General features: G+C 45.7%; 49 protein-coding genes and 1 pseudogene (1 of these 50 running past the window's edge). 22 read left to right on the top strand and 28 right to left on the bottom strand.

From position 1 onward, the window contains the following. From HMPREF3027_RS05870 to gmd, 22 genes are all read right to left on the bottom strand, one after another. On the bottom strand, positions 1-297 hold the start of the coding sequence (locus tag HMPREF3027_RS05870; RefSeq protein WP_070707617.1) for a Rossmann-like and DUF2520 domain-containing protein. It extends 477 nt beyond the left edge of the window; the window shows 297 of its 774 coding nt (coding positions 1-297); it begins with the start codon at positions 295-297; the stop codon falls past the left edge of the window. Beyond that, positions 278-826, bottom strand: a complete 549-nt coding sequence (locus HMPREF3027_RS05865; protein ID WP_070707616.1) for a nitroreductase family protein — start codon at positions 824-826, stop codon at positions 278-280. Before HMPREF3027_RS05865 ends, HMPREF3027_RS05870 begins: the two co-directional genes overlap by 20 nt. A gap of 45 nt (positions 827-871) precedes the next feature. Beyond that, positions 872-1,996 carry a radical SAM family heme chaperone HemW gene (gene hemW, locus HMPREF3027_RS05860; protein ID WP_070707615.1) on the bottom strand — a complete coding sequence of 375 codons (1,125 nt, stop codon included), beginning with the start codon at positions 1,994-1,996 and terminating at the stop codon, positions 872-874. A gap of 7 nt (positions 1,997-2,003) precedes the next feature. Then, the gene (locus HMPREF3027_RS05855; protein ID WP_018028123.1) at positions 2,004-2,597 is read right to left on the bottom strand and encodes a response regulator transcription factor; all 594 of its coding nucleotides are present in this window, start codon (positions 2,595-2,597) and stop codon (positions 2,004-2,006) included. A gap of 12 nt (positions 2,598-2,609) precedes the next feature. Beyond that, positions 2,610-3,302: a hemerythrin domain-containing protein gene (locus HMPREF3027_RS05850; RefSeq protein WP_070707614.1), complete on the bottom strand. Its 693-nt coding sequence runs from the start codon at positions 3,300-3,302 to the stop codon at positions 2,610-2,612. A gap of 24 nt (positions 3,303-3,326) precedes the next feature. Continuing rightward, a complete protein-coding gene (locus HMPREF3027_RS05845) occupies positions 3,327-4,448 on the bottom strand; it encodes an N-acetylmuramoyl-L-alanine amidase family protein (protein ID WP_070707682.1) in 1,122 nt (373 codons plus the stop codon). Positions 4,449-5,002: 554 nt separating this feature from the next. Continuing rightward, positions 5,003-5,398, bottom strand: a complete 396-nt coding sequence (locus tag HMPREF3027_RS05840; RefSeq protein WP_070707613.1) for a hypothetical protein — start codon at positions 5,396-5,398, stop codon at positions 5,003-5,005. A 155-nt stretch (positions 5,399-5,553) separates the two neighbouring features. Further along, positions 5,554-6,051, bottom strand: a complete 498-nt coding sequence (locus HMPREF3027_RS05835; protein WP_070707612.1) for a hypothetical protein — start codon at positions 6,049-6,051, stop codon at positions 5,554-5,556. Positions 6,052-6,062: 11 nt separating this feature from the next. Beyond that, positions 6,063-6,455 (bottom strand): hypothetical protein, encoded by a 393-nt coding sequence (locus HMPREF3027_RS05830; RefSeq protein ID WP_070707611.1) that lies wholly within the window; start codon positions 6,453-6,455, stop codon positions 6,063-6,065. A 116-nt stretch (positions 6,456-6,571) separates the two neighbouring features. Further along, on the bottom strand, positions 6,572-7,135 hold the full coding sequence (locus HMPREF3027_RS05825) for an RNA polymerase sigma factor (protein ID WP_070707610.1): 564 nt from the start codon (positions 7,133-7,135) through the stop codon (positions 6,572-6,574). Continuing rightward, the gene (locus tag HMPREF3027_RS05820) at positions 7,132-9,222 is read right to left on the bottom strand and encodes an HD family phosphohydrolase (RefSeq protein WP_070707609.1); all 2,091 of its coding nucleotides are present in this window, start codon (positions 9,220-9,222) and stop codon (positions 7,132-7,134) included. The genes HMPREF3027_RS05825 and HMPREF3027_RS05820 overlap by 4 nt, the downstream gene beginning before the upstream one ends. A 147-nt stretch (positions 9,223-9,369) precedes the next feature. Further along, positions 9,370-10,266, bottom strand: a complete 897-nt coding sequence (gene folD / locus HMPREF3027_RS05815; RefSeq protein ID WP_070707608.1) for a bifunctional methylenetetrahydrofolate dehydrogenase/methenyltetrahydrofolate cyclohydrolase FolD — start codon at positions 10,264-10,266, stop codon at positions 9,370-9,372. A gap of 68 nt (positions 10,267-10,334) precedes the next feature. Next, the gene (gene ffh / locus HMPREF3027_RS05810; protein ID WP_070707607.1) at positions 10,335-11,681 is read right to left on the bottom strand and encodes a signal recognition particle protein; all 1,347 of its coding nucleotides are present in this window, start codon (positions 11,679-11,681) and stop codon (positions 10,335-10,337) included. Positions 11,682-11,778: 97 nt separating this feature from the next. Then, on the bottom strand, positions 11,779-13,275 hold the full coding sequence (locus tag HMPREF3027_RS05805; RefSeq protein WP_070707606.1) for an MBOAT family O-acyltransferase: 1,497 nt from the start codon (positions 13,273-13,275) through the stop codon (positions 11,779-11,781). 50 nt (positions 13,276-13,325) lie between these two features. Further along, on the bottom strand, positions 13,326-14,561 hold the full coding sequence (locus HMPREF3027_RS05800) for a GDSL-type esterase/lipase family protein (RefSeq protein WP_083317530.1): 1,236 nt from the start codon (positions 14,559-14,561) through the stop codon (positions 13,326-13,328). Positions 14,562-14,567: 6 nt separating this feature from the next. After that, positions 14,568-15,953: an SGNH/GDSL hydrolase family protein gene (locus HMPREF3027_RS05795; protein ID WP_070707605.1), complete on the bottom strand. Its 1,386-nt coding sequence runs from the start codon at positions 15,951-15,953 to the stop codon at positions 14,568-14,570. Between the two features lie 70 nt (positions 15,954-16,023). Next, positions 16,024-16,692, bottom strand: coding sequence for a DNA alkylation repair protein (locus HMPREF3027_RS05790; protein ID WP_246830542.1), 669 nt, complete (start codon positions 16,690-16,692; stop codon positions 16,024-16,026). A 20-nt stretch (positions 16,693-16,712) separates the two neighbouring features. Then, positions 16,713-18,377, bottom strand: a complete 1,665-nt coding sequence (locus tag HMPREF3027_RS05785; RefSeq protein ID WP_070707603.1) for a formate--tetrahydrofolate ligase — start codon at positions 18,375-18,377, stop codon at positions 16,713-16,715. 85 nt (positions 18,378-18,462) lie between these two features. Continuing rightward, positions 18,463-19,080 (bottom strand): IMPACT family protein, encoded by a 618-nt coding sequence (locus HMPREF3027_RS05780; RefSeq protein ID WP_070707602.1) that lies wholly within the window; start codon positions 19,078-19,080, stop codon positions 18,463-18,465. Continuing rightward, complete coding sequence (locus tag HMPREF3027_RS05775; protein ID WP_070707601.1) at positions 19,080-19,700, bottom strand: HAD family hydrolase; 621 nt, start codon at positions 19,698-19,700, stop codon at positions 19,080-19,082. The genes HMPREF3027_RS05780 and HMPREF3027_RS05775 overlap by 1 nt, the downstream gene beginning before the upstream one ends. A gap of 3 nt (positions 19,701-19,703) precedes the next feature. Beyond that, on the bottom strand, positions 19,704-20,756 hold the full coding sequence (locus HMPREF3027_RS05770; RefSeq protein WP_070707600.1) for a GDP-L-fucose synthase family protein: 1,053 nt from the start codon (positions 20,754-20,756) through the stop codon (positions 19,704-19,706). An 18-nt stretch (positions 20,757-20,774) separates the two neighbouring features. Continuing rightward, positions 20,775-21,845: a GDP-mannose 4,6-dehydratase gene (gmd, locus tag HMPREF3027_RS05765; protein ID WP_070707599.1), complete on the bottom strand. Its 1,071-nt coding sequence runs from the start codon at positions 21,843-21,845 to the stop codon at positions 20,775-20,777. A 560-nt stretch (positions 21,846-22,405) separates the two neighbouring features. Between gmd and tyrS the strand changes: the two genes are divergently transcribed. The 3 genes from tyrS to aroC are packed head-to-tail and all read left to right on the top strand — an operon-like array spanning position 22,406 to position 25,989. Beyond that, positions 22,406-23,698 carry a tyrosine--tRNA ligase gene (tyrS, locus tag HMPREF3027_RS05760; RefSeq protein ID WP_070707598.1) on the top strand — a complete coding sequence of 431 codons (1,293 nt, stop codon included), beginning with the start codon at positions 22,406-22,408 and terminating at the stop codon, positions 23,696-23,698. A 6-nt stretch (positions 23,699-23,704) separates the two neighbouring features. Further along, positions 23,705-24,937, top strand: a complete 1,233-nt coding sequence (locus tag HMPREF3027_RS05755; RefSeq protein WP_070707597.1) for a nucleoside recognition domain-containing protein — start codon at positions 23,705-23,707, stop codon at positions 24,935-24,937. Further along, complete coding sequence (gene aroC / locus HMPREF3027_RS05750; RefSeq protein ID WP_070707596.1) at positions 24,937-25,989, top strand: chorismate synthase; 1,053 nt, start codon at positions 24,937-24,939, stop codon at positions 25,987-25,989. The genes HMPREF3027_RS05755 and aroC overlap by 1 nt, the downstream gene beginning before the upstream one ends. On the opposite strand, the gene HMPREF3027_RS05745 is transcribed toward aroC, so the two are convergent. The 4 genes from HMPREF3027_RS05745 to HMPREF3027_RS05730 all read right to left on the bottom strand — a co-directional run bounded on the left by HMPREF3027_RS05745 (position 25,986) and on the right by HMPREF3027_RS05730 (position 29,405). Next, positions 25,986-26,909, bottom strand: coding sequence for a tRNA modification radical SAM protein MnmL/YtqA (locus tag HMPREF3027_RS05745; RefSeq protein ID WP_070707595.1), 924 nt, complete (start codon positions 26,907-26,909; stop codon positions 25,986-25,988). The two genes, aroC and HMPREF3027_RS05745, sit on opposite strands and share 4 nt — an antisense overlap. 193 nt (positions 26,910-27,102) lie before the next feature. Beyond that, positions 27,103-27,720 carry an L-threonylcarbamoyladenylate synthase gene (locus HMPREF3027_RS05740; protein WP_070707594.1) on the bottom strand — a complete coding sequence of 206 codons (618 nt, stop codon included), beginning with the start codon at positions 27,718-27,720 and terminating at the stop codon, positions 27,103-27,105. Between the two features lie 52 nt (positions 27,721-27,772). Continuing rightward, on the bottom strand, positions 27,773-28,513 hold the full coding sequence (locus HMPREF3027_RS05735; RefSeq protein ID WP_070707593.1) for an SAM-dependent methyltransferase: 741 nt from the start codon (positions 28,511-28,513) through the stop codon (positions 27,773-27,775). After that, a complete protein-coding gene (locus HMPREF3027_RS05730; protein WP_070707592.1) occupies positions 28,503-29,405 on the bottom strand; it encodes a DUF1731 domain-containing protein in 903 nt (300 codons plus the stop codon). The genes HMPREF3027_RS05735 and HMPREF3027_RS05730 overlap by 11 nt, the downstream gene beginning before the upstream one ends. A 199-nt stretch (positions 29,406-29,604) precedes the next feature. On the opposite strand from HMPREF3027_RS05730, the gene HMPREF3027_RS05725 reads away from it, so the two are divergent. The 5 genes from HMPREF3027_RS05725 to HMPREF3027_RS05705 all read left to right on the top strand — a co-directional run bounded on the left by HMPREF3027_RS05725 (position 29,605) and on the right by HMPREF3027_RS05705 (position 37,977). Further along, entirely contained in the window at positions 29,605-29,862 is a 258-nt protein-coding gene (locus HMPREF3027_RS05725; protein ID WP_070707591.1) for a hypothetical protein, read from the top strand. Between the two features lie 31 nt (positions 29,863-29,893). After that, positions 29,894-31,540 (top strand): diphosphate--fructose-6-phosphate 1-phosphotransferase, encoded by a 1,647-nt coding sequence (locus HMPREF3027_RS05720; RefSeq protein WP_070707590.1) that lies wholly within the window; start codon positions 29,894-29,896, stop codon positions 31,538-31,540. Between the two features lie 662 nt (positions 31,541-32,202). Further along, entirely contained in the window at positions 32,203-35,064 is a 2,862-nt protein-coding gene (uvrA, locus tag HMPREF3027_RS05715; protein WP_070707589.1) for an excinuclease ABC subunit UvrA, read from the top strand. Further along, on the top strand, positions 35,057-37,363 hold the full coding sequence (locus HMPREF3027_RS05710; RefSeq protein ID WP_070707588.1) for an ATP-dependent helicase: 2,307 nt from the start codon (positions 35,057-35,059) through the stop codon (positions 37,361-37,363). The genes uvrA and HMPREF3027_RS05710 overlap by 8 nt, the downstream gene beginning before the upstream one ends. An 11-nt stretch (positions 37,364-37,374) precedes the next feature. Beyond that, the gene (locus HMPREF3027_RS05705; protein WP_070707587.1) at positions 37,375-37,977 is read left to right on the top strand and encodes a thymidine kinase; all 603 of its coding nucleotides are present in this window, start codon (positions 37,375-37,377) and stop codon (positions 37,975-37,977) included. Positions 37,978-38,052: 75 nt separating this feature from the next. Here the strand turns inward: HMPREF3027_RS05705 and HMPREF3027_RS05700 are convergent, their stop codons facing one another. Further along, a complete protein-coding gene (locus HMPREF3027_RS05700; RefSeq protein ID WP_070707680.1) occupies positions 38,053-39,273 on the bottom strand; it encodes an ROK family transcriptional regulator in 1,221 nt (406 codons plus the stop codon). Between the two features lie 728 nt (positions 39,274-40,001). Here HMPREF3027_RS05700 and HMPREF3027_RS05695 point away from each other — a divergent pair. The 11 genes from HMPREF3027_RS05695 to HMPREF3027_RS05640 all read left to right on the top strand — a co-directional run bounded on the left by HMPREF3027_RS05695 (position 40,002) and on the right by HMPREF3027_RS05640 (position 53,210). Next, the gene (locus HMPREF3027_RS05695; RefSeq protein ID WP_070707586.1) at positions 40,002-40,571 is read left to right on the top strand and encodes a TetR/AcrR family transcriptional regulator; all 570 of its coding nucleotides are present in this window, start codon (positions 40,002-40,004) and stop codon (positions 40,569-40,571) included. Between the two features lie 103 nt (positions 40,572-40,674). Next, a complete protein-coding gene (locus HMPREF3027_RS05690) occupies positions 40,675-42,045 on the top strand; it encodes a TolC family protein (RefSeq protein ID WP_070707679.1) in 1,371 nt (456 codons plus the stop codon). Positions 42,046-42,060: 15 nt separating this feature from the next. Then, positions 42,061-43,122, top strand: coding sequence for an efflux RND transporter periplasmic adaptor subunit (locus tag HMPREF3027_RS05685; RefSeq protein WP_070707585.1), 1,062 nt, complete (start codon positions 42,061-42,063; stop codon positions 43,120-43,122). A 16-nt stretch (positions 43,123-43,138) separates the two neighbouring features. Then, the gene (locus HMPREF3027_RS05680) at positions 43,139-46,243 is read left to right on the top strand and encodes an efflux RND transporter permease subunit (RefSeq protein ID WP_070707584.1); all 3,105 of its coding nucleotides are present in this window, start codon (positions 43,139-43,141) and stop codon (positions 46,241-46,243) included. 149 nt (positions 46,244-46,392) lie between these two features. Next, entirely contained in the window at positions 46,393-47,433 is a 1,041-nt protein-coding gene (locus tag HMPREF3027_RS09875) for a YqiA/YcfP family alpha/beta fold hydrolase (protein ID WP_070707583.1), read from the top strand. 107 nt (positions 47,434-47,540) lie between these two features. After that, positions 47,541-47,795, top strand: a complete 255-nt coding sequence (locus HMPREF3027_RS05670; protein WP_018028372.1) for a type B 50S ribosomal protein L31 — start codon at positions 47,541-47,543, stop codon at positions 47,793-47,795. 147 nt (positions 47,796-47,942) lie between these two features. Continuing rightward, positions 47,943-49,355, top strand: a complete 1,413-nt coding sequence (gene mnmE, locus HMPREF3027_RS05665; RefSeq protein WP_070707582.1) for a tRNA uridine-5-carboxymethylaminomethyl(34) synthesis GTPase MnmE — start codon at positions 47,943-47,945, stop codon at positions 49,353-49,355. 536 nt (positions 49,356-49,891) lie between these two features. Then, a complete protein-coding gene (locus tag HMPREF3027_RS05655; protein WP_070707580.1) occupies positions 49,892-50,743 on the top strand; it encodes an ATPase domain-containing protein in 852 nt (283 codons plus the stop codon). Between the two features lie 2 nt (positions 50,744-50,745). Then, positions 50,746-51,765, top strand: a complete 1,020-nt coding sequence (locus HMPREF3027_RS05650; RefSeq protein WP_070707579.1) for a hypothetical protein — start codon at positions 50,746-50,748, stop codon at positions 51,763-51,765. A gap of 16 nt (positions 51,766-51,781) precedes the next feature. Further along, complete coding sequence (locus HMPREF3027_RS05645) at positions 51,782-52,300, top strand: phospholipase D family protein (RefSeq protein WP_070707578.1); 519 nt, start codon at positions 51,782-51,784, stop codon at positions 52,298-52,300. Between the two features lie 100 nt (positions 52,301-52,400). Next, positions 52,401-53,210, top strand: a complete 810-nt coding sequence (locus HMPREF3027_RS05640; RefSeq protein WP_070707577.1) for a hypothetical protein — start codon at positions 52,401-52,403, stop codon at positions 53,208-53,210. 708 nt (positions 53,211-53,918) lie between these two features. Here the strand turns inward: HMPREF3027_RS05640 and HMPREF3027_RS05635 are convergent. Further along, positions 53,919-54,275: pseudogene (locus HMPREF3027_RS05635) on the bottom strand (hypothetical protein); the annotation flags it as partial. A gap of 483 nt (positions 54,276-54,758) precedes the next feature. On the opposite strand from HMPREF3027_RS05635, the gene serS reads away from it, so the two are divergent. The 3 genes from serS (at position 54,759) to HMPREF3027_RS05620 (ending at position 57,520) form a co-directional block, all read left to right on the top strand. Then, a complete protein-coding gene (gene serS, locus HMPREF3027_RS05630; protein WP_070707575.1) occupies positions 54,759-56,051 on the top strand; it encodes a serine--tRNA ligase in 1,293 nt (430 codons plus the stop codon). A 67-nt stretch (positions 56,052-56,118) separates the two neighbouring features. Then, positions 56,119-56,922, top strand: a complete 804-nt coding sequence (locus HMPREF3027_RS05625; RefSeq protein WP_070707678.1) for a DUF3108 domain-containing protein — start codon at positions 56,119-56,121, stop codon at positions 56,920-56,922. 13 nt (positions 56,923-56,935) lie between these two features. Beyond that, the gene (locus tag HMPREF3027_RS05620) at positions 56,936-57,520 is read left to right on the top strand and encodes an HD domain-containing protein (protein WP_070707574.1); all 585 of its coding nucleotides are present in this window, start codon (positions 56,936-56,938) and stop codon (positions 57,518-57,520) included. Positions 57,521-57,671 lie beyond the last annotated feature (151 nt).

The following is a 57,671-nucleotide window of genomic DNA, read 5'->3' as shown; positions in this document are numbered from 1 at the left end:
AGTTCCGCCTGAGGTATGCAGCACTACACCGCTATAACCACTAGGAAAATGACTTGCTACTTCACCAATCGCATCATCTTTGACTGCAATCAAGACAAAATCAACTGGCAAGTCAGCTAGCTGATCAATGGAGTCAACAGTTTCGGCACCTATCTTCTGTGCCAATGCGGTCGCGTGTGACTTGGTAGGGCTGTATAGTGCCGAGCAAGTTACCCCACCCTTCACTAACGCTTCCGCCAAGTGAGTAGCCACTCTGCCGCTACCCACTAAGGCGAAATTAAAGCTCTCTTTCCTCATACCTTCCTACGAAAAGACGCTCCCACTCCACCTCTCGTTCACGTGGCTTAAGCATATCGGCTTTTTCCACCTCCCCTATGCCTATAATGCAGAGTACTTTATAGCTATCGGGCAAATCTAGCTTGTACTTGATATACTCCTCGGCAGTAGCTCCTTTGGGCGAAGGGCTGTCCTCTATATGGCACCAGCAAGAGCCAAGGTCGTGATCAGTCACTGCTAGCTGAATAAAGGAGGCAGCTATAGCACAATCCGAATAAGGGCGCTTGCTCTTATTGCTATCGCTACACACCACAATGGCAACTGGAGCACCAGCCAAAAACTGGCTCCCGCGCTCACGGCATTCACTAAAGTCTTTGAGCAGCTGCTTATCCTCAACCACAAAGAATCGAGTGCTTCTGCTATTCTTAGATGTAGGTGCCCTTAGCCCCGCCTCCAATATATCCTTTAGCACTTCCGAATCAATAGGTTGGTTGGCATACTCGCGCACGCTCCTTCTCTTTCGAGATAAAAAAGTCAAATGTGAAAACATATTCCTTATATCATTAATGATTAACGTTCATAAAAAAGCAATTGTCTAGTCATTCATCGCCAACTCCAATAGTACTCTATCGGCGAAGTCCCAGCCCCTATCAGTAAGGGCAAAGCGATCGCCCCATTGCTTTAGGAGTTCTTCATCCACTAGCCTGAAAAGTGACTTTTCTGGAATAGCAAAGTTTTTTTTCTCCATCTCTGCAATAGATATTCCCTCAGCAGTTCGTAAGCGTGTTAGGAGATACTCTTCATACTCCATCTCTGGGGTAATATACTCAATCTCACGGGATAAAAAACCTGCACCTGTAAGCAATTGATCGGTATATAGTGGCAAGGAACTAGCATTCCATGAGCGCCAAGGAGCTACATAACTATGAGCGGAAGGACCTAATCCGATATAGGGCACCCCACTCCAATAGTTGCTATTGTGCCTAGAACGAAAAGAGGGTTTTGCGAAGTTGGATATCTCGTAGTGCTGATAGCCCGCCTCGGTTAGCACCTGCCTCACAGTATGTGCCATCTCTATAGAAACATCCTCACTCAGCTCGTTGATTTCTCCCTTACTACGCATCTCATAAAGTGGAGTTCCCTCCTCATAGATAAGATCATAAGTAGAAATATGCTCTGGAGAAAGTGAGACCAATTGGTCTAAATCCTCCCCTAGCTCTTTGAGCTCCTCTGTAGGAATGCTGTATATTAAGTCAAGAGAGATATTATTTACTCCTTCTTGGCGTAGACTCTCAAAGAGAGCAATGATCTCCTGATGGCTATGACGGCGACCTAGCTTTTGAAGCAACCGATCGTGGAAAGACTGAGCCCCGATACTAAAACGATTGACACCATAGGAGAGCAGATGCTCAATATCTACCTTTCCAACGTCACCAGGGTTACACTCAAATGATATCTCAGCCGATGGTGAAACGTTGTAATGGCTTCGCAATACTCCTACTATCTCTCCGATATAATGGTGTGGCAATAAAGAAGGGGTTCCACCGCCAAAGTAGATGGTCTCAATGTCCATTCCTCCGAGCTCATAAGCTCGCTTTTGTGCCTCAATCTTTAACGCCTTTACATAGCGAACGACCTCACGGTTGTTGGCCACAGAGTAAAAATCACAGTACAGGCACTTTTTCTGACAAAAAGGGACGTGAACATAAATACCAGCCATAGTCGCACTATATGTGATCCTTCACATCGTCAAGCGTTACCAATTTATTCATTATGGCATAAATTGTGAGACCAGAAGGGCTATGAATATTGAGTTTGCGTGCTATATTGCGCCGGTGGGTAATGATCGTATGGGTAGAGAGGAAAAACTTCTCGGCTATCTCCTTATTAGTAAGCCCCTTCACCACTGCTACCACTACCTCTTGCTCCCTAGGTGTCAGCACCATCTCCTCTGCATTGCTTCCATCCACCTCTAGTACACTCTCAAGCATATTAGAGACTTCATTCCCCCCATCTGTTGAGAGGATTTTTCCATCAAAATTCTTTGAGAGCTCTGCTTCAGCCAATGTGGTACAATAAGATACGATCCTCAACTCATCATTTCCAAGTGCTTCCTTCAAGATAGGCACCATTGGATCAGAAACCACGTCGGGAGATACAATCAGCAAGTCAGGCAACACCTCCTTATAACTCTCTAGTAGCCTATAGGGATCTGCTAGCATATTTAACCCCAAATGGAAGGTCGTCTGTCTTTGGAGCAAATGCTCAATATAATGCGCACGCCCAGCATCCCCCACAGCCACCAATACCGAATATCTCATATACAGAATGCTCTAATTTAGCTTGTCTTCCTCCATTTCTCTTACACAAGGAATGAGGATATGATCTTCCACATCATTATGAATGTGAAGCTCCTCACTACAGGTAAAGAGATCATGAAGCACATTATTTACCTTGAAGTCCATCTCCATCGGATAGTACTTAATAAATATATTCTTAAGCTCCAGCATTTTTAGCTCCACTTGGTCGTGACGCTTCTCAAAAGTTCGGATAGAATACTCTAGGTCATTAGCTCCCTCCAGAAGTGACTCAATGTATGGGAAAACCACCTCATCCTCATACTTCATATGCTGAAACACTTCCTTTTCATAATTATCAAAGTACTTCTGAATCACAAACCTTATATCCTCAGGGGCCTGCTCAATAGCTTCCAACATATTTCTTCGGATCTCAGGAAGCCTGAAATCAAGGAAGTAGCTGTGGCTATTTCTAAGGAAACGAATTAGTAGAGGTATTGATAGTTTTTTGTACAACCCTTTCTGCCCTACCCCCTCATCAAAGAGAATAAAATGGACCACAAAAAGGAAAGTATCCACATCAACACCATGCTCATCACAGATCTCCTTGATCGTCCGCTCACCGACTCCCAATGGGATATCAAATCTATAGATAAGTAGCAGGATATTATAGTGTTCACTCACCAAATCCGCCATCTTACTGTGCGGGGAATAATGTCTATTCTTCATATGTTATTCTTATCTCCCTTGTCATTAATAATAACTACCTACCTTGTTACCCTCTCCATCAAAGCCTACAATAAAGCAATCTTTATACTTCCGTCTCAAATCACGCTGGTAGCCTTTTGCCTCATCTAGGCTAGTGGTATCATAAAAGGTGTACTTATAGTACTTACCCTCCTTAGTTACTTTTACTACATCCCTATATGAGCCGAAGTAACCTGGTTTTAGCTTTCTTGTATCTGCCATCACCTGTACTCGATAATGTATTTCTCCGGCAACGGCCTTACCATCGGATTTGGTCGCTACAGACTGCGAGGCGACCTCGGGTGCATTCTCAGCCACTGCTTCCTTACCCTTAGGGCTTCCGCCTCCACGACCAGATATCTTAGCTTCGTAGTCTACTACTGCCTGTGCGATACTTTGGGCTAGTTTTCTCGACCCATTCTTCGACAACATATAATCTTCATCAGAAGGATTAGAGATAAAGCCAAGCTCCACCAGCACACTAGGCATAGCTACTTCCCTCAGCACCAAAAAACCAGCTTGTTTCACTCCGCGGTTACCTAACCCCCCATTGACCATACCACCTTGTATCAACTCCGCCAAGTCGATACTAGAGGAGAGATGCTTATTTTGAATAAAGTTGAATATGATATAGCTTTCCGATTCATTAGGGTCAAAACCTTTATAGATAGCTCCATGGTCTTTCTCATAGAGAATCACAGAGTTCTCCTTCATTGCCACATCAAGGTTATCTTGAGTTCGGTGCAATCCAAGCACATAAGTCTCGGAGCCATGTGGACGAGAGGTTTTGTGCGAATTGGCATGAACGGATACAAAGAGGTCTGCTTTCTTTTTATTGGCAAAGTCTGCTCGCTGCTGGAGACCAATAAATCGGTCATCCTTTCGAGTGTAATAGACCACGATATTGGGATTTAGTACATTGATCCGCTCACCCACCTTTAGAGCTACATCCAGGACAATGTTTTTCTCCTTAGATCGCTTACCCACGGCCCCGCTATCCTTGCCACCATGACCAGCATCAACAACAACCACAAAACGCCCCTTGCCATCTCTAGCTTGGCTCACCGTGCCTAGAGAGGGCAGAGAAAGCAAAACGAGCAAGATCAAAGCTCTATAAAATATCCTCATACCTAGCGAAACCGAATCATACTTACTTATCACTGCGAAATTAACTAATTCTACGGATATGTCCAAATATGAGCATCTCCAAATCCCATACGTAGATTCAAGTTACTAGTGCAATTTACCAACAAGACAGACATTGGGGTCTTGTATTGGTATTTTTAGCGTATAGGTCAAAAATGTTGGTGAGAATCACATAGTCAAGCCATTGTTTTCTACTTCACAATCAAGATTATCATCTTTGATTATTAATATACTATTCTCATTATCATTGTGCTATATTGAATTACCACAGTCACATGGTCGATATCCCCTATGCCTTAAAAACCCAAAAACAATCGTTCAAAATTTTCCATCTCTTGAGATACCCTTTGCGAAAGGCTTCTGAAAGGGTCTCACCAACGCTTTTAACCTATAAGCCACATCTTTTTAGACCGCTCTCAATTGTGTACCTTTGATCAAGGGTGGAATCGTCTCCACTTTTGAGCATATGATCGCAACGAAAAAGGCTCGTCTCACAGGTGTGGGACGAGCCTTTATTGTCTAGGGGTCAGATAGCCTTACTCACGAGTTGCATTAGCAGTCCAAGAACCCTCCTTAGTGGTGTAAGCAGCGATGGTGAGCATCTCTGCATCGATGCTGATTACTCCAGCTTCATCTGTACTGAGTGTCACAAGCGTATTTTCACCCTTTTCCATCTTCACACCAGAGAGTGTAGGGATATTCTTTGAGCTGAAGCGGAAGGTATAAGTATCTCCCAACTTTACCACAGTAATAGTTACCTTTTCACCAACAGCGATATTAAGACCATCCTTTGTTGAAGCATAGCTCGCAGTACCATGGTACCTACCTACAAATAGCTCCGCATCAGCTGGGTCTTGGTTACATGAAGTAAAGGCAATAGCCATCAACACCATAGCAGCCATTGCTGCCAAAATCATATTCAACTTTTTCATCACGTTCTCAACTTTAAATTGTTAATACTAACATCATTCGCAATGTAATCATTTTCACTCTAAGACGAACCCTAATTACACTATTTTATTGGAATAATATCACATTACCCCACACACATTTTATATCTATCTAAATAGTTCGTGCCTACCATCACCTACCTATGGCGTAATTTTCGACCAGTATTGGTATTGAATTTACGATACTCCTCATACACCTTAAAAGCCTTTTCGGGAGTTAGCTGATTGATCAGTGCATTCATAAAAGACTGAGAGGCCTGATGACGCTTTTCGGTGAGGGTCTGTATCTTTTTATAGTAGTCGAGATATTGTTCGGAAGTAATTTTACCCCCCAATTTAGATATCTCATCATACACTTTTCGTATTCCTGTCCATGAGGAAAAGCGCGCCTCATCGTACTTATCCAGCTCTTTTGAAACCAACTGCTTCTCTTCGTCCGATAAACCCGCTGCCTTGGCGATGGCTTCGATTCGCTCCTTTTTGAACTGCTCATGCACCGCACTTTGGTCGCTGTCCTCTTGCTCCACAGTAGAGCTGGGGAGCACTTCTCTATTGACATTTGCAAAGAGTAGAGAGGGAGTAGCCAAGCCCCATAATATCAGTAGCACAAAAGTGCTTAATTTATTTCCTTTCATAAGATCTTACCTTATCTTGAACTTATCACGTTTTGATCATCCTCCGCCATGTAAATGAACCCCCAGTAGTCTTCGTTGGTATCATCGAGTAAAAACTGCTGAAACTCCTCATCACTCATATCATACGCATTGAGCTCTACGGGTTCTGGAAGGGCTGAGTGCTGCAATGGTGAGAGCTTCCACAAAGAAACGACGAGCAATAATACGGCCGCAACTCCTATCGACCAATAGACATAAGGTTTCCACAACTTACATGCTTGAGACTTCACTTCAGTCTGTACCTTCTTATCCTCCTCAATTCGTTGCATCAACCGCTCCTTGAAGTGGACAAAATAACCTTCGGGAGTTACGAATGGATGCAAAGGATCATTTTCAATATTTTTACGTTCAAAATTGGGGATCATCACAAACTAGCTATCTAAATACTATCTATCTATTAATTGCTCTATCTATGGGTTTGATGCATCAATCACCGATTGGTTTAATCACCTACTTAATCTTTTTTACGGAAGTGGGAGGGTCACTCCTTCTCAATTCCCATCACCTTTTTTATCTTCTTCACTGCGTGGTGATAATTGGCTTTGAGTGCACCTTCACTGGTGTTGGTAATTTCAGATATCTCCTTGTAAGGGAGGTCTTGAAAATACCGAAGCTCAAAAGTTAGCTTTTGTTTCTCGGGCAGCTGGTCTATCGCCGCCATAAACTGAGCCTCTGCAAGGTCGCCATCAAAATAGGGGTCGCTCATAAGCATCTGAGTGAGGTCATATTCCTCAGTGGTTAATGGTAGCCGCCGCATCTTCTTCTCCTTTCGGATATGTGAAAGTGCTTCATTAGTGGCAATACTATAGAGCCAAGTGCTCAACTTTGATTGACCCTTAAACGTACCGATATGCCGCCAGACTTTTACAAAGGTATTCTGTAGCACATCGTCGGCCTCCTCATGTCGGTAGACAATACGACGAATCGCCGCATACAACTGTTGGGAGTAGCGATCTACCAAAAAGCTAAAGGCCGCCTCTTGGGTATCGGGATGAGTCAGCAGCTTTATGAGCTCCTCATCGGATATATCGTGGGGGATATTCATTTATCGGCTTCCTCAGCTTGCTTTTTATCTTCTGATGTATTTGGACTTCTACGCAATTCGGGATAGTCGATACGAGAGTGATACATATTGCGAAGCTTATCTATAAATACGAACTTTGTGGTCTCAATATCGCGGAAAGTGAGCGGAGTATTTTTAAGATAACCATCGGTCATAATACCATCAACGATCTTATTGACATGATCTATCAGCACCTGCTCGGTAATTTCCTTAAGACTTCGAGAAGAGGCTTCCACAGCATCGGCAAGCATCATCACCCCCTGCTCCTTGGTCCATGGGTTTGGACCTGGATAATGGAAGATACTCTCATCAATCACCGCATCGGGGTTTTCATTTTTATACTTGATGTAGAAGTACTTAGTCATCCCCAGACCGTGGTGGGTGCGGATAAAGTCGATGATGGGCTTTGGAAGCTTGGCTTTCTCTGCCATTTCGATGCCATCGGTCACATGCTTGATAATAATGCGCGCACTCTGATCGTAAGAGAGCCGGTCGTGAGGGTTATTAGCGCCCTGGTTTTCGGTAAAGTAGGTAGGGTTTTTCATCTTCCCTATATCATGATAGAGTGCCCCACTCCTCACAAGTCGCACATCACCACCGATTTCTCCAATAGCCTCAGATGCCAAAGTGGAGACATTGAGTGAATGCTGGAAGGTACCTGGTGCTACCTCGCTTAATTGCCTCAATAATGGTTTATTGATATCGGACAGCTCTACTAAGCTAATACTAGATATATACCCGAATACTCGCTCAATAACATAGACCATCAAGTAAGCAAACATCAGGAAAATGAAGTTGATCACGAGATAGAATAGAATATTCCAATCCATACTCTCTGGCACTCCCTGACGGGCAATCAGCATGGCGTAGTAGGAGACAACCATACCAAACAAGGTGGCAAAACTGGTACGAATCAAGTCGCTGCGCTGCGAAAGGTTTCTCAGAGTAACCAATACAATTTGTCCCGCAATCAGCTGAATCACCACAAACTGTAGAGGAGATGGCACCACCAAGGCAGCTAGTAGCACCGTAACTAAGTGGGTGATAGAAGCGGTACGGCTATCAATAAACACACGTACCTGTATCGCCACGATACTAAATGGGATCATATAGGTGACTGCAGGCTCAATGGGGACAAGAATATAAGCCAAAGCCACCAGCAGGGAGACATTGAGAACTAAGAAAACAGTGTTCTTTATCTGCTTTAATAACTCCTCCCTAAAGGCAACAAGGTAAGAGAATAGAACTAAAAACAAGAAGAGGATCAAGAAGAATTGACCAATCAAAAGAACGATGCTCTCAGCGGTGGTGGTAGAAGCGTGTTCAAAAGCTGTGCGATACCCCTCCAAAACCTGATAAATTTCGGGGGTTACCACATCGCCTGTACCAACTATTCGCTCTCCTTTCTGTACCTCACCTACTATATCCGTTACCGTTGCCAACCTTGCATTTTGCATCTGATTGGTCTTATTCTGGTCTAACACTAGGTTACTGCTGAGGTACTTCTCTATATTAATCTGCTGCAACACCTGTGGGCTGAGGTTGTGAGGTGCGCTTTGCATCGCATAGTCATACGCCATCCTCGCATTAAAGATATCATTGGCATCTTTACGTATTGCCACATTCATCTCATCCACCACGAAGATATAACCGTCCTCTTGGCTGGCTAGCAGGTCATACGCATCATTAGAGAGAATCCCTCTATCGTATATCTCATCTAGGATCTTATGGATATACTGTATATAGTCACTGGTCACTTCGCCACCTAGCCGGCCCTCTGTAAAGTCCTTGGTGATTTGATTTTTCGCCGAGAGTTTTACAGAGCTACTCAGCGTGAAGTAATTGATTTTAGTGCGTTCGATACTATCTCGCTCCAATACTTTCTGTGCGTCACTCTTATACACAGGGAAGCTATAGGGTGCCGTGAGCACCCCTTCATACCTCCAAGGCTGACCAATGCTATAGTCGTACTTAAACTTTAGCTTAGTAGGATAGAGCAGCGTCATCAAGACGGCTGCCACCACAAAGATCAAACCACTTTTTATTTTACTAGATTTATATAGAGCCATAAGGAATAGGTATCTAAACGTGTCTATCTAGCTACTAGATATACCACTTATCAAAATAGAAGAAGATTTTTTTGGATACACTCCCACAGGTGAACATTAATCGGTCACCTGTGGGAGTCCTATCCATCTTTCTTAAGAAAAATTCAATTACTTAGCTTCCATCCCCCTACGACGGCGGGCACTAATTAGCGTATTTCGCATCAGAGAGATAATGGTCATAGGCCCCACGCCACCAGGTACAGGAGTAATGTAAGAGGCCTTAGGAGCCACTTCGTCGAACTTAACATCGCCCGTGAGCTTGAATCCACTCTTGCGACTAGCATCGGGCACACGAGTAGTCCCTACGTCTACCACTACTACACCCTCCTTAACCATATCACCGGTAAGGAATTCTGGCGTGCCAAGGGCAGCAATGATGATATCCGCCTCACGAGTAATCGCAGCGATATCCTTAGTCCTACTATGGCAGACCGTCACTGTCGAATCTCCTGGATAGGCCTTGAGCATCATCAGCTGTGCCATTGGCTTGCCTACGATATTACTTCTACCGAGCACCACACAGTGCTTGCCCTTTGTCTCAATATTATAGCGCTTCAGTAGCTCCAAGATACCTGCTGGTGTGGCAGAAACAAAAGATGGCAACCCGATACTCGTTTTCCCCACATTGATAGGATGGAAACCATCGACATCTTTATTAGGGTTGATTGCCTCAATAATCTTTTGCTCATCTATATGCTTAGGAAGGGGGAGTTGAACGATAAACCCGTCCACACTATCATCATTATTCAAGCGATCTATAGTATCAAGTAGCTCTTTTTCTGTCACGTTGTCTTCAAACCTAATCAGTTCATCTTCAAAGCCTAGTTCGTGACCCGTTTTCATCTTAGAAGCAACGTAAGTCTCGCTACCACCATCATGCCCCACCAGTATTGCCACCATCTTTGGGGGCTTATGCCCAGCAGCAACAATCTCTTTTACCTCGGCAGCAATCTCAGCCTTCATGTCAGCTGAAATCTTTTTGCCATCCAATAATTGATAATTCATAGTTTGATATTTTACATTAACACGTTCTATTGATACAACAACCGATGTCTACAAATGGTTGAGGGCACTTACCTTCCACCCATTTGTCGCTTCAAGGCACCCATATTCATACCTCTCCGACCACCTTTTGCACCGCCCATCAGTTGCATCACCTTGCGAGCCTGCTCAAATTGCTTCAGTAGCTGATTCACTTGTGCCACCTCCACACCACTTCCAACTGCAATACGCTTACGTCTATTACCATCAATGATTTTGGGATTCTCCCGCTCCTCGGGGGTCATCGAGTAGATAATAGCTTCAATTCCCTTAAAAGCATCATCATCCACATCAAGGTCACGGATCGCCTTACCTACCCCAGGGATCATCCCTAATAGGTCCTTAAGGTTACCCATCTTTTTAATCTGTTTGATCTGCTCAAGGAAGTCATTGAAGTCAAATTGATTCTTCTTGATCTTTCGCTCAAGTTCCTTAGCCTTCTCCTCATCGTACTGGTCTTGCATCCTCTCTACGAGCGATACCACGTCGCCCATTCCTAGGATACGATCCGCCATACGCTTAGGGTGGAATACATCAAGAGCATCAAGTTTCTCACCCGTACCGATAAACTTAATGGGCTTCTCCACTACCGAACGGATAGAGAGAGCTGCACCACCACGGGTATCGCCATCTAGCTTGGTAAGTACTACTCCATCAAAATTAAGACGGTCGTTAAACTCCTTAGCGGTATTCACGGCATCCTGACCCGTCATAGAGTCCACCACGAATAGAATCTCAGTAGGATTCACCGCCTTCTTGATATTGGAGATCTCCTCCATCAGCACCTCGTCAACGGCCAAACGACCCGCTGTATCGATAATCACTGTGGTGAAGCCCTCCTTTTTGGCTTTCTCAACAGCATGCTCAGCAATCTCTACAGGATTCTTATTACCCTCTTCAGTATAGACAGGCACCTTGATCTGTTCGCCAACTACTCGCAGCTGCTCAATAGCCGCAGGTCTGTAAACGTCACCAGCTACCAACAGAGGTTTCTGACCACGCTTATCATGTAGATACTTCGCCAACTTACCCGAGAAAGTAGTCTTACCTGACCCCTGCAGACCACTCATCAATATGATGTTGGGCTTCCCATCAAGTACTAGCTCCGACGTCTCACCACCCATCAGAGCGGTCAGTTCATCATGGACAATCTTCACCATCAGCTCACCTGGCTTCACAGCAGTGAGCACCTTCTCTCCAATCGCCTTCTCCCTCACTCTCTTGGTAAAGTCACGAGCGACATCAAAGTTAACGTCCGCCTCAAGAAGTGCAATCCGTACCTCCTTAATGGTATCAGCAATATTTAGTTCCGTGATAGAGCCCTCACCCTTGAGGTTTTTCATCACTCTATCCAATCTATCCGAAAGATTATTAAACATCTCTTACTCTTAGAAATATATGATTTTACTTACCTCGCAAATTTACCAATTATTTTGCACCTCACTCAGGAGTCGCAATACCGAAACCTACTACCCGCTAAAATTGGAAGTAGATAAAGGGTTGTACACCTATGGAGCGGAACTGTACAAGGATGATAAAGACAATAGCTAATAGCATAGCCTGACCCACGAGAGGTAGGCGTGTCACAAACCCTTGAATGTTGCGACGAATGGCCCCAGGTGTAAAGTGAACTAAGAAGCCTATTGCCATAAGTATGGAAACCACTTTATATCCTGCTATGAACTGACCCGCCACCTCGGGGTGGAACTCATGGGCAATCATATCCAGCATTACCCAGACATCCGACAGATTTTCCATACGGAAGAAGATCCAGGCAAAGGCAACAAAGTGGAAGGTGAGCAACACCGAGAAAAAGCGGACGATAGGATTCATCCCCTCCCCAGTAGGTCGCAAGAAACCGACAAATGAGAGCAACCACTTATGCAGAGCAAGTGCCAAGCCGTGCAAGCCACCCCATATGATAAACCTAAGGCTAGCCCCGTGCCACAACCCTCCAAGCAACATGGTAATCAGTAGATTGATATAGGTGCGTAGCTTGCCCTTCCGATTACCTCCGAGCGATATATAGAGGTAGTCTCTAAGCCACGAGGAGAGCGAAATATGCCACCGTCGCCAAAATTCAGTGATAGTAGCCGATTGGTAGGGGAAGTTGAAGTTGATGTTAAATCTAAAGCCCAACCAAAGTGCTATCCCAATAGCGATATCTGAGTAGCCCGAAAAGTCACAATATATTTGGAGAGAGTAGCCATACACCGCCATCAGATTCTCAAAGCCCGTATAGAGCGATGGGGCATCAAAGACTCTATCCACAAAGTTGAGACTGATATAATCTGAGATAACGCCTTTTTTAAGCAAACCGAAAAGAATCAGATAGAGGCCTTCGCCAAACTCCTCCCGTGTTACCACTGGAGTGCGGTATATCTGCGGGATAAAATCTTTCGCCCTCACGATAGGACCAGCCACCAATTGGGGAAAGAACGAGACGTAAAATAGGTAGTCCACCCACTTACCAAGCGGCTTGATCTCTCCTCGGTAGATATCAATCACATAGCTCATTGATTGGAAGGTGAAGAAGGAGATCCCAACGGGCAGAAAGATATCAAACTGATGTGGCTCAAATGGAGTACTCACCCAACCTAACCACTCCCCAATACTATAGAAAAGGGGACCAAAAGTATTGTACAGAAAGCCGGTATACTTAAAGTAGCCAAGCATTCCAAGATTAAAGACAATGGAAACCAGCAACCACCACTTTTTGCCTTGACCCGAAGCCAAAGAGATACGGCGACCAACTAGAAAATCGACCGTAGCGGTGAGGATGATAATAGCAGCATACGCACCACTACTCTTGTAATAAAAGTAGAGCGAGAAGAGCACCACATAGATAATCCTCGCCATCTGCCGATGTCTCAGAGCATAGTAAATGGGGATAAAGCAGAGAAAGAGAATCAAAAAGAGCCCACTATTGAAGAGCATCGGTGCCTCGGGCTGGTATTTTAGCAAGTCTAGCATATATTACACAAGGATATGGATACTAATGTTGATCTCCAATCAGTCACAACTTACTTTCGTCTCGATTTTTCTTGGTAAAAGAGGGGCCTCTGACGCTCCAAGTAATGCCTAAAATCACTCAATAGTGCATAGGCAATCGCTTTACCCGACTCATCATATCCTTCTCTCGTCAGGTGTATTCTATCTTTTGAGAGCATCCCTGCCTCTAGCAGAGCATCCACGCAAGCTATTCCTCCAAAAGCACTATAAACATCAATATAGCCACAACCCAGATCAGCGGCCTCTTGCTCCAATACCTTAGCCACCTCAGCAGCATAAGGACAAGGAGTCCAGCGGTAAACTCCCCGACGTACCCTTTTGGACGTATAGGCCGAGACAGGTGACGTAAGAATAATAGCAGTAGTGGGCAACGCTCTCTGCAAAGCTCCTACAAAACTCCTCACATTACTAGCAAACTGTGTGGAGGAAAATCTGTGAACTAACATATCATTTGTTCCCAATGAAATGATTAGTAGTCGAGGACGTAGTAGCTCCAAATGATCTACAAAACCACGTTGATTCATTGAACTATAAAAAGCCCCATTATAGCCAATGGTATGTAGGAGCGGACCAGGATAGCCATTCTCCAGACTAGCACCATACCACCTTGCCCCTTTCGGGGCTACTAGGGTCAGTGACGAGGCGGGTAGATACAGCCTCAGCGTATCAGCAATTGGTTGTTCGACTGTAGCTAATAAACGTTGCGATGGGCTATCCCCTTTAATATACAATGGGGGTGTGGAGGCGTCTCGGAATACCACCACCTTTTTTATCGGAAAGTAGTCGGTTGCTGTTATCTCTACCTCACTTACCCCATTTGCCGTTAGGGTAATGCCTGTAGGGCTAGGAGAGTCAACATATTTTCGTGATGTGATAAAACTCCCCGACCACCCACTCTTATTGCCTGATATCTTAGCTGGTTGGGGCTGATTGCTACGCAGAAAACGATAGGGTGCTACCCACCCTAAGCCACCAATTCCAAAGTAATCATCGAAAAACTGACGGATAGGCATACTAAAGTAGCCCCCTTGTACGTGCGAATCGCCAAGATGAATAATAGGAGTCGTCTCATCATTCATAGGCGAAGCACAGAGTTGCCAGAATTCATCCAAATAGCCATCGGGAGCTTGTAGGGTACAGAGCTCCACCTTCAAAAGATCAAGCTTAGAGGGCTTTTGGGCTGCAACATTTGGACAAAAGAGAAGCAACAACAGCAGAAAAGCCATATGAAATCTACTAATTCTCATCTTCTTCTACTCCTCCACCAACGAAAGATAAAGACGCTTGGCGAGTTGTCTTCCACCAGCTCCACTGAGATGGGTATAATCCTTCGCCATCCACCCTTTCTCTACTAAAATCTTCACACCGCCAAGTACCTGTATTACCTTGTAGGTATCCCAGTACAAGCAACCCTCCTCTTTAGCCAACTTCTTTTGAATTGCACGCACTTTATAGACCCCCTTAAGCGTGGTGACATTACCCTCTTCAATAGTTGCTCTATCCGAAACGGAAAGCAATAACACAACTGCATCAGGATAGAGTGCCTTGATATGCTCCAGACTCTTCTTCATCTTCCTATAATACCAGTAGTAATCATCGCCATTTTCCTCGGTAGAAAGTGCATTTAGCCCAAACGAAAGAATAATGAATCGGTAATCCCTCACCCCGCTCATCTCACTGCAGAGAGCATCATTCAGGCGAATCAGCTCACCTCCAGAAGCACCTCTTCGACTCATATTATCTACAGAGACTCCCGAAGCTCCATCCAAGTAAATGCCGTGAATATCTATATCATCGCTCTGCACACTGAGCTTGAGAGAAGAGATATTTTGCCCTCGTTCTTCCCATAGAGCTAAAGCACCATCAGCTGTAGCACTCAAATCATGTGAAGAGACGATGGTATCATTAATAGTGGTAGTCAACACTGAGGCCGATTTGTTTTGGTAAAGCAATGCAACCCGATCTACTGGAGAACGCATCTTAAAAGTTACTTCCCCATTGCCTGAGAGGTGGTCATACTGACCTGATGCAGTATACACCCCCTTCTCCAATAGAGTATGAGCTTTCCATTGTCCACTAAAGCGATGCTTAATTGAGGTCCGGAAACGTGCCGTAGGAGAGGTCAAAGGAAGGTACCCCACCCCCTTTCCGCCGTACTTCTGCTGGAGCATACGCCGAAGGTCGGCTACCAATATATCGCCCTCAGTAAAAGAATCGGAAAAGAAAGCAATGTGTAAAGGAGTAGTCCCAGAATCCTCAAGCCACTTGCGCAGGCGAGTAATACCATCACGATTTGGAGTGTAATCCACCAGTATAGAAAGACTATCACCTGGCTCCTCTACCAAAGGGCTTATCTCTTCACTATCGTTAGGCGAAGGAATAGAATCACTCATATAGGAAGTCTCATCAAAATGATCTTCACTATCCGGACTAGGAATAGACAAGTCAATATCCGCATTTGAGCCGATGGCTTCTTCTGCCCCCTTCGACTTAGAAAACAAATCGCCCAATGGATTAAACACCTTAACCTCTCCATTCACCCTATTCAAAGCGAAAGAGATCAAGTAGGCCAATCCAATTGCCAGCAAACAGACTAAAAAGCTCCGAAAGAGCCACCCCCCTTTAGACCAATTACTCATCCTCAAATACTGCTACCAAAACCATCGCCAAAGGTACCACTTTTTCAAGAATGTAACACGAGACCTACTCTCATTTATGGTGGCGAAGCGACTCACGTAGCTTCTGGTGATATCGCTTTTTAAGTGAAACGTTAGAAATGACAGGCGAGACCTCTGGGTGGGTCAGCTTGATTTCGGCAAGCAACCACGCATTAGCCATCTCCACATAGTAGGCAGCATCATATTCTAGCAGGGCAATATGCTGTAGCACTTGCTCGACACTGACCAGCTCTTGTCGCAGCAGTGGAAAGTAAGCAACGATGGAGAGCCTACGTGCAAATTCATTCGTATTTGAACTAAACTCTTTTGTGGACAATAGCACCTCCTCAAGATGCCCCAATTGAGCGAAATAACCAAGCACCTCTTGGTATAGGTCTGATACAGCCCATCCGTCGCATAGCGAATAAAGCACTGGGATAGTTTTTCCGACTTCATCCTCTTGCGTCACCTCCTTTAATACCAGTCCTAATAACAGTTTGTACTCATACCACCTTTCAGCAAGAGGGTATAGAAGTGTAATAGCACCATCGGAAGTTAGATACTTGGAAAGTTTATGGGCTATTCGTCGTACCACTGGCATCCGTATTCCCAGTATGCTATCTGGATAGCAAGAAACCTTTAGCTTGGTATTGAAAGACTTATAAGATAGGTCGGCAGAAGAGCGAAACTCTTCGAGGAGTTGCTCTACTGCCGACCTCATTTCTTGGTCAGTACAAGGCATTAGCTAAGGCCGTGGATCACACCATCCACCAAATCCATCTTCATAGCAGCTGGCTCCTTAGGCAGACCAGGCATACGCATGATGCTACCCATAATCACCACTACCAGCTCAGCACCAGTATTCACCACCACGTCCTGTACGTTGAGCTCAAAGTTATCAGGAGCACCGAAGCGTTTAGCATCATCGGTAAATGAGTATTGAGTCTTGGCAATACATACTGGGAACTTATCAAATCCCTGCTCCTCGAGCTTCTTGATCGCCTTCATCGCCTTCGTCTCATAATTGACGTGCGATGCTCTGTAGATATTCTTGGTGATCGCATCTACCTTCTCCTTGATAGACATCTCATTGTCGTACAAGAATTGTAGAGGCTTAGAAGGGTTATTGTCAATGGTATCTACCACCACCTTTGCAAGCTCTACGGCACCCTCACCACCTTCGCCAAACGCAGTATTCACTGCAAATGGTAGGTTGTTCTGCTCACAGTGCTCTCTAATCAGGGCAATCTCGTTATCCGTATCAGTGGGGAAGCGGTTGATACAAACCACTACACTCTGCCCAAACTTACGGAGGTTCTCCACATGGCGATCCATATTGCCAAAGCCCTTCTTCAGCGACTCAAGGTCTTCAGCCTTAAGGTTCTTCTCATCGGCACCACCATGTAGCTTCAATGCCTGAGCAGTAGCTACCAGCACACTTGCCTTTGGTTGTAGCTTAGCGTGACGACACTTAATATCAAAGAACTTCTCACCACCTAGGTCGGCACCGAAGCCAGCCTCCGTGATAGCATATTCGCCATACTTCAAGGCCATCTTAGTAGCCATTACCGAGTTACAGCCGTGTGCAATATTAGCAAATGGACCACCATGGATAAAGGCAGGAGTATTCTCCGTTGTTTGCACCAAGTTAGGGTTAATAGCATCCTGCAGAAGGATAGTAAGTGCACCACCGCAACCAAGGTCCTTTACTCTAAATGGCGAACCATCCTTTAGATAACCCACAAGGATATTATCAAGTCTTCTGCGGAGGTCCTTAATATCTGTAGCCAGACAAAGGATTGCCATAATCTCCGAAGCTGGAGTAATATCAAATCCCGTCTCACGAGGCACACCATTACCAACCCCACCAAGACCAGTAATCACATTACGTAGATTACGATCGTTCACATCAAGCACACGCTTCCAAACGATGCTACTGAGGCCCTCAGGCTTATTTCTATTCTGATAAGCATAGTTATCCACAAGTGCGGCAAGCGTATTATTCGCCGAAGTAATGGCATGGAAGTCACCAGTAAAGTGGAGATTGATCTGATCCATAGGTAATACCTGTGCATATCCACCTCCAGCAGCACCACCCTTCATACCAAATACTGGTCCGAGTGATGGCTCTCTCAATGCTACAAAAGCCTTCTTTCCTATCTTGTTAAGTCCAAGTGCTAGTCCAATAGATACTGTTGTCTTACCGATACCCGCTTTGGTTGGAGTAATAGCTGTTACAAGAATCAGGTTACCCTCATTGTGCTTTTCCTCAAGGAGAGTGCTATCCACCTTAGCCATATACTTTCCATAGGGGGACAGTCGATCCTCTGGGATACCGGCTTCCTCAGCAATTAGGTCAATCTTCTTCAGTTTCGCTTCTCTTGCGATTTCGATGTCTGTCTTCATAAGTTAGTTAATCAATGTTATTCTATAGTTTTACATTACAATCATCACTACCCCTCCCCACACATACAACAAAGGTGCACCCCCATTAGTTCGCTACCTCCTTTATTTGTAGCTGATAAATGGCACTCGCTCCCTCTTCAAACTCCCTCGCCCTACTATTAGGCACCTTTATTTCCCATATATGCCCCTCCGTATCCGCATCACTCAGCACCGTTTCCGCCTCATATTGCCTCAAGAGCATCATTACAGGATTGATAAGGTCAAAAGGGAAAGTAAGCCGATAGTGACTATAAAGGGTCACCTCCACAATTTCACTATTCTTGATCGCCTCCTCCGCTGCAGTGCGATAGGCCACAATCAATCCACCAGTACCCAGTTTCACTCCGCCAAAATACCGCACTACTACAATCAATAGGTCGGTAAGCTGATAGCTAAGCATCTGACCCAATATCGGCTTCCCTGCGGTACTACTCGGCTCACCATCATCATTTTGTCGCTCTATAGGCTCCCCCTTCCCGATGCGGTACGCCCAGCAGACATGCCGAGCATCATAATATCGCTTCCGCAACTCCTGAATCTCTTCCATAGCCGCCTCCTCCGACTCCACTGGTATTGCAAAGGCAATAAACTTACTCCTCTGCTCCGTGTAAATAGCCTCCGAACGGCTTATAAGAGTTCGATAACTAGAGACCAGCTCCTCCATCACCCCAGCATCTTATCCAAAATAGGTCGCCAATCCTCACCATTCTCAGGGCAGAAGGTGACAAAGCCCAACTTCCTCGCCACCTCCGTATTAGCAGGACCATCATCAATAAAAAGTGTCTCCTCAGGGCGGATACCCGATTCCTTCACAATCAGATCAAAAAACCTCCTATCAGGCTTACACACCCCAAACTCATAGGAGGGATAGACCTTCTCAAAAAAGTCATCCACCGAGTAGCCACCATCAATCATCTCACCCGACCGAGCATACTCCCAGATAAATGGATTGATATTACTGATGCCTAGCAACCGCAACTCCTTCGGTAGCTCTTCGCGTATGTAGCGAAATTTATACTGCTGCACTTCGGCAAGGAACCCCATCAAAGCCCATCCTACCTGCTCTTCACTAAGGGCAAGAGAATAAGCTCCGTTCAATGCTTCAGTAAATTCCGCCTTATCATATTGTCCCTCCTCCAGCTTCAAGAAAAGACCTTGTTGCTGGTAAGGATCTAGTAGACCATCTGCATCATGTACTCCTAAAGTCTCAAAACGCCTTACCGACTCCTCTCTATTCAGTCGTACAAATACCCCTCCAAAGTCAAATAATATATTCTTAATCACTCTCTAATTCTCCAAATACCATTGATACAATCGCTCCACTCCCTCCTCTAGCTCCACGCGATGCCTCCATCCAAGGGCATGCAGTCGCGATACATCACAGAGCTTCCGTGGAGTGCCATCTGGCCTCGTGCTATCCCACGAGATCACCCCATCATACCCCTCCACCCGCGCAATCAATTGAGCCAGCTCCTTGATACTAATCTCCTTGCCTGTCCCGATATTGATATGGCAATTACGTACTTCTTCCATTCCCTTAGGGTAGAGGTCGGCAACGTCGGTATTCAGAAATAGGTGCACCGATGCATCCGCCATATCCTCACTCCAGAGGAACTCCCTCAGTGGCTTCCCACTTCCCCAGAGTCTTACCTCATTAGGGTAAATCCCCATCTTCGCCAACTCCTCAGGCTCCACAACCCCCTCCACAGGGCGTCGTACCAAGTCCCTCTTCACGCCGCCCAAGTCACCAATACCCAAGAGCTTTGCCAAGTGAATCTTCCGAATCATCGCAGGAAGCACATGGCTATTCACCAAGTCAAAGTTGTCATTCGGACCATAAAGATTGGTCGGCATCACCGCAATATAATTGGTGCCATACTGTAGATTGAGGCTCTCACAAAGTCTAAGCCCCGCAATCTTAGCCAAAGCATACGGTTCGTTGGTGTACTCCAAAGGCCCTGTCAGCAAGGCCTCCTCCCGAATAGGCTGAGCCGCATCACGAGGATAGATACAGCTACTGCCCAAAAAGAGCAACCGCTGCACCCCACACCGCCAACTCTCCCCTATCACATTCTGCTGAATCTGCAGATTCTCATAGATGAAGTCGGCCCGATACCGCTGATTAGCCACAATACCACCCACCTTAGCAGCCGCTAGGATAACCCCTTCCGGTTGCTCTTGCTCCATAAACCGACGAGTAGCCACGGGATCCAAAAGGTCCAGTTCCCGATGCGTCCGTCCCACAAGGTTATGGTACCCACGTGCTTTTAGATTGTTCCAAATTGCCGAGCCCACCAACCCCCGATGCCCAGCCACATATATCTTACTATCCTTATTCATCACCCTACACACCCCCTGTTAGCGCACTACACCACCACTACTCTGTACCAGAGCCACATCATGCTCCACCATCTTCTGCACCAACTTCTCAAAAGAGGTTGCCCTCGGATTCCAACCCAGCTCCTTACGTGCTTTTGCAGGGTCTCCCAAAAGCGTCTCCACCTCCGATGGCCTAAAGAAACGAGGGTCCACCTCCACCAATACCCGACCACTCTTACGGTCCACACCCTTCTCCTCCAAGCCACTCCCCTCCCACTCGAGCTCAATACCAGCAAAGGCAAAGGCAAGTGTTGCAAACTCCCGCACTGAGTGCTGCTCCCCTGTCGCAATCACAAAGTCCCGAGGAGACTCCTGCTGTAGCATCAGCCACATACACTCCACATAATCCTTGGCATAGCCCCAGTCACGAAGGGCACTAAGGTTACCCAAATAGAGCTTATCCTGTACTCCAGCCGCGATCCTCGCCGCCGCCAAGGTGATCTTACGCGTCACAAAGGTCTCTCCCCTCCGCTCACTCTCGTGATTAAAGAGGATCCCATTCGCCACGTACATTCCATAGCTTTCTCGATAGTTATGGCAAATCCAATAGGCATACTGCTTCGCCACCGCATAGGGCGAAGAGGGTCGAAAGGGGGTCAGTTCGTTCTGTGGACTCTCCACCACTTTCCCAAAAAGTTCCGAGGTACTGGCTTGGTAAATCCGCACTTTATCTCCCATTCCAAGGATCCTAACCGCTTCCAAAAGTCTCAACGTCCCAAGAGCCACCGTCTCAGCGGTGTACTCAGGCACCTCAAAGGAGACCTTCACATGGCTCTGTGCTGCTAAGTTGTACACTTCATCTGGCTTCACCTCCTGCAGAATACGTAGAAGCGAACTAGAGTCGGTCATATCACCATAGTGAAGGTGCAGTGACCGCCCCTCGTGCATATCCCTGATCCACTCATCTAGGTAAAGATGCTCAATACGACCTGTATTGAACGAACTACTCCGACGCATCACACCATGCACCTCATACCCCTTACCAAGTAAAAACTCAGCAAGATACGAACCATCCTGACCCGTAATTCCTGTAATAAGTGCTACCTTCATGCCACCACCCAAAACTTATTCTCTAAATAGTCAATATTCCTCACTCCCTCCCTTACTGCAAAGCTACAAAAAATATCACTCTCTACAGAACCCCCTGCCGAGCGGAGCCAGGGCCTAACAACCTTTTTCAGGAAACCACAGTCCGACTCGTCCGATCCGTCCGACTTGTCCAACTTGTCCGATAAGCCCCCCCCACCAAAAAGGAGCCTAAAAAAGCCACAGTCTCAAGTGGTCAAAAGTTTATGCAACTAAGCATTTGCTTTGTTGCATCTCGGCATTTGCTTAGTTGCAACTCGCCGATCGCTTAGTTGCAACTCAGTTTTTGCTTTTATATAGTATTGAATATCAACTTCTTACAAATGCAGAAAATTGCACGAAGTGCCATTCTCATAGAAGAGAGCATCCAGGAGGGTGCTCCGACTTGTCCGACTTGTCCGATAAGACACCCCAAAAGCACCTCTTTTTTCATTTTACTTTACGTTGTCACTCACTTATCTGCCATTAATTTGGTAGCTTTGTAACCGATTGATTTTTCCATACATTATATAAAGGTATTAGCGATGAACTTTATTAAGGAATTAGAGTGGAGAGGGATGATTCACAACATGATGCCAGGGACCGAAGAAGAGCTTCTGAAGGGACCGGCCTCGGGTTATGTAGGCATCGACCCCACCGCCGATTCGCTCCACATTGGTCACTTGGTAGGAGTGATGATGCTACGCCACTTTCAGCAGGCCGGTCACCGACCCATTGCCCTAGTGGGTGGAGCTACTGGTATGATTGGCGACCCCTCCCTCAAGTCGGCCGAGCGCCAGCTTTTGGACGAGGAGACCCTTCGCCACAATCAGGAGTGCATTAAGAAACAGCTCTCCAAGTTTTTGGACTTTGAAAGCGATGCCCCCAATGCGGCAGTATTGGTGAACAACTACGATTGGATGAAAGACTACTCCTTCCTCAGCTTCATCCGCGACGTCGGCAAGCACATCACCGTCAATTATATGATGGCAAAAGACTCCGTGAAGAAGCGGGTAGCAGGCGAAGGTGGTTCAGGCCTTTCCTTCACCGAGTTTTCATACCAGTTGCTTCAAGCCTACGACTACCAATACCTCTACGAGCACCAAGGGTGCCGTGTACAGTTGGGTGGTTCCGACCAGTGGGGCAATATCACCACAGGAGTAGAATTGATCAGGCGTCGCCTAGGAGGTCAAGCCTACGCCGTCACCTGCCCACTTATCACCAAGGCCGATGGCACCAAGTTTGGCAAGACTGAGAGTGGCAATGTGTGGCTCGATCCACGTTACACCTCACCTTACAAGTTCTACCAGTTTTGGATGAATGTCTCCGACGAAGATGCTGGTCGCTTCATCCGCATCTTTACCAGTCTCAGCCGTGAAGAGATCGAGGCATTAGAGGCAGAGCACCGTGAGGCACCTCACAAGCGAATCCTACAGTCAAAGCTAGCAGAGGAGATCACAGTGATGGTACACTCTCGTGAGGAGTACGACCTAGCTGTGCAAGCTTCAGAAATTCTATTTGGTCGCTCCAGTGTAGAGACACTCCATAAGCTCAACGAAGAGACCTTCCTCAGCGTGTTTGAAGGCGTGCCAATGGCAGAGGTTTCCAAGGACAAGCTATCAGCCTCTATCGGCCTCATGGACCTCTTAGTGGGCGAGTGCAAGTTTTTCAATAGCAATAGCGAGCTACGCAAACTGATTCAAAGTGGCGGGGTAAGCCTCAATGGCGAGAAGGTGACTGACTTCCAGTACCAACCCACCTCTGCCGACCTTCTGAACGACAAGTATATGCTGATACAGAGGGGCAAGAAGAACTTTTTCCTCGTGAAGATGGTGTAGCGTCCTATGCTCCTCAACTATATATGGGTGGCATTCTTCCTGGTAGGGATACTCGTAGGGGTAGTACGGGTAATCACCTCACGTGATGCCACCCTATTTAGTGAGATGGTGCAGGCACTCTTTGATACTGCCACCACCGCTTTTAATATATCATTAGGGTTAGCAGGGATCCTGACACTCTGGCAAGGGCTACTTCGTGTGGCCGAAAAGAGCGGTCTCATCGCACGTTTTGCGAAGTGGACCGCTCCTTTCTTTCAAGTCATCTTCCCTACCCTACCGAAAGGGGCACCCGTGCTAGGCACGATGCTGATGAACTTCAGTGCCAACCTACTGGGACTCGACAATGCAGCTACCCCATTGGGACTGCAGACGATGAAGGAGCTACAGACCCTCAATCCCAAAAAGGATACCGCCTCCGATGCGATGATCATGTTCCTCACCATCAATGCGAGTGGGCTCACCCTCATCCCCATCACCATCATCATGTTCCGACACCAACTGGGGAGTGCGTCGCCGGCCGATATCTTTCTACCCATTCTCATAGCAACGGGTGCAAGCACCCTTACGGCGGTATTGCTGGTATCGTGGAAGCAGAGGATCAACCTCCTCAAGTGGCCCTTCTTACTTCCAGCAGGTCTATTTGTGGCGTTGGTCGTGGCCCTTTCGTTTATGGTCAAAGGGGCCGATAAAGAGCTCCTCACCACCTACTCTACCGCCATCAGCCATGTGGTGTTGCTGGGTGCCGTGGCATTATTTATAGGCAGTGGCCTCCTCGCCAAGCGAAATGTGTACGAAGATTTTATCAAGGGGGCAAAAGGGGGATTCCAGACGGCGGTGACCATCATTCCCTACATCGTCGCCATCCTAGTAGCAGTGGCGCTATTTAGAGCCAGTGGTGCCATGGACTGGCTCACCATGGGGGTCGCCTCGCTATTTGGAGCCATAGGAGTAGATACCACGTGGGTAGATGCACTGCCAACGATTCTGATGAAACCTCTCAGCGGAAGTGGGGCGAGAGGATTGATGATTGATGCCATGTCCACCTTTGGAGCCGATTCCTTTGTCGGTCGCCTAGTCTGTATTGTTCAGGGCACCACCGATACCACTTTCTACGTGCTGGCACTCTACTATGGTAGTGTAGCCATCACCAAAACCCGCTACACACTTGGCGTCTCGCTCATTGCCGATGCAGTGGGAGCGGTGACAGCGATTTTATTGGCTTATACATTTTATGGGTGATGAATACATTTGGTAGATACTTTAGGCTCACTACATTTGGCGAGTCGCATGGTCCTTATGTGGGTGGAGTGATCGATGGTTGCCCCGCTGGGTTGGAGCTAGACTGCTCTTTGATTCAAGAGGCGCTACAACGTCGCAAAGGTTTGGCAGGGGTCAGCACCCCGCGCACAGAAGCCGATCAGCCAGAGTTTATCTCAGGCTTAATGGAGGGAAAAACAACAGGCACACCCATTGCGTTTCTTCTGCCCAACCAACAGAAAAGAAGTGGCGACTATGATGCTCTCAAAGAGGTATATCGTCCCTCGCATGCCGATTTTACCTATCAGATGAAATATGGTATCCGTGACCACAGAGGAGGCGGAAGGGCAAGTGCCAGAGAGTCGGTGGTGCGTGTAGTAGCAGGTGCGATCGCCTACCAATTGCTTCGCGATCGGGGAGTAAGGCTTAGGGCCTTTACCTCGCAGATAGGGGAAATCAAACTCCCAACTCACTACCAATATCAATGGGAGGAGCTAGGTATAGTGGGCTGTCCAGACCCTCAAGTGGATCAAGAGATGTACCAACTCCTCACAAAGGTGAGACAAGAGGGAGATACCCTTGGCGGAATCGCTACCGTAGTGGTAGAGGGGGTAACTGCCGGTTGGGGGAGCCCTCTCTACAGCAAACTCGATGCCCGACTAGCAGAGGCAATGCTCGGCATCAATGCCTGCAAAGGTTTTGAGATGGGAGATGGTTTTGAATTGGCAGCTATGAGAGGATCACAGGCCAATGATTCATTCACCTCAGAGAAGGGATCAATCAAGATGACCTCCAACCACTCTGGCGGCGTCTTGGGCGGTATCTCCACAGGAGCTCAGCTCCACTTCCGAGCTGCCTTCAAACCGATCCCTTCCATTGCACTACCACAGCAGACCGTCACTGCCTCGGGCGAACCGACAGAAATCACGATTAATGGGCGCCACGACGCCTCCGTATTTCCCCGCGTTCTTCCCATCATTGAAGCGATGACCAGTCTCGTCCTCGTTGATGAAATGCTCGCCTCCAACTACTAAAGGAAAAGGTCGCCTTGTTGCCACCCATTTTCACGCATTCTTCGTTCTATAAGGTGTACAAATTGGTAGTTTTTCCACCCCCACTTAGGAGCAATCAATAGCTCAGGAGGGGATTGGGAAACGAAGCGATCAAGATATATCCTTCTTGGCAGTCTCCGTAGTAGTCTACAAATCACATCTACATACTCCTCGGGTGTGAAAAGTCTAAATGTCTCAGGATTACTCCTATATTGATGAGCCATAATCGTCCCCTTGAGGATCTGTAACTGGTGCATCTTAAGCGTAGTGATGGGGAGAGAGGCGAGGCGATCAATGTGCAACTCAAAGTCGGAATAAGCCTCACCAGGTAATCCTATAATAAGGTGTGCCCCTACTGTAATACCCCGTGTAGCAGTATCATGAATCGCCTTTTCAGCCTCCGCAAATGTATGACCACGATGGACGCTTTCAAGCGTCTTATCGAGTGTACTCTCCACCCCATATTCAATTGCCACAAATGTCCGCTGATTTACTTCAGCAAGACAATCTAACACCTCCTCATCAACGCAGTCGGGTCGCGTTGCCACTACAAGACCTACCACATCAGGGGAAGCCAAGGCCTCCTCATATAGAGCCACAAGGTGATCCAAAGAAGAATAGGTATTGGTGTAAGATTGGAAGTAAGCAAGGTATTTCATATTAGGGTACTTACGTCCGAAAAAATGTTTTCCAGCCTCCAACTGCTCAGCTACACCCCCTTTACCCACATAGCTAGGGCTGAAAGAGCTATTAATACAATAGGTACAGCCTCCCCTACCCTTTGTGCCATCACGATTGGGGCAAGTCAAGCCTACATTCACCGAAAGCTTTTGCACCTTAAAATCAGGAAAAACACTTCTTAGATAGCTTCCATAGTCATTGTAAATCCCCTCACTTATCATACCACTACTATAAAAAAGAAAAAGGCTGTCTCACGACAACCTTCAATCTTAATATTAACCTAAAATCTAATACTATGAAAAACACGGTGCAAAGATAAGAGATATTTCTTACTTATGCAAGTATTTAGATGAATATTTTTAGGAAGGGTGCCGTTTTAATCTATTTTATATCTTAATTAAGCCATATTCTATATTATTTAAGCACTTCTACTCCTTCTCTTATCACCTCAAATGGTTCTTGAAGGCAAGAGACCACAGTGCTATCTACAAGCTGCCCTATTCCTCCATCTACCACATAAGCCACCTCATTACCCCACTGTTCTTCCATCAGACTTGGGTCATAACCATAAGCTTCATCATCAGTACTATCTCGATCTAAAGGTAGAGAAAAACCAGTTAATGGATGACCGAAATAGTCGACAAGATCTCTCACAAAGCGATGTCTAGGGATGCGAATCCCCACCTCCTTACGCCCACGATAAAGCCGTGGAAGGTTGTGCCCCGTTGGTAAAACAAAGGTAAAGGGACCTGGACAATTGCGACGCATAAGTCGAAAAGCTGAATCATCCATACGAGCATACTCACTAACCTGTGAGAGATTGCTCAAGAGGAGTGAAAAGGTAGTACGCTCTACTTCAACTCCCTTTATTCGGGCTAATTCCTTTACACACACTTGATTGAGTGCGTCACCACACAAGCTGTATCGAGTGTCGGTAGGAAGAATCAAAAGCTCTCCACGACCCAAAGCCTCAGATAGCGTTGCAAGCACCCTCTCTGGCGTTGCAGAATCATCATACACCTTAATCATCATCTCTTCTCACAATATAATCCGATAAATAAAAGCTACTAATTAGAGGAGTCGATTAGTCGTCTTCCCTACCTAGCAAAAAGATTGCAGGGCGCTTGTGGTAAGAAAGACCACCCTTTAGACGCTTTGACCAAATCGAAAGTGGCAAAGTGGTGATTTCCTCCTCACTTGTAGTCAAGTCCACAGCCACAGAAAGGCACAGCGTTGGGGAGAGAAGGTCGCACAGCTCTCTTATCAATTGGTCATTCCGATAAGGTGCTTCAATAAATATCTGTGTTTCTCCCTTATCCAGCACACGACGTTGGCACTCTAGTAGCTGCTGACGCCGTGAGGCACGGTCATGTGGGAGATAACCATAAAAGGTAAAATATTGACCATTAAATCCAGAAGCCATTAGAGAAAGTAAGATAGACGAAGGTCCTACCAAGGGAACCACTCGCATACCAGCACGGTGGCAATCAATCACGACACGGTGACCAGGGTCGGCTACCCCAGGGCAACCTGCCTCACTCATCACTCCCACATCTTCACCCTGACGAAGTAGTTCCATAACCTCCTCCCGAGGATAGGAATACCCTTGATGCTTATCTAGCTCATAGATTGTCAAAGAGGAAATATCTAGCCCTGGCACCGACCGGGACAAATATCTTCGAGCAGTCCGAGCATTTTCCACCACATAATAGCGAAGTCGACCAAGGAGCTCCAATGTCCGCTGTGGTTGATACTGCTCTACCTCCACATTACCCAGCTCTATGGGGATTAGGTAAAGCTTTCCCAATCCTTCATTATTCCCCATAAATATGTTGCAATGCTCCAGAAATATCTGGATATAAGTAGTCAAAACCCAGCTCCTCAATCCGCTCAGAAGCGACCCTCTGGCTATGCATCAGTGGACCGCCCCAAGCCCCGACAGCAGCACGCCATACACCACGAGGGATAGGTAAAGGGAGTGAGCGTCCACTCTTCATCTGAGCCGATAGTGTAGCTATCTCCCGATAACTAACCCATTCTGGAGCAACGACATTGTACACCCCACGCATCTCACGGTTTTCAATAGCTAGCCAAATAGACCTCATGGCATCACTCACATGCACCCAAGGCACTAGCTGTTGACCTATGCCACACAGTAGGGCAAGTCCATAATTACCACCAACGGCCATATATGGTAGCACTCCGCCATAACCACAAAGCACCTCTCCCATTCTAAGCGATACCCACCTCTTAGCCAATGCTTCGGCCTCAAGTAGATACGCTTCCTCCTCACCACCTACATAGAGACCGGCAAGGAAACCACTCCCGACAGGTGATGCTTCAGTGTGAATGTATGGGTCTAGGCCACTTCCATATATAGCTGTAGAAGAAACGTTTACGAAGCTCTCAAGCTGAGCACCACTAGCCAATAGATGACGCCCGATCAAAGCGGCACCTCCCACACGCTCACGCCACAAGCGATCCCTACCTCTAAGGTCTAGGCGACTTCCCACGCCAGCTATACCAGCCGTATGTACTATATGATTCACCCCCTCTAAAGCGGCCGGGTCTAGCTCGTCACGTAGAGGATTCCAATAAAACTCACCAGCTCTTGAAGGACACCGACAAAGCAGTCGTACATCATAGACCCCACGATACATCCTCTCAAAGTGTCGAGCCAATAGCTCCTCACCACCTGTTACTAAAATCCGTTCCATCTTCTTCTCGCACTCCTATATTATATAGTATATTTCATCACTCCCATACCTCTTCTTCAAAGATACAAAAAAGTAGCAACCACCACAAAAACGTCTCTTTATAACGGTCCTAAATTACCTATTAAATAGCGGTTTATTGGCGATAAATGAGTATCTTTGTAAAGTAAGCCGATAATTAAAATAGTTTATAAGTAAGGTTATGGCACCATCTGCTGGATTTTGGAAAGGTTTTAAGCGGACACTTCTTGTGCTGATTGTATTGTGTCTGATAGGTAGTATACTCTTCTTTGTACTACTACCAGGCGCCAAGGGGCTACTCTTTGGGGGTTGCACCTTGATTTTGGTGGTTAATCTAGCATTGATGCTGATATTTGTCCGTACCAATGACCAAAAACGCCCAGGCACTCGAAGCAGAGATAGAGAGCCGAAGCGCTTCGACTTTCATAGAGATAGATAGGTTATTCAACTATATAATTTAGATAAGAAAGATGAGAACAATTAGTCCACTTCAAAAGGCTCGCTCAAAATATGAGCCTAAACTTCCCAATGCACTAAAGGGCAATGTAAAGGTAGTAGAGGGTAATCCTACCCACTCAGTAGATGACCAAGAGGAGATTAAGCAACTCTTCCCAAATACCTACGGACTTCCTACTATTGCGTTTAAAAAGGGAGATGCGCCATTGCACACCAAGCCAATCAACGTCGGCGTGATCCTATCAGGTGGTCAAGCTCCTGGCGGCCACAATGTGATTGCAGGTATCTTTGACGGTCTCAAGAAGATAAATAAGGATAGCCGGCTCTATGGCTTCCTGATGGGTCCTGCCGGACTTATCGACCATAAGTATATGGAGATCACCAGCGAAATTATGGATGAGTACCGCAATACTGGTGGTTTTGATATCATCGGCTCTGGTCGTACCAAGCTTGAGACTGAGGAGCAGTTTGATAAGGGTCTAATCATCCTTCGTAAGCTAGATATCCAGGCACTCGTCATTATCGGTGGTGACGACTCCAACACCAATGCATGCGTTTTGGCAGAGTACTACAAGAAGATCAATGCTGGTGTACAGGTATTGGGTTGCCCAAAGACTATTGATGGCGACCTTAAGAATGAGCAGATTGAGAGCTCCTTTGGTTTTGATACCGCCACTAAGGTCTACTCTGAATTGATTGGCAATATCCAGAGAGACTGCAACTCTGCACGTAAGTATTGGCACTTCATCAAGTTGATGGGTCGCTCCGCTTCGCATATTGCTTTGGAGTGTGCTCTTCAAACCCAGCCTAATATCTGCATCGTCTCTGAGGAGGTACTGGCAAAGGAACAAAGTCTTGATGATATCGTCACCTATATTGCTCAGATCGTAGCTGATAGAGCGAAAGAAGGTCTTAATTTCGGTACGGTATTGATCCCTGAGGGTTTGATTGAGTTTATTCCAGCAATGAATGCCCTCATTGCCGAGCTCAATGATCTATTAGCCCATGAGGGCGATGCATTTGCCAAGCTAAATAAGGAGGCTCAGAGAGAGTTTGTAATAGACCGCCTTTCTGCAGAGAATAGCAAGGTCTTCAAGTCACTGCCAGAGGATGTAGCACGCCAGCTTACCCTAGACCGTGACCCTCACGGCAATGTCCAGGTATCTTTGATTGAGACTGAGAAACTCCTTGCCGAAATGGTTAAGGAGAAGCTCAAGGAGTGGAAAGCAGAGGGTAAGTATGTTGGCAAATTTAGCATCCAGCGTCACTTCTTCGGGTACGAAGGTCGTTGTGCTGCTCCATCCAACTTTGATGCCGACTACTGCTATAGCCTTGGCTCCAATGCAGCTCAATTGATTGCAGCAGGCAAGACGGGCTATATGAGCTCTATCCGCAATACTACTCGCCCTGCAGCAGAGTGGAAGGCTGGTGGTATTCCTATCACTATGATGATGAATATGGAGCGCCGCCACGGTTCCATGAAGCCTGTTATCCGCAAGGCACTGGTAGAACTTGAGGGCAAGCCTTTCAAGACCTTTGAACAGTATCGTGATAAGTGGGCTCACGAGACCTGCTTTGTCTATCCAGGACCGATCCAATATTTTGGACCTAGCGAGGTTTGTGACCAGACAACTGAGACTCTTCGCCTAGAGCAAGAGTAAGACTTAATAAGCATATTTAGAGGAGCAAAGGGAGTTCATTATCTCCCTTTGCTCCTCTATTTTTATGATCGGGTCAAAATGAAGGAAGAGAATTTGCACGAAGGATGAGATGCAAGGCGCTGAGGATGAGGGTGAAGGGAGCGTACTCACGTACGTGACCGAACCCGAATTCCGATAGCAACGCCGCAGATCGCCTTCGTGCAACAGTCTCATGGAAGGTAATATGCCTCTTCGCATTTTAGCAACTGTGGCATTGTAATCATATACTTTACCCCCACACGAGGCGCCCTACTTTTCAGGATTTCAAGCTGCAAAATAAGATGAAGAATCAGGCTAAAAAAGGGTCTTTGAGACTCCTTTTACAATCAATTGAAATTCAACACTATATATTAGCGTCAACCGAGATGCAACTAAGCAATCGGCGAGATGCAACTCGGCAAATGCTTAGTTGCAACTTGCCGATTGCTTAGTTGCATCTCAACTTTTCCCTACTAGCATGGAGGTTTTATGGAGGCACATTGAGATGGCGATCTACCCATGTAATTGTCTTGTTCTTGACAAGGGGGCTAACCCGCAAGGAGAATCTGCTGACCCCATCTATTATTTTAGATGAACACCTCAAATAAAATGGTTAAGTTTGCAAGTCATATAGGGTAGTAAAAATGGACAAGAATAATAATATAAATAGCCAGTCACAAGAGCAACAATTGGTGGTGCTGGGGGCTCGCGAACACAATCTCAAAGATATAGATGTAGAGATTCCTCGCCATTCACTTGCTGTAGTCACAGGCTTGAGTGGTAGTGGAAAGTCGTCGCTTGCATTTGACACCATATATGCGGAGGGGAACAGACGTTATATTGAGACCTTTTCGGCATACGCAAGAGGCTTCCTCGGTAATCTCGAACGTCCAGACGTAGACCAAATCATTGGGCTCTCGCCTGTTATCTCCATCGAGCAAAAGACCACTGTCAAGAACCCAAGGAGTACCATAGGCACCACGACAGAAATCTATGACTTTTTGCGACTGCTCTATGCACGCACCGCTACCGCTTATAGCAAAGGGGGCAAGGCGATGGTCAGCCACAATGAGGAGCAAATCTTCGCTATGGTATGTAGGGACTTCAACAACCAACGCATCCAAATATTTGCCCCGATAGTGCGGGATCGAAAAGGGCACTACCGGGAGCTTCTGGAGAGTATGCGACGAAAGGGCTATCTCTATGTTCGTGCCGACGGAGAGATGCTGGAGCTGAAACCCGGACTGGCATTAGCACGATACCAAAACCATAGGGTAGAGGTGCTTATTGATAAGTTGGCTCTACAAGAGAATGAAGAGTCGCTTTCTCGGTTAAAGGAGGCACTTCGAGTGGCACTTCATCTTGGAAAAGGCGTCGTGATGGTTCAGAAGTATCAATCTACAGAGGAGCCCCTATTTTACAGTAAGCAATTGATGGATGCCGAGACGGGCGAAAGCTTTGAAGAGCCAGCACCACATACCTTTTCCTTTAACTCACCCCAGGGAGCTTGCCCCAAGTGTAAGGGCATTGGGGAGGTTCCGGCTCCTGATATGACAAAGATCATCCCCGACCCCTCTCGAACCATTCGTCAGGGAGGACTGGCTCCATTGGGCAACTTTAAGCCCAATATGATATTTAAGCAACTAGAGGCGATCACTGAGCACCACGGTTTCACCATCAATGACCCGATTAAGGAGTTTCCAGAGGAGCTGATGGATGATATTATGAATGGTGTAGACTATCCTCTCAAGCACAAAGTGGAGGCAACAGGTAAGGTGGAGCGTCTCTTTTCGTATGATGGGCTGATTGCCTATCTCAGGGCTTTAGCAGACGAGGAGGAATCGAGCAAAATACGTAAGTGGGCCAATCAGTTTAGTACTTACAAGTGTTGTCCATCTTGCGGAGGTAAGCGACTTAATAAGGTAGCACTCTCTTTTAAGATTGATGGGCACGATATTTCTGAGGTTTGTAATTGGTCGCTTCCTAAGCTACTAGAGTGGATCAAGGGGGTCTCCGACAAGATTGAGAAGCGGAAAAAGGTGGTGGCGAAGGAGATTATCAAAGAGATAGTGAGCCGCCTGGAGTTTCTACTGGAGATGGGATTGGACTACCTCACACTTAATCGTACCACTGGTTCGCTTTCGGGCGGAGAGATGCAGAGAATTAGGCTGGCCACACAGCTAGGAAGTAAGCTGGTGAATGTGCTTTATATTCTAGATGAGCCGAGCATCGGCCTGCACCAGAGAGATAATACAAGGCTGATAGAATCACTAAAACGACTTCGGGATCAAGGCAATTCGCTGATCGTGGTAGAGCACGATAAGGATATGATGCTGGCAGCAGACTACATCGTAGACATGGGTCCTGGAGCTGGACGCAAGGGTGGAAAGGTAATCTATAGTGGCACGCCAAAGGAGATGCTCAAGGCGGACACCCTTACAGCACAGTATCTTAATGGCACCAAGGCTATAGAGGTGCCCACTAGTCGGAGAAAGGGGAAAGGAAGTTCGCTCCGATTGATTGGCGCCACTGGGAATAACCTGAAAGGGGATACGCTAGAGATTCCATTAGGAAAACTAGTACTGGTGACGGGAGTATCGGGGAGCGGGAAGTCAACCTACATCAATGACACCCTTTACCCAGCCCTCTCCAAGCACTTTTATCGCTCTTTGGAGGAACCCCTACCCTATAAAACAATTGAGGGGATTGAAGAGGTAGATAAGGTGGTGCAGGTAGATCAATCACCCATTGGAAAGATGCCACGAAGCAATCCTGCGACCTATACGGGGGTGTTTACAGATATCCGCAATCTCTTTGTGGAGATGCCGGAGAGCAAGATTCGTGCCTATAAGCCAGGGCGTTTCTCATTTAATGTGAAGGGTGGACGATGTGAGACCTGCAAAGGCAATGGTTATAAAAAGATTGAGATGAACTTCCTACCCGATGTCTATGTGCCGTGCGAGACGTGTAAAGGGCGTCGCTATAATCGGGAGACGTTGGAGGTGAGGTACAAAGGAAAATCAATCGCCGATGTACTGGATATGACAGTGAATATGGCGGTAGAGTTTTTCGACACCCAGCCAAATATCCTACGGAAGATAAAGGCTCTACAAGATGTGGGGCTGGGCTACATCAAGCTAGGACAGTCGAGCAATACGCTATCTGGTGGGGAGGCACAGCGGGTAAAGCTCGCCACAGAATTGATGAAGCGGGATACGGGGAAGACGGTTTACTTCCTCGATGAACCCACTACAGGACTTCATTTTGAGGATATCCGGGTACTGATGAATATTCTTCAGAAATTGGTAGACAAATGCAATACGGTAGTGATCATTGAGCACAATCTAGATGTCATCAAAGTGGCGGATCATATCATTGAGATAGGTCCTGAGGGAGGCGAAAAGGGAGGTCGCATTGTTTTTGAAGGAACTCCAGAAGAGATGATCGCACAAGATAAGGGGTATACCACTCCTTTCTTAAGGGATGAATTAAAGCAAAATGAATAGAGAAGAACTACTTAAGGAGCTCAATCCTGAGCAAAAGGAGGCGGTAGTCCATAGCGGCTCTGATAGCTTGATACTGGCAGGTGCTGGGTCGGGCAAAACGAGGGTGCTCACCACAAAGATCGCTTACCTCCTTACCGAAGGGGTGGCTCCGTTCCAGATATTAGCACTCACCTTTACCAATAAAGCAGCTCGGGAGATGCGAGAGCGTATCGGCACACTGGTAGGAGGCCCGGTGGCAGGATTGATCACTATGGGGACGTTTCACTCGGTATTTGCTCGCTTTTTGAGGAGCTATGCCGACCGCTTAGGGTACAATCATTCGTATACAATCTATGATACCACCGACTCTAAGTCTTTGGTGAAGATGATCGTGAAAGAGCTCCAACTAGATGAAAAGATGTACAAGCCCAGCTACATTCAGGCGGAGATCTCTAATGCTAAAAATAGTGGGCTTTCGCCTAGAGACCTAGCAGATGAGATGGTAACCCATAGGCATGACCTCCGAAAAAGCGTACCCGCATTGCCCAAAATATATCGGGAGTACGAGGCGAGGTGCCAACGAGCTAATGCAATGGACTTTGATGACCTTCTGCTGAATATGCTTCGACTGCTGCAACAACATGAAGATGTAAAAGCCACCTTCCATGAGAGGTTTAGGTACATTCTCATCGATGAGTACCAAGATACTAATAGGGTTCAGCATAAGATTGTTCAGCAACTCAAAGGACCTTCTACGGAGCTGATGGTAGTGGGTGATGATGCTCAGAGTATTTACTCTTTTAGAGGGGCGGTGATAGATAATATCATCAACTTCCAAACTACCTTCCCAGGGGCTAAGCTATTTAAGCTCACCAAGAATTACCGCTCGACTGGCAATATTGTCGAGCTAGCTAATGGGTTGATCGCCAAAAATGAAAAGCGGATCCCTAAGGTGGTAGAGGCAGTAGCTGGTAAAGGTGAGAAATCACTGCTTTTTGAGTCGTTTAATGCCCCTATGGAGGCGCAGCAGGTGGCGGCACAAGTCAATCAACTCATCCATTCAGATACCAACCCTGAGGATATTGCCATTCTGTATCGCACCAATGCACAGAGTAGATTGCTAGAGCAGTATCTCAAGATGTTTAGCATCCCCACCCGCATATACGGTGGGCTCTCCTTTTTCGATAGAAAGGAGGTGAAGGATTTACTCGCTTATCTAAGGTTGGTGATCAATCCTGATGATGATGAGGCCTTCCGAAGGGTCTACAATGTGCCGGCAAGAGGGATCGGGGCGGTGACCTTTGAAGGCATAGCTAAAGTGGCCAATGAAAAGGGGTTGTCTCTGATGAGCACCGCCAAAAGTCCAGAGCAACTCTCAGGTGTGGTGCGAGGTGCAGGGATCAGCAAGCTAAGTGCTTTCGTGGAGCTGATAGAGGTGATTACAAGTCTAGCTGATGATCTAGCTCCAATCCCCTATCTCCAGAAGGTCATTGAACTAACAGGGCTAAAGGCTATGTACAATGATGGGAGCGTAGAGGGACAGTCTAGAATGGACAACATTGCGGAGCTGGTAAGTGCCCTAGATGATTTTATTACCCGAAGGAAATTGGAACAGGACGATGAGGAGCCTTCTCTTGAGGACTTTGTAAGGGAGATGACGCTTTATACCGACCAAGACACTGAAGACGACGACACCCCAAAGGTGACTCTGATGACCATGCACGCCTCCAAAGGCCTTGAATTTGACCATATATTTTGTGTGGGACTAGAGGAGGGTATAATTCCAAGTAATAGAAGCACTGGTATAGCTGATATTGAGGAGGAGCGTCGCCTACTCTACGTGGCAATTACACGTGCGAAAGAACACTGTACCCTGAGCTATGCAAGGGAGAGGATGGTAAATGGGCAAACCAATATGGCTATGCCAAGCCGCTTCCTCAGAGAGCTCGACCCGAAGTATGTGAAGGATAATTCTGGAATCGTTTCGGGAGGAGTGATGCAGAAAGCCATTGAAAAGCTACAGCAATTGCATCGAGACCTTCCCCCTACACCTTCAGCTCCGAAACGGATGACTCGCATCAAGCATAGTCGGCAGATAGGTAGTGATGGTCCAAGTGGAAGAGAAGATGAGGTGCTCACAGATACCGCAGCCGATACCGACCTAAAGAAAGGCGACATCGTCTATCACAACCACCTAGGAAGGTGTGAAATCCTTGGTTTTGTGGATACTTCGATTATGGGGAGTAAAGTGAGTGTACGATTGGAGGATGGCTCAGTTCGCCAGTTGATTCTCAAATTTGCCAAACTACGTAAAGAATAATCTGATAAGATATGACACTAGACGATCAATTCACAGAAGGGTACCACCAGCAAGGGGTACGCACAGGAGTGCTAGAGGTAATCTGTGGCTCAATGTTTTCGGGCAAAACGGAGGAGCTGATGCGACGCATCAAGAGGGCACTCATCGCACGGCTCAAGGTAGTGGTGTTCAAGCCGGTCACCGACACCCGCTACCACGCAACTAATGTGGTAAGTCACGACAAAAACTCCATTCCAAGCATCCCCATTTCCAACTCAGCACAAATGCTAGACCTAATTAAGGATGCAGATGTGGTGGGCATAGATGAAGCTCAGTTTATGGATGACGGCATCATAGACGTTTGTCAGAAATTGTCGGATAATGGCATTCGGGTGATCGTCTCAGGGCTCGATATGGACTTTATGCGCCGTCCCTTCGGGCCAATGCCTGCCCTAATGAGTATCGCCGATAGGGTCACCAAGGTACATGCCGTCTGTATGGACTGTGGCGCCCCCGCCAACTTCTCCTACCGCCTTGGCGATGACGACCGCGTAGTGGTACTCGGGGCGATGAAAGAATACGCCTGCCTCTGTCGCTCCTGCTACCTCGCCCGCATCAAGAAAACTGCAGAGTAGATGAAACTAAGAATAAATGAAGGTCGTCCAGAGCCAACGCTTTGAACGACCTTTGTTTTATGGAAAGAGACTAGGTCAGTCGGTGAGGGAGGCGATTGCCTTTTTCCTTGCTAGCATACAAGCCCCCATCACACCAGCATAGTGGAGAAGTATCGACTGCTTCAGCTCCGTATCTTGATTCACCATATTAAGCGAATACTTGCGTATAGCACTATGGATGGGGTGGATAAGGTAGTCACCCACCTGTGCCAGCGGTCCACCTATTACCACCACGTGAGGATTGAAGATATTGATGAGATTGGCAAGGTGCAAGCCTAGCTGCTCACCCACCTCCTCCAGAATCTCAATACAGAGCATATCCTCCTTCAGCGTCGCCTCAATCAGGTCATCCAGCGTGATATCCTCAATCTTCTTTCCACTATCTGTGATGATAGAGCGGTCACCCTGCTTCACACGCTCAATAAACTTACGGTGCATAGCACGTCCAGAGGCTTCAGTCTCCAAGCAACCCTTCTTCCCGCAATGGCAAATCACTTCATTCTCATAGCAATGGGTATGCCCAAACTCTCCACTAAAGCCCGACTTTCCCGCATAGGGCTCACCATTGATAATGATGCCTAGACCAAGCCCCCACGTAGCATGCACGAAGAGCAGATTCTCCCCCTTCTGCCGATAATGCAGCATGTACTCCCCGTATGCAGCAGCACGCGAGTCGTTATCGATAAATGTAGGGATGCCGAAGGTATTAGTAAAATAGGTGGCGAGAGGAGTCCCTTCAAAATTGAAGTAGGTATAGCTATAGCCAGTATGTGGATTGAGACGGCCCAAAATATTGATACCGATGCTCACAATAGAGTGACGTGGCACATCTATTTCGTGATCCATATAATTATTGACTTCATTGCAAATAGTATTGAGGCACTCCTTTGTATTGGCAAACCTAAAGGGGATATCCATCTGGGAGTGCACCTGATTACCCGAGAAGTCCATCAGTACAAAGCTAATATGCTCGGAAGAAAAGTCCACCCCTAGGAAGTAAAAGTCCTTATCGGTCAGCCCAAATAGAAAGGGGTGCCGACCGGTAGAGGCCTCCAGCTTACCAAAATTACGCAAGAGCCCATGATCCACCAGCTCCCCCACCAGCTTACTGATCGTCGGCACACTCACCCCCAAGAAGCGAGCCAATACCGGCAAGGTCTCAGGACCATTATCCACTAGATACTCCACAATCTGTCGCTTATACTGCAGATTCTTAGGATTGGTATCAAATAATAATCTAAATTCGTTCTCCGTCATAATATTAATAATGCAACTATTACTACCTACAAATATATATAATATTTTCATAACTAATCTAATTATCACCTCAATCTTACCAATTTCTAAATAAGAAAGCACCTATTTACTTAAATTAGATAGAAGCTATCCCCCGATAACTTCCCCAAAAATCTAAGAGCTGAGCAGGCCAAAAGTTGAGTTGCAACTAAGCAATCGGCGAGTTGCAACTAAGCAAACGACGAGATGCAACAAAGCAATTGCTTAGTTGCAACTCAACTAACGCCAAAATACAGCACTCATTATCAATAGGTTACAAACGCCCCAAATGAGACTATTGCACGAAGGCGATCTGCGGCGTTACTTTCGGGATTCGGGCTCGGTCACGTACGTGAGTACGCTCCCAGCGCCCTCACCCTCAGCGCCTTGCATCTCATCCTTCGTTCAAAGTCTCAGCACATTTTGAAGCAAATGTGCGAGAATGGCACTTCGTGCAACATTCTCCAAATAATCCCTATCCGCACCATTTGGCGGCAATAATATGGCGAAAAACAATAATACCCGTCTTTTTCTTCGCAAAACCCAACAAAAGCCTAATTTTAACACTCCTATAACCAATTGATTATATGCCTATTACAAAAATATTAGAGTCAAGAAAGAAACAAATATGCACAAATTACACTATTATAGTAGAAAAAGTGTATCTTTGTCCCAAGATACAACGAATCATACTAAAAACAACCAACTATATGAGTACCGACCGCAAAAAACAATATATCGGAAAAGCAATAGAGATCCTAAAGCAAGAAGGCTTCAGACTTTCCCTAGATGAGATGGCGACGAAGATGGGCATCACCAAGAAAACCCTGTACAATAACTTCAGCTCTAAAGATGAACTACTTAAAGAGTGCGTCCAGGCGATCTCTGAAGACTTCAAGACCGCATTGAAAGATCTAGATAATCCCGATATAAGTGCCAAAGAGAGCGTCATACGCTGTTTCAATCAGCTCGACGACCTATTTACCGAGCTCAATCCCATATTTTTCTCCGACCTCATGCAGAGCAACCCCAACCAAGCGATGCTCGGACACATTATGGGCTCCAATTTATTCCGGGAGAAAATGGCCAATAACCTCCAGCAAGGGATCCAGGAAGGGGTTTATCGCCCAGATATCGACATTTCTTTCGTCTGTGAGTATATGGCCTACTCCATATTTGGATTTTACATCCACTCCGTCACCAGTAGTCGCCTCCCCTATTCGGAAGAATACTTTGCCAACATTATAAAGTATTATCTAAGGGCGCTCCTCAAAGAATAAAAACTAACAACCAACACAATAATAACACACAACCATGTATCTATCCAAAAACATTTATGCTGATGGTGGTCGATTCACAGACACCTTCGCCTCAATTGGCAAGATGAGAAAGTGGATTGTGTACACCGCCCTACTTCTGATGACCACACAAGCCACTGCCCAAGAGGTCTACACGCTATCCGACTGCCTGGAATATGCGCTGCAGCACAATAGCGACATCCAGAAGTCTGCTTACGAGCAGCAAAAGGCAAAGCTAGCCCGCCAAGAGGTGCTCGGAGCCCTTCTTCCGCAAATCAATGGTTCTGCCGGCATCAACGACAACCTAAAGAAGGCAAAGTTTGTGATGCCCAACTTCATGAATAATATGCTCCCAGAGAAGATGCGCGACCCCAATGCATCGCAGTACATGACCGTGGAGATGGGCACAAAGTACACGGCCAATGCAGGAGTGGCCCTTAGCCAGCAGATACTCAATATGCCACTCTTCAACGCCCTCGACATCGCCAAGGTATCCCAAGAGATGGCTGCACTTGGTGCTGAAGCTACAGAGGAAGAGGTAGTGGCCAAGACCGCCACCCTATTCTACGGCATTCAGGTAACAGACTATGCCGTACAGCAGATGGGGAGAAGTGTAGACCTTGTAGAGAAGATGCTGAAAATGATGGAGGTCAACTACGCCAACGGCCTCGTCAAGCGTATCGACGTAGACCGAGTACGGGTCAATCTCACCAACCTAAAGACGCAAAAAGCGGCTATTGAAAGTGGCCTTGAGGTACAGAAAAACCTACTCAAGTTACAAATGGGATGGAATATCGACCAACCCATTTCGCTACCGCCAATGGACTTCTCACTAGTAGACAGTCAGAGCCAAGCCGACACCTTCAGACCCTTCAACCTCATGCAGCAAGTCGCCTACCGACAATTACTAGCACGCGAAAAGATGGCCCAGCTACAAAATAGAGCCAAGAAGTACGAGTATCTTCCTACTCTCACCCTGATATTCAACCTACAATATAATAGGATGAGCGACCAACTCTTCAAGAGTAGTAACAGCTATAGCTATCCCACCGCCATGGTGGGGCTCAATCTCAAAATCCCCATCTTCAGCGGACTCTCGAGAAGTGCCAAGGTAAAGGAGAGCCACATAGACCTCCTCAAAGCACAGGAGGATCTACGGATGCTAGGGCAATCGCTACAGATGGCACGCCAAAATGCCCTCCTCAAGCTACAAAACACCAAGAGTACCATCGCCCTACAAAAAGACAACCAAGCCCTCGCCGAAGAGGTATTCCACCTAGCACAGAAAAACTTCGACTCCGGCCTCGCCTCCCTCTCCGACGTACTCAATGCCACCCAATCCCTCATACAGGCACAGCTCTCCTATGCTAGCGCCTTAGGAGACTACATGAAAGCCTACATAGACTTAAAGAAAGTCAATGGCGAAGTCATGGAAATGATCACAAACAACCACTAAAAACGAAATATTCTTATGAAAAAGAAAGTTTTCCTCCCGATAGTCATCATAGTAGTTATCGGGATCATCGTGCTCACCCTGATTGGCAATAAAAGAAGAACTGCAGCCAAGACAGAGGGTATCCTACTCGACCAAACAGCCGTAGCAGTTCGCACAGAAATCGTCAACGAACGCCCCTACTCCCTAGACTTCACCGCCAACGGACTGGTGCGTGGCATTCACGACCAAACCCTTACTTCATCGATAGGTGGGCGTGTCATTGCCCTTCGAGCGAAAGAAGGCGATAGAGTTTCAAGGGGGCAATTGCTCCTGCAGATCGATGCCGAAACCCTCGGTGCCGATGCAGAGTCGGCTAAGGTAGCCTTTGAGGCAGCTCAGCGAGACTACCAACGCTTCAAAAATGCACACGCACAAGGAGGGGTTTCCGACCAGCAACTAGCCGCTATGCATACCCAGATGGTCGCTACCGAAGGGCGTTACACTGCTGCTCGTCGCCGCCATTCCGATGCTTCGGTCGTGGCCCCCACCTCAGGCCAAGTCTACAAAAGTTACGTAGAGGTAGGGAGCTTCCTCAATCCAGGTGCCAAGCTCTTTGAGATCGTTGACGACTCCCAGCTCAAAGTCTCTTGTTACGTCACCGAGCGACAGCGTCTTCAGCTCACCAAAGGCCAGAGCGTACGCCTCACGAGCGAACTCTTCCCCACCCGAGAGATCACTGGGCACATCTCCATGATCGGCGACAAAGCCAACCAAGCCCTTTCGTTTCCCGTAGATGTGATGCTCGATAAAGAGGCCACCCAGGGGTTGCACCCAGGCATGTATGTATCCATCTCCTTTGCAGGAGCATCGGAGCAAACTGGCATACTCATCCCTCGTAAAGCCATCATCGGAAGTATCAATGATGCAAAAGTCTACATTGTACGCAACGGTATGGCATTACAAAAGGCCATCACCGCCGGCAACACGGTAGGAGATCACATTGAGGTCCTTGATGGGCTTCAAAAAGGCGATAGCCTAGTAGTAGCTGGACTGATCAACATCTCCGATGGTGCCCCAGTCAAAAGCATCAAAGAATAATTAAACGAATAAGGCGATGAAAATAGTTGAAACTTCAATCAAACGCCCCATATACGTTACGGTTCTTTTTATATTATTGGCCGTTTTGGGATATCTGAGCTTCAAGAGCCTGAGTGCGGAGCTGATGCCTAAGTTCACCCCACCTATCCTCACGGTTCAGATCGTATACCCTGGGGCTTCTCCGAGCGAGGTTGAGCTTTCCCTCACTCAAAAATCCGAGGAGGCACTCTCCAGTATGGAGGGCATTGACCATATACAGTCTTACTCCTTTGAAGGAATGTCGATGATTATGGTCTCCTTTGAGTTTGGCACCGACATTGATAAAGCAATGACCGAAGCCCAAAATCGTCTCAATGCCAAGCGGGCAGAGCTTCCACGTGATATCCTCTCCCCACGAATCTCCAAAGTCTCCGTAGATGAAAAACCAATCCTCATCCTCTCCGCACAAGCCAACATAGGCTCTACAGAGCTATTTGACTTGGTGGACAAACGAGTACGCCCCGACCTTTCTCATATCCGAGGAGTGGCCAATGTAGATCTTGTGGGTGGTGTACAGCGCGAGATTCAGGTCAATCTCAATCAAGACCGTATGCACGACCTCGGCATCAGCCCAATGATGGTCCAAGGTGCCATACGAGGTGCCAACCTAGACTTCCCTACTGGATATCTACAGAGCCCCTCCACGCAGATGGCAGTTCGGTTATCGGGCAAGATTACTTCGGTTGATGAACTACGTAAGATAGTGATTCGCTCCGCCAATGGAGCCATGATTCGCTTGGAGGATGTGGCAGAGGTATCAGATGGCACTAAAGACCCTGTAAAAATTGGTCGTGTCAACGGACAAGAAGCTATTCTGATTAATATCCTAAAGCAGTCCGACGCCAATGCCATTGAAGTGAGTAAAGCGGTCAATAAGCAGATAGAGTGGCTTCAAAGCCAGTATGCTACCGAAGGACTCCAAATAGAGGTCGCACAGGATACCACCACCTTCACCAGCAATGCCATCAAGTCGGTACTCACCGACCTCCTTTTGGCAGTGCTTCTGGTTTCCCTTGTGATTCTATTCTTCCTACACAACGTACGGAATGCACTCATCGTGATGGTGGTAGTGCCGGTATCCCTCATCTCTTCCTTCATCGGAATGAAGCTATTTGGCTTTACCCTCAATATGATGTCGCTCCTAGCCCTCTCCCTCGTGATCGGCGTATTGGTGGATGATGCTATTGTGGTGATTGAAAACGTCTACCGACACATGGAGATGGGCAAAAATCGCTTCAAGGCCACCTTTGATGCGATGAACGAGATTGGGCTAACCGTTATTTCAGTCACCCTAGTACTGGTGGCAGTCTTTCTCCCTATCATCTTCACAAACACACTGGTTTCCGATATTCTACGACAGTTCTGTGGGGTCATCGTTATTGCGATCCTCCTCAGTCTACTAGCCGCACTTACATTAGTTCCTTTGCTTACTTCTCGCTTTGGCAATATTAAGCAACTGGATAAAGAGCAATCATTCGGACGGTTACTCAATGGTTTTGAAAATGGAATCGACAAGTTTGCTACTCACATTTCCTCTATCGCCCAGTGGGGGCTCTCGCATAGGTGGCTCCTCTTAGTAATTGTACTCTGTGTAATGGGCTCCGTGCTACTACTCTTCCCATTGGGCTTTGTGAACTTTGAGTTCCAGCCCTATATGGACCGAGGTGAGTGCATTGTGCAACTAGAGATGCCCAAGGATATCTCCATGGAAGAGTCCAACCGATTGGTTCGGAAGGCGGAAATCTGGTTTATGAAACGCCCTGAAGTGGAGAAAGTGGTGACTATGGTAGGGCAAACCAGCGACAATTCACAGAGCAATAAAGGAACTCCTTATTTGGCTGAGCTCAATGTAAAACTCAAAAAGCAGAAAGAGGGAACCAAAGCCTATATCCAGCGGATCCGAAAACCGCTATCTGACCACTTAGTGGACGCCCGAGTCAATATCTATAGCGTGAGCATGACTGGCACCGTCTCCAAGGCAGCGGTTGAGTACATTATCTCAGGATCCGACAAGGATTCGGTAGCTACCTATGCCGATAAAGCCCTTAATATAATGAGGGGCATCCCAGGTGTAGTACAGCCCACCTTGTCGGTTGAAAACGCCACACCCGAAGTGGTAGTGAAGGTACAGAGGGACAAGATGGCGGACCTCGGACTCACCCTCGACAACGTAGGTATGATGATGCAAATGTATTTCCAAGGCAATGACCAATTGAGATACACCCAAGGGGAGCAGGAGTATGCTATCAACATTCGCTCCGATAAAGCATCCCGCCAATCTATTGACGATGTCTCCAATCTGATGCTGACCAATGGTCGTGGCGACCAGATCCGGTTAGCACAGTTTGCCGATATACACCTCGGCATTGGACCCAGCCGTCTGGAGCGCTTCAATCGCAATAGCTCTGTCACGCTACGTGCTCAGGCATACGGGGTATCGCCTGGGGCCATCGCAAAGCAATTTATGAAGGCACTGGAGCAGGCGGAGATGCCTCAAGGGGTCGAGGTACAAGCTACGGGGGATATGAAGAAGATGTCGGACTCTATGAGTGTGCTCCAAACCGCCATCCTGCTTTCACTCTTGCTGATCTATTTATCACTCGTACTCCTCTACAATAACTGGACCGACCCACTCGTGGTGATGATCTCCATTCCTTTATCTGTAGTAGGTGCTTTACTTGCTCTAGCACTCAGCAATACAGCTATGAGTATCTATGCGATGCTCGGAATGGTAATGCTGATAGGATTGGTAGCCAAAAATGCAATTCTATTAGTAGACTTCGCCAATGAGGCAATGGCAGAAGGGCTAGCAGTAGATGTGGCAGTGATACAGGCTGCGAAGCTTCGTACCCGCCCAATTCTTATGACGGCACTATCCACGATTATCGGAATGCTCCCCGTAGCACTAGCTACTGGAGCAGGTGCCGAGCTACGAACTGGCATGGTCTGGGTAATCATCGGAGGAATGGCCCTCTCTACCCTTCTCACCCTCATCGTAGTACCTGCCCTTTACAAAGCGTTCCACGTTAGGCAGAAGAAACAACATGAGGTGATAGACATTGATAAGATGATGAGAGAGTAACTGATCATCTTTATTAAAAGACAAAGGTGGTAAAGGAATAGGCTCCTCTACCACCTTTGTCTTATACTTTATCAAGGCAACAGCAGAACGGTTAAGCGTTATTATCGGTATATTTGCCATTGGTATTATTAGATCCAAAGAGAGTTTATATGATTAACTACTCATTATTTATCCAGAGTGCCAGACGCTTGGCAGAGCAACTCCACAAGGGTCAGTGCGATAAGGCTAGGAAGGATTATTTTGAAGGGCACCTTCAGACGGTAGCTAGCAAGGGGGAGACTTGGCTAGAGGTAGTAGCTGGATACCTCCATGATGCGAGTGAAGATACGCCTCACTCTACTGCTGAGGTTCTTCAGAGACTTGAGGAGATTGCAGGCGAGAAACTGCCTTCTGAAGCACGGGAGACGCTTAAGACGGTGCTCGAACTGCTCAACAGCCATCGGTATGGCACCAGAGAAACCTACATCAAAGCAATCGGAGAGCACCCAGTGGCAACGGCAGTGAAACTCCACGACTTGGAGCACAATTTAGATATTTCTCGAATTCCTAACCCTACCGAAAAAGATCTCACGAAGCATCAGCAATACGAGGAGGAGTACCGTTACTTAAGTGCTCAATATAAGAAAATGAGAAAGCCGAGAATACTCTTTATCCATGGCTACAGTGGTGGGGCTTTTGGTGCCACAGCAACCGAACTTCAAAGGCAACTAGGAGAGGGGGCTACCCTTTTTGCTCCAGCCTTTAGCAATGAGTTGAGTTCCTTCGAAAATATGCTGGCAAATATCCATCAAGCACAAATGCTGGTGGATAATGAAGGAATTGACTTAGTCATCGGCTCTAGCATGGGAGGATTTACCGCTCTACGAATTAAGGGATGCCCTAGAATAGTCATCAACCCCTGCATGAAACCCTCGGAGCTATTATATTTGCCAGAATTCGGCAATGCTACTCAAACCGAGATAGATAAGTATATTCACTTGGAAGAGTCATTGGCGCCCTCGCCCTTTGAAGTAAAAAACACGTGGGCTCTTTTTGCTGAAAATGATGAGCTATTTTCCTATCGTTCCCTCTTTGACCAGTTATTCGATTCCTCGCACGCCTTCGCAGTACCAGGAGAGCATCGAAATAACCCGATCAGAATAAGAGAGAATATTATTCCGCTGATCCAAGAGATTCTCATACAAAGATAAAAAAGAGAAGTGCAAGCGTAAAATATTTGGAAATGTATGGTATTATATGTACCTTTGCAATCCAATAGAGAATATTAGTCAGAAACTAATTAAAGCATAAGATAATAATGAAGAAGGGTATTCATCCTGAGAACTATCGTAAGGTAGTATTTAAGGATATGTCAAATGACGAGACATTCATCACTCGCTCATGTGCCAATGCACGTGAAGAAATTGAGATTGACGGTGTGACTTATCCACTAATTAAAGTCGAGGTATCAAGTAGCTCACACCCATTCTATACTGGTGTAGCCACTCTTGTGGATACTGCTGGACGTGTAGATAAGTTCCGTAGCCGTTACGGTAATCGCAACAAAAAGTGATTCTACCGCCCTTCTAGTTTTTGAGGAGGGAACCGCAATAGCGGACAGATAAGAGACATTTTTGAATTCATCCTGGCGTTTTGGGGTACCTCGCGAGAGGAAAGGTGGACGCCATGGATGGATTCTTTATGCTATATGTAGAAGCCAATGGAGCACAATAACTTCGAAGATACAATCTGTGCAGTAGCCACACCACACGGCATGGGAGCACAGAGTACCATTAAGGTATCAGGGACAAAGGCGATTGAGATAGTCAATAGCCTGTTTAGGGCTACGAAAAAAGATACTTCACTACTCACCGCAGCTCCCTACTCTGCTCAGTATGGTTGGCTATACGACCCCAAGGATGGAAGTAGGATAGATGACTGTATCATCCTAGTAATGAGGGCTCCACATTCGTATACAGGCGAAGATCAAGTGGAGATAACGTATCATGGCAACCCTCTGATCTCCCAATTACTCTTGGATCTATTGATTCAAGCGGGAGCGAGGATGGCGGAGCCAGGCGAATTTACCCGTCGGGCGCTCTCCAATGGCAAGCTCGACCTTTCTCAAGCCGAAGCTGTAGCAGATGTGATTGCTAGCACCAATAGAGCAGCTCTCCGCCTTTCTATTACTCAGATGCGAGGTCTTTTTCGCAAAAAGATTGAAGAGCTAAGAGAGCCACTCATTCGTTTGGCCTCCCTCATTGAATTGGAGCTGGACTTTTCGGAGGAAGATGTTGAGTTTGTCCCGAGAGATAAACTGCTGAACCAATGCCAAGAGATCCGAAAAAGTGTCTCGTCGCTAGCCGAAAGCTACGCTACTAGTGACGTGATCAAAAATGGTATTCCCATTGCTATCGTTGGAGCTACCAACGCAGGCAAATCAACGCTTCTTAATGGGCTACTTAATGAAGAGCGTGCCATTGTCTCAAATATTCACGGCACCACAAGAGATACGATTGAGGACACTATATATATAAAAGGTCAGCAATTCAGACTGGTTGATACGGCAGGACTGCGAGAGACAACCGACACAATAGAGCAAATTGGGATTGAGAGGACACTTGAAAAGGTTGCCAATACGGAGCTAGTCCTTTGGGTGATTGATCCGACTGAGACGGCTGTAGAATGGCAAAGTGTACTAGATAGGATCGCACCCCAAACCTCTAAACAGCAAATCGTAGGCATCATCAATAAGATAGATATTGCCCCAAAGGAGCAGGTTGAGGCCTTGAAAGGATGGCTAGTAGAGCAAGAGATCAACACCACCCTACCCATCTGTGCAATGAAAAGTGAGGGCATAGAGCAGGTAAAAGGACTACTTCACCACCACTTCTCTGACCTAGCAGTGGCTGACGACCAATTAATGGCTATCAACCTACGACAATCCACAGCACTTAGGGAGGCTGCTCAGCACCTCCTCTCCGTAGAAGAGGGCATCCAAGCCCACCTCTCAGGCGAACTGATTGCCCAAGACCTACGTGCCGCCACCACCTCCCTCAGTACCGTCATCGGCGAAGTCACCACCGACACCCTCCTCTCCTCCATCTTCGCCAACTTCTGCATCGGAAAGTAGGTAGCAATTACCACCCATCACGAAACATCACTAAGGCACTCATTTTGAGTGCCTTTTATTTATCCTAAAACACTCATTCGTCATAGGTTTTGTTGAGTTTAAATCCATATTTGTACCGCTGTTGTACCGCATAACTACACCAATACTTTGTCTTCCCCAAGTGCCAGCTTCTTGTGACATAGTGAAACAGTCTCTCATTACTAGAACAATTTGGGCATCTCCCTCTTTTCTCAAAAGCTCAAAGAGACGATAAACATTGGAACATTTCACGATCATACCAACGCTTTTGACCTAAAGTCAATTATTAATATTCATGAGAGTGTCATTTGAATGAGCATCTGCCCAGAATTGGCATATGTGCTTCGTACCTTTGTGATGAAATAAAAGTGGAAATAGGCTTCCACACTTCGTGTAAGCCTAGTAGTTGGGATGGAATAGCGTGTGAGCACACAATGAAATAATTAAAGTAAAGAAATAAAGAATTGCTGTAGCCTACCGAAAAGAATCGTAGTAGAAAGAAAAAATAGTCAATGTCTATGGATAAGATAGTAAGGATGCACGACTTGACTTTTGATAAGTCACTATTTGAGACCTTTGAATCGGGAACAATAATGGATTCATTGCTGTCGTCTTACAGCGGTCTTCCAAAAGGTGTGCACTATATGATTATCGGAGATCCAGGGACTGGAAAGACTACTATTCTTCTTGATTTTCTTGCAAACGTAATGCAAAAACATAGTAAGGCAAGAATCCTTTTCATCAGTGCAGAAATGAATGAAATTGATCTTGCGATATATGTACATCGCTTTCCTAAATTTAGCTTCATCAATATCCTATTCATTGAAAGTCAGGTATTCGAAGAGAAAAGCACCCATAATTGGGCTACAATTATGGAAATTGTGCATCAGGGATGGGATATCATAGCAATCGATTCATTCTATGAGCTCCAAGGAATAATAAAAGAGGAGGAGGATATTACGATGAAGGAAGCGGAGAGTTATTTACTCTCCTTAATGAAGAAAAACAACAAGGCGATTAATTTAAGAAAGAAACATACCACATTCATCTCAATTCAGCAGGTAACCAAGAGTGGCACTTTTATTGGTTCTAATCGATTAAAACATAGTATTTCAGCAATGATGGAATTGAGACTTGATAATCCAAAAAACATCTACTCAGAGCGCTATATCGTATTTTCCAAGCATAGAAGAGGGGACGTAGGAGTAAAACTCTACTATAACCTTGCAACAACGGGGGATGTAGAATTCGATTTAGAACGCTTTGAAAATGATATAAAAATTAGGAATATGAGAAATAATTTAGCAAGAGATATCAGAAAAAGCAATATGGATTTTGATGAATTATTCAGTACAAACGTAGATTATTAATTATGGAACTAACAGACTTCAGAAAGTATCGAGACAATGCGAGTAAAATAATATCCCCTCACAAAGTGGTAAGACTGGATGAGATCAAACAAGTAGAGGGTGAGGTCTTTAACGTATCTGGGATAGACTTGGAAATGTCACCCAAGGTGATAGATAAGCTAAATGGCAGTATCGGGACGAGTAAGCGGCAATTACAGGAGGTAAGAAACTGCTCGGGGGTACAAGGAGAGACTAATTTTAGGAACTACTTAACAGTAGCTAATAGCATGACCTCGGTAAAAGAGGTGGTACTCATAGCAGACCCAGATGCTAAAGTAGTCACAAATCTCTTAATCCCCAAGCAACAATTTATCCCAGTAGACGCATTCTTTGACTTTGCAGAGCTTTTCATAGATTCTACAAACATGAGAGTAGAAAAGATAGAAAGTTCATTGCACGGGGAGATGGACATCGTAATCTATTTGCAACAACAGACCCCACAAATATCAACTATCGTAACGCGAAATGACTTTACGACAGATGGACTGTATCTTAAGTGGGATGGGGGCTCTATAGAGCTAGGTAATTATTACGTAAGATTAGTCTGCCTAAATGGTCAAACACAGCAAATCAATCAGATGAAAAGTCGGGTTTATGATTTTACATCCTCAAAGCTAACTACATTGATAAAAGTCTCCAAAAACGAAGAAATAATCCATGCTAGGCTGGAGCAATTTAAGAAAAAAGCCCGTGATGCGATTGAAACTTTTGTCTCCTTGAGAGAATTGACGAGAATATATGGTTTTCTACAGGCCTTCAATACAAGGGTACCTGAAGCCATATTGGATGAGTTGGTGCCATATAAGGAGATTGCGAATAAATTTAAAATGCGTGGTATTAATCTCAGTGGGCGCGAGCATTTAGCTATGTCTCATCTCAATTGGAGGGATTTGTATAATGACCTTACAGAATTTGCTACTCACAATGAATATATGCCTCAATTAGACAAGCACGATATCAAGAATTATATTAGTTTGACATAAGTAATAGTAAACACAGATGAATACCACCCTACCCTATATTAAGTACATAGCTGATATGGAGCATTATAATGATGTACTCTCTATGGCTTTATCTACTAAGCATGAGCTTTGGTTAGGCACATCAGATTTGAAGGATTTATACGTCCGTAGAGGGCGGGAAGTAATTCCTTTTCTAGAAGTCTTATCAATATTACTAAGGCGAAACGTAGAGGTTCGATTACTACACGCCAAGCAACCGGGAGAGATTTTTATGAAGGAGCTCCATTCATATCCGATACTAAGAAATCAACTATTGAGGATGCGATGTCCTCGAGTGCACTTTAAGATAATTATTATTGACTGGCATACAGCTTATATTGGCTCTGCTAATCTAACTGGAGCTGGCATGGGTATCAAAAGTCAATTTAGGCGAAACTTTGAGGCAGGCATTCTGACTAATGAGTCAAGCTTAGTGGACGCAGCCATTAAACATTTTGATAGTGTGTGGAGTGGTAGTCATTGCTCGCAGTGCGGGCGAAAAACGTATTGTGAATAAGAGTCCCATTGTCCCTGGAGGACCAGTCTTTTAGGTCCTTCTAGACTTATGTAAAATATGTGTATATTTGAGAACAAATTCATTTAGATATTAAACTGCCATGGAAAAGAAATCATTAACATTACAATTAGAGGAGCTCTATGATAGTAAATGGAGTGAGTTATTTGAGCATCTTGAGGGTGAGCACGTCAAGCTACAATCTCCTTTTTTATTAGGATTGAACAAGTATGACGATAAAGATTCTGTTGATGAGAGTTGGTACACCGATGCGGACTTGAAGATTATGATATTTGGGCAAGAACCTAACAAATGGGAATGGCCAAAAACTGAAATTGTGAGACCAGCAGATTTTATGGAGCAATATCAAGCGTTCTATAATGAATTCTATAGAGAGTATGATTTGGGAACTGCTTTTATGAATCAAAAATCTCGATTCTTAAGAGATGGATTTAATGGTTTCTCCAGTGTTATATCTGAATATCTCAATAAAAACATGTCTAATAAAAGGGCTGCGTTTCTCTGGAATAATATTTCTAAACTTGCAGCAGTAGGTAACGATGGGGCATCGGGAGTCGCTGTTAATAGCCTTATGCATGAGATAGAGCGAAAGTACTTCCATGTTATTCCTGACGAGATAAATATTCTGAAGCCAGATATTTTAATCTTCCTTACAGGTGTTACGGATAAGTACCAACAATATATTTCAGAGAATTTTGATATTTTAGGTGGCCCTATCCAGCTTAATGATCTTCCGACAAAAGATGTAGCTAAGCTTAATATCAAGAATATCAAATTAGCTTATCGTACTCATCACCCTGCTTCAAGGTGTGATAGCAGTGAAGCCACATGGTCATGGTATAACGCCATCATAAACGATATTAAAGATAATATGGAGAACTTATTCCGATAAGAATTGGAAGATACTTATGACTAGTCCTAAATAACCGTTACAGTTACTTAGCATTAGTCAAACGCATCTTTATCAGCATCACTTCCTGGTTTATGTTTGAATACCCAATATTTCATTTTATTCGTAATCTGCACAGTCAATTATTTGACACATAGTCATTTACAAAAATAGCTGGTCACTTGCTGGCCACTTTGCGTATAGCAATCAATGCTTGAGTAAACTTGGGCAGAGCTGTAGCTTTGTCCTCTTTGTTGAAAGTTGCAGCGAGTGCGTACGCTAGATCAAGGATTTTAGCCTGTATTCGTATTGACGTAAGGGAAATTATGACGTCTTACTTGCAATCAAATGAAATATTAGACTTGATATATTCAACCACCTCATTGATCAAAATGGCCTCTTGAGCCTCCCTCATGGCAATCCGATCTTGTCTCATTTTTTCTTCCTCTTTAAATTTCCCCTACTCGACTCCGCCTCTGCCTCCACTTCTGCCTTCTTTTGCAGATAGGCTTCAGTTAATACTATTTTCTCTTCATCGGTAAGTTGATTGTACTCCTCAACATCTTCTTCGGTTATTTCCTCTCCACAGTTATTACAGGGTAGTATCCCAAAAAGTGTGTAAGGCAGAATGCCTATTTGAACTGCTAAAGCACTTTTTTCGCTTTATTTCCTATAAATAGGACTCATAAGACAACTCCCCTAGTTTTGCAATTAGTCTATTCCATTAATGTATTTTTCTTGAAACTCTTTATAGTGATCTTTGAGCTTACAATCATCTAAATACTCACTTTGCATAGTATTGCATACATCTTCTACATATAAGACCTTGACTTGTTCTGCAAAACAAGGCAGAAGAATTTGTTTTGACCTTTTAACTTCTTCAGTTAAATCTCGACGAAAGCGAGGAAAAACAAAGTATACGAAACTATCTGGATCACTGGTCATACATACATTTCTCCACAATTGATATTTTTCAAAGAATATGTCCCTTGCATACGGCCTATATTCACCTTTTAATATTTTCTTCATCGGTTCCTTATAATACAGATTCCACCTTTCATCATTATGCTGGGATGGACTTTTAGTTCTTTTTGTGCCGCATCGACTCGGTTTTAGGAGAGGTAAAAGTTAGTTGCAACTAAGCAATCACTGAGTTGCAACTAAGCATTTGCCGAGATGCAACTAACCAATCGCTTAGTTGCATCTCAGTTAGGCGTTAGCTATAGTGCTTTATTTCAGTTGATTATAAAAAGCGTTTGAGCCCCCGCCTTAACTCACCATACCTACATCTAAATTTACAATTGATAGCCGACCAAGATAATGTTGGTATAACTTTCTGGCAATATGAGATTGTGGACCTAAAAGTCCTTGAATATTGGTGGGTACTCTCTTTACTAGGCTGAAACGGTCCCACGAAAAAACGTTGAGGCATGAAGTATAATTACATTATGATTATACCGAATATGGATATATTTGTATCTTTGTAAAAGGTAAATATGATATAGATACTACATTATAGAGGATGGTATCGTAATTTAATAGTAATAAGAAATGCTGACAATTAAATACCTTTTGGAGAATAGCGATGAAGCTATTGAGAGACTGGCGATTAAAAATGTAGATGCTCGTGAGGTGATTGAAAAGCTACGCGCTCTTGATGAAGAGCGTCGCTCCACTCAGAGCGCTTTGGATAACTCTCTTGCGGAGCAAAATAAAATCTCCAAGGAGATAGGGCTTCTGATGCGTGAGGGAAAGCGTGAAGAGGCAGAGAAAGCTAAGTCAGCTGTATCGGAGCTAAAGGAATCGTCTAAGGATTTAGAGACGAGAAAAAAGGAGCTGGAGTCTCAGATCCATCAGCTAGTTATTGAGTTACCTAATGCTCCACATCTATCCGTGCCAAAAGGACTCACTGCAGAGGATAATAAAGTTGAGCGAACTGGTGGCGATATTAGACCGTTCCCAGAGGGGCTTGAGGTACTTCCTCATTGGGAGCTAGCAAAGAAATATGACCTTATTGACTTTGAACTAGGAGTTAAGATCACAGGAGCTGGATTTCCTGTGTACAAAGGATACGGTGCCCGTTTGCAACGCGCTCTTATCAACTTTTTCTTAGATAATGCTCGAGAGGCAGGCTACCTAGAGGTGCAGCCCCCTTATGTGGTGAATGAGGATTCAGGATACGGAACAGGTCAGCTACCAGATAAGGAAGGTCAGATGTATCATTGCGATATAGACAATTTATATCTAATCCCTACAGCGGAAGTCCCTGTAACTAATATCTTCCGTGACGTGATTGTTGAGGCTAAGGATTTTCCTATTAAGGTGACAGCATATTCTGCTTGTTTCCGCAGAGAGGCTGGAAGCTATGGGAAGGATGTGAGGGGTCTTAATCGTCTTCATCAGTTCGATAAGGTTGAGATCGTGCGCATCGATCACCCTGAGCACTCTTATGAGTCTCTCAAAGAGATGATCGCTTATGTTGAGAGTTTGGTGCAGAAGCTTGAATTGCCTTATCGCATTCTTCGACTATGTGGTGGAGATATCAGCTTTACATCTGCGCTAACATTTGATTTCGAGGTATTCTCGGAAGCACAGAAGAGATGGCTTGAGGTAAGCTCTGTTTCCAATTTTGAGAGCTTCCAAGCAAATAGATTGAAGTGCAGATTTAAGAATGAAGAGGGTAAGACTGAACTATGTCACACGCTGAATGGTAGTGCGCTAGCTCTACCACGTATAGTAGCAGCTCTTCTAGAGAATAATCAGACTGCTGAAGGCATCGTAATACCTAAAGCACTACGCCCTTATACTGGGTTTGACATCATTCCTCTACCAGAGAGTCGTTAAACGAAGTTTATTGCTCGCTGTCTTATAATTGATATAGATTGATAGGGAGCATTAAATGATTATTGGCATGAAGATTAAAGTATTTACAAGGGGAGTTGTCGTTTTATTTATGAGCCTGCTCTCATGGGGAGCATGGGCACAAACAAGTAGACTACCTAAGTCTGCAATCTTCACTAATGGAGAAGAGTTGCAGTATAGTATCAACTTTCAGTGGGGATTGATTAAGGGGAAACTCGCTGAAGCATCTATTACAAATAGGCAAGCGCGAGACGGTCAGTACTTTAGCCAGTTATTGATGCGCACCACTAGCCTTGCAGATACTTTCTACCCAATGCGCGATACTCTGGAGACCCTCTATAGTGCACAAAAGCTTCCTCTTAGATTCGAGAAGCGTGTCAATGAGAATGGATATATCGCTAATGATATCTCGACTTATAACTACTCCCCATCAACCATCAGTGTAAAGAATATGCGAAATGCTAATGGGGAAATCAAAGTGGATACCACTATGATATTTAAGAAGTCGGAGGTGGAGGTGGTAGACTTGCTATCGACTTTGGCACTATTGCGTACTTTTGATTATGTAAATACTACCAAGGCATCGCCTATCAAAGCGACTGTATCACTCGGAAGAGACAAGGTAAATATAGAGTACCAAGTACTTGGAACAGAGACCATTTCTATGCCGGATGGAACAAGGCGGCAGGCAATGAAGGTAGGAATAAGGGTGGATGATAAGACGTTTAAGAAAGGCAAAAACGCAATCATTGTGTGGCTAACAAGGGATCGAGATCAGGTGCCTGTTAGGATTAAAGCCGAACTGAAAATAGGCTCGGCAAACCTACAATTAACATCCTACAAACGGAGCTAGATCTCTTGGTTCTATGGCAACAAAAGGAAAGGAATTAAGATCCCCTAAGGGAGGTCTTGATGTATATGCTATATTAGAAAAGTATTATCAGAAACACTCGCAAGCCTATCAAATCCTCACCATTCATAGCGAATGTGTAGCTAAAAAAGCATTGGAGATTGCGAAGAGAAGAAAAGAGTGGAAGCTGGACAAGTCTTTGATATACGAGGGAGCGATGCTACACGATATAGGTATATTTAGATGCGATGCACCTAGTATTGGGTGTGTGGGTGAGGAGCCCTATATTAAGCATGGAGTTATCGGTAGTGAGCTACTTATGTCTGAAGGACTACCTATGCATGCTTTGATCTGTGAACGGCATACTGGTGTGGGGATAACGTTGGAAATGATTATCCAAAGAAATCTCCCTTTGCCTCACCGAGAGATGGTGCCTATATCTCTTGAAGAGCAGATTATCTGTTTCGCAGACTGTTTCTTTTCAAAAAGTGGAGATCCCACTAAAGAAAAAAGTGTGGAACAGATTGTCAAAGGTATGAGCAAGCATGGGGCTGAGCAAGTCTTGAAGTTTCAAACTTGGTGTAAATTGTTTTTAGACTAAGCAATGTCACATAAAATAGAGGGTGCATAAATTTTATGCACCCTCTATTTCTGTACAAAGTTATTCAAGTGTTGCTAACTATTCAGCTCCTTAATCAGTTTACCGACACTCTCCTTTGCATCGCCTAGCATCATGGTCACCTTCTCCTTAT

Source organism: Porphyromonas sp. HMSC077F02 (assembly GCF_001815465.1).
In the GTDB taxonomy this organism is placed as follows: Bacteria; Bacteroidota; Bacteroidia; order Bacteroidales; family Porphyromonadaceae; genus Porphyromonas_A; species Porphyromonas_A somerae.
This window is presented reverse-complemented; position numbering and strand designations above follow the sequence as displayed.

Bases quoted from the DNA above. Each gene is read 5' to 3' on its own strand.
- HMPREF3027_RS05865 (WP_070707616.1), bottom strand. From the start codon at position 826: ATGTTTTCACATTTGACTTTTTTATCTCGAAAGAGAAGGAGCGTGCGC.
- hemW (WP_070707615.1), bottom strand. From the start codon at position 1,996: ATGGCTGGTATTTATGTTCACGTCCCTTTTTGTCAGAAAAAGTGCCTG.
- HMPREF3027_RS05855 (WP_018028123.1), bottom strand. From the start codon at position 2,597: ATGAGATATTCGGTATTGGTGGCTGTGGGGGATGCTGGGCGTGCGCAT.
- HMPREF3027_RS05850 (WP_070707614.1), bottom strand. From the start codon at position 3,302: ATGAAGAATAGACATTATTCCCCGCACAGTAAGATGGCGGATTTGGTG.
- HMPREF3027_RS05845 (WP_070707682.1), bottom strand. From the start codon at position 4,448: ATGAGGATATTTTATAGAGCTTTGATCTTGCTCGTTTTGCTTTCTCTG.
- HMPREF3027_RS05840 (WP_070707613.1), bottom strand. From the start codon at position 5,398: ATGAAAAAGTTGAATATGATTTTGGCAGCAATGGCTGCTATGGTGTTG.
- HMPREF3027_RS05835 (WP_070707612.1), bottom strand. From the start codon at position 6,051: ATGAAAGGAAATAAATTAAGCACTTTTGTGCTACTGATATTATGGGGC.
- HMPREF3027_RS05830 (WP_070707611.1), bottom strand. From the start codon at position 6,455: ATGATCCCCAATTTTGAACGTAAAAATATTGAAAATGATCCTTTGCAT.
- HMPREF3027_RS05825 (WP_070707610.1), bottom strand. From the start codon at position 7,135: ATGAATATCCCCCACGATATATCCGATGAGGAGCTCATAAAGCTGCTG.
- HMPREF3027_RS05820 (WP_070707609.1), bottom strand. From the start codon at position 9,222: ATGGCTCTATATAAATCTAGTAAAATAAAAAGTGGTTTGATCTTTGTG.
- folD (WP_070707608.1), bottom strand. From the start codon at position 10,266: ATGAATTATCAATTATTGGATGGCAAAAAGATTTCAGCTGACATGAAG.
- ffh (WP_070707607.1), bottom strand. From the start codon at position 11,681: ATGTTTAATAATCTTTCGGATAGATTGGATAGAGTGATGAAAAACCTC.
- HMPREF3027_RS05805 (WP_070707606.1), bottom strand. From the start codon at position 13,275: ATGCTAGACTTGCTAAAATACCAGCCCGAGGCACCGATGCTCTTCAAT.
- HMPREF3027_RS05800 (WP_083317530.1), bottom strand. From the start codon at position 14,561: ATGAGAATTAGTAGATTTCATATGGCTTTTCTGCTGTTGTTGCTTCTC.
- HMPREF3027_RS05795 (WP_070707605.1), bottom strand. From the start codon at position 15,953: ATGAGTAATTGGTCTAAAGGGGGGTGGCTCTTTCGGAGCTTTTTAGTC.
- HMPREF3027_RS05790 (WP_246830542.1), bottom strand. From the start codon at position 16,692: ATGAGGTCGGCAGTAGAGCAACTCCTCGAAGAGTTTCGCTCTTCTGCC.
- HMPREF3027_RS05785 (WP_070707603.1), bottom strand. From the start codon at position 18,377: ATGAAGACAGACATCGAAATCGCAAGAGAAGCGAAACTGAAGAAGATT.
- HMPREF3027_RS05780 (WP_070707602.1), bottom strand. From the start codon at position 19,080: ATGGAGGAGCTGGTCTCTAGTTATCGAACTCTTATAAGCCGTTCGGAG.
- HMPREF3027_RS05770 (WP_070707600.1), bottom strand. From the start codon at position 20,756: ATGAATAAGGATAGTAAGATATATGTGGCTGGGCATCGGGGGTTGGTG.
- gmd (WP_070707599.1), bottom strand. From the start codon at position 21,845: ATGAAGGTAGCACTTATTACAGGAATTACGGGTCAGGATGGTTCGTAT.
- tyrS (WP_070707598.1), top strand. From the start codon at position 22,406: ATGAACTTTATTAAGGAATTAGAGTGGAGAGGGATGATTCACAACATG.
- HMPREF3027_RS05755 (WP_070707597.1), top strand. From the start codon at position 23,705: ATGCTCCTCAACTATATATGGGTGGCATTCTTCCTGGTAGGGATACTC.
- aroC (WP_070707596.1), top strand. From the start codon at position 24,937: ATGAATACATTTGGTAGATACTTTAGGCTCACTACATTTGGCGAGTCG.
- HMPREF3027_RS05745 (WP_070707595.1), bottom strand. From the start codon at position 26,909: ATGATAAGTGAGGGGATTTACAATGACTATGGAAGCTATCTAAGAAGT.
- HMPREF3027_RS05740 (WP_070707594.1), bottom strand. From the start codon at position 27,720: ATGATGATTAAGGTGTATGATGATTCTGCAACGCCAGAGAGGGTGCTT.
- HMPREF3027_RS05735 (WP_070707593.1), bottom strand. From the start codon at position 28,513: ATGGGGAATAATGAAGGATTGGGAAAGCTTTACCTAATCCCCATAGAG.
- HMPREF3027_RS05730 (WP_070707592.1), bottom strand. From the start codon at position 29,405: ATGGAACGGATTTTAGTAACAGGTGGTGAGGAGCTATTGGCTCGACAC.
- HMPREF3027_RS05725 (WP_070707591.1), top strand. From the start codon at position 29,605: ATGGCACCATCTGCTGGATTTTGGAAAGGTTTTAAGCGGACACTTCTT.
- HMPREF3027_RS05720 (WP_070707590.1), top strand. From the start codon at position 29,894: ATGAGAACAATTAGTCCACTTCAAAAGGCTCGCTCAAAATATGAGCCT.
- uvrA (WP_070707589.1), top strand. From the start codon at position 32,203: ATGGACAAGAATAATAATATAAATAGCCAGTCACAAGAGCAACAATTG.
- HMPREF3027_RS05710 (WP_070707588.1), top strand. From the start codon at position 35,057: ATGAATAGAGAAGAACTACTTAAGGAGCTCAATCCTGAGCAAAAGGAG.
- HMPREF3027_RS05705 (WP_070707587.1), top strand. From the start codon at position 37,375: ATGACACTAGACGATCAATTCACAGAAGGGTACCACCAGCAAGGGGTA.
- HMPREF3027_RS05700 (WP_070707680.1), bottom strand. From the start codon at position 39,273: ATGACGGAGAACGAATTTAGATTATTATTTGATACCAATCCTAAGAAT.
- HMPREF3027_RS05695 (WP_070707586.1), top strand. From the start codon at position 40,002: ATGAGTACCGACCGCAAAAAACAATATATCGGAAAAGCAATAGAGATC.
- HMPREF3027_RS05690 (WP_070707679.1), top strand. From the start codon at position 40,675: ATGAGAAAGTGGATTGTGTACACCGCCCTACTTCTGATGACCACACAA.
- HMPREF3027_RS05685 (WP_070707585.1), top strand. From the start codon at position 42,061: ATGAAAAAGAAAGTTTTCCTCCCGATAGTCATCATAGTAGTTATCGGG.
- HMPREF3027_RS05680 (WP_070707584.1), top strand. From the start codon at position 43,139: ATGAAAATAGTTGAAACTTCAATCAAACGCCCCATATACGTTACGGTT.
- HMPREF3027_RS09875 (WP_070707583.1), top strand. From the start codon at position 46,393: ATGATTAACTACTCATTATTTATCCAGAGTGCCAGACGCTTGGCAGAG.
- HMPREF3027_RS05670 (WP_018028372.1), top strand. From the start codon at position 47,541: ATGAAGAAGGGTATTCATCCTGAGAACTATCGTAAGGTAGTATTTAAG.
- mnmE (WP_070707582.1), top strand. From the start codon at position 47,943: ATGGAGCACAATAACTTCGAAGATACAATCTGTGCAGTAGCCACACCA.
- HMPREF3027_RS05655 (WP_070707580.1), top strand. From the start codon at position 49,892: ATGGATAAGATAGTAAGGATGCACGACTTGACTTTTGATAAGTCACTA.
- HMPREF3027_RS05650 (WP_070707579.1), top strand. From the start codon at position 50,746: ATGGAACTAACAGACTTCAGAAAGTATCGAGACAATGCGAGTAAAATA.
- HMPREF3027_RS05645 (WP_070707578.1), top strand. From the start codon at position 51,782: ATGAATACCACCCTACCCTATATTAAGTACATAGCTGATATGGAGCAT.
- HMPREF3027_RS05640 (WP_070707577.1), top strand. From the start codon at position 52,401: ATGGAAAAGAAATCATTAACATTACAATTAGAGGAGCTCTATGATAGT.
- serS (WP_070707575.1), top strand. From the start codon at position 54,759: ATGCTGACAATTAAATACCTTTTGGAGAATAGCGATGAAGCTATTGAG.
- HMPREF3027_RS05625 (WP_070707678.1), top strand. From the start codon at position 56,119: ATGAAGATTAAAGTATTTACAAGGGGAGTTGTCGTTTTATTTATGAGC.
- HMPREF3027_RS05620 (WP_070707574.1), top strand. From the start codon at position 56,936: ATGGCAACAAAAGGAAAGGAATTAAGATCCCCTAAGGGAGGTCTTGAT.